The sequence below is a fragment of the Pseudarthrobacter sp. MDT1-22 genome (assembly GCF_054511035.1).
In genome coordinates, this window is the sequence record NZ_JBTNDK010000021.1 from 1 (window position 1) to 56,391 (window position 56,391).

General features: G+C 65.7%; 51 protein-coding genes, 1 tRNA gene and 7 pseudogenes (1 of these 59 only partly in view). 29 read left to right on the forward strand and 30 right to left on the reverse strand.

Annotation, left to right across the window (positions count from 1 at the left end; genetic code table 11):
- Nucleotides 1-531: pseudogene (locus ACX80M_RS15585) on the forward strand (zinc-binding dehydrogenase); the annotation flags it as partial.
- A 10-nt stretch (nt 532-541) separates the two neighbouring features.
- Here ACX80M_RS15585 and ACX80M_RS15590 read toward each other — a convergent pair.
- The 5 genes from ACX80M_RS15590 to ACX80M_RS15610 form a co-directional block, all read right to left on the reverse strand.
- A complete protein-coding gene (locus tag ACX80M_RS15590) occupies nt 542-1,042 on the reverse strand; it encodes a sensor histidine kinase (protein ID WP_459309942.1) in 501 nt (166 codons plus the stop codon).
- Entirely contained in the window at nt 1,039-1,227 is a 189-nt protein-coding gene (locus tag ACX80M_RS15595; RefSeq protein WP_459309943.1) for a histidine kinase dimerization/phospho-acceptor domain-containing protein, read from the reverse strand. The genes ACX80M_RS15590 and ACX80M_RS15595 overlap by 4 nt, the downstream gene beginning before the upstream one ends.
- Nucleotides 1,228-1,238: 11 nt before the next feature.
- Complete coding sequence (locus ACX80M_RS15600) at nt 1,239-2,213, reverse strand: hypothetical protein (RefSeq protein WP_459309944.1); 975 nt, start codon at nt 2,211-2,213, stop codon at nt 1,239-1,241.
- A gap of 70 nt (nt 2,214-2,283) precedes the next feature.
- Entirely contained in the window at nt 2,284-3,657 is a 1,374-nt protein-coding gene (radA, locus tag ACX80M_RS15605) for a DNA repair protein RadA (RefSeq protein ID WP_459309945.1), read from the reverse strand.
- Nucleotides 3,658-3,856: 199 nt separating this feature from the next.
- A complete protein-coding gene (locus tag ACX80M_RS15610; RefSeq protein ID WP_104063030.1) occupies nt 3,857-4,984 on the reverse strand; it encodes an FUSC family protein in 1,128 nt (375 codons plus the stop codon).
- A 233-nt stretch (nt 4,985-5,217) separates the two neighbouring features.
- Between ACX80M_RS15610 and pstS the strand changes: the two genes are divergently transcribed.
- From pstS to pstB, 4 genes are all read left to right on the forward strand, one after another.
- Complete coding sequence (gene pstS / locus ACX80M_RS15615) at nt 5,218-6,339, forward strand: phosphate ABC transporter substrate-binding protein PstS (RefSeq protein ID WP_252612042.1); 1,122 nt, start codon at nt 5,218-5,220, stop codon at nt 6,337-6,339.
- Between the two features lie 102 nt (nt 6,340-6,441).
- Nucleotides 6,442-7,374 (forward strand): phosphate ABC transporter permease subunit PstC, encoded by a 933-nt coding sequence (pstC, locus tag ACX80M_RS15620; protein ID WP_104063028.1) that lies wholly within the window; start codon nt 6,442-6,444, stop codon nt 7,372-7,374.
- A complete protein-coding gene (gene pstA, locus ACX80M_RS15625; protein ID WP_459309946.1) occupies nt 7,375-8,487 on the forward strand; it encodes a phosphate ABC transporter permease PstA in 1,113 nt (370 codons plus the stop codon).
- A 79-nt stretch (nt 8,488-8,566) separates the two neighbouring features.
- Nucleotides 8,567-9,346, forward strand: coding sequence for a phosphate ABC transporter ATP-binding protein PstB (pstB, locus tag ACX80M_RS15630; protein WP_058930354.1), 780 nt, complete (start codon nt 8,567-8,569; stop codon nt 9,344-9,346).
- A gap of 78 nt (nt 9,347-9,424) precedes the next feature.
- Here the strand turns inward: pstB and ACX80M_RS15635 are convergent, their stop codons facing one another.
- The 3 genes from ACX80M_RS15635 to ACX80M_RS15645 all read right to left on the reverse strand — a co-directional run bounded on the left by ACX80M_RS15635 (nt 9,425) and on the right by ACX80M_RS15645 (nt 11,986).
- On the reverse strand, nt 9,425-10,438 hold the full coding sequence (locus tag ACX80M_RS15635; protein WP_252602467.1) for an inorganic phosphate transporter: 1,014 nt from the start codon (nt 10,436-10,438) through the stop codon (nt 9,425-9,427).
- Nucleotide 10,439: 1 nt separating this feature from the next.
- Nucleotides 10,440-11,057: a DUF47 domain-containing protein gene (locus ACX80M_RS15640; RefSeq protein ID WP_252602466.1), complete on the reverse strand. Its 618-nt coding sequence runs from the start codon at nt 11,055-11,057 to the stop codon at nt 10,440-10,442.
- A gap of 269 nt (nt 11,058-11,326) precedes the next feature.
- Nucleotides 11,327-11,986, reverse strand: a complete 660-nt coding sequence (locus ACX80M_RS15645) for a hypothetical protein (RefSeq protein ID WP_056347859.1) — start codon at nt 11,984-11,986, stop codon at nt 11,327-11,329.
- A 204-nt stretch (nt 11,987-12,190) separates the two neighbouring features.
- Here ACX80M_RS15645 and ACX80M_RS15650 point away from each other — a divergent pair.
- Nucleotides 12,191-12,263 (forward strand) — tRNA-Lys (locus tag ACX80M_RS15650).
- A gap of 110 nt (nt 12,264-12,373) precedes the next feature.
- Here the strand turns inward: ACX80M_RS15650 and ACX80M_RS15655 are convergent.
- On the reverse strand, nt 12,374-13,291 hold the full coding sequence (locus ACX80M_RS15655) for an ANTAR domain-containing protein (RefSeq protein WP_459309947.1): 918 nt from the start codon (nt 13,289-13,291) through the stop codon (nt 12,374-12,376).
- Between the two features lie 607 nt (nt 13,292-13,898).
- Here ACX80M_RS15655 and ACX80M_RS15660 point away from each other — a divergent pair.
- The 3 genes and pseudogenes from ACX80M_RS15660 (at nt 13,899) to malQ (ending at nt 17,829) form a co-directional block, all read left to right on the forward strand.
- Nucleotides 13,899-14,483, forward strand: coding sequence for an HhH-GPD-type base excision DNA repair protein (locus ACX80M_RS15660; RefSeq protein WP_252612048.1), 585 nt, complete (start codon nt 13,899-13,901; stop codon nt 14,481-14,483).
- A 6-nt stretch (nt 14,484-14,489) separates the two neighbouring features.
- A pseudogene (locus ACX80M_RS15665) lies at nt 14,490-15,492 on the forward strand (LacI family DNA-binding transcriptional regulator).
- Nucleotides 15,493-15,606: 114 nt separating this feature from the next.
- Nucleotides 15,607-17,829: a 4-alpha-glucanotransferase gene (gene malQ, locus ACX80M_RS15670; RefSeq protein WP_459309948.1), complete on the forward strand. Its 2,223-nt coding sequence runs from the start codon at nt 15,607-15,609 to the stop codon at nt 17,827-17,829.
- A 45-nt stretch (nt 17,830-17,874) separates the two neighbouring features.
- On the opposite strand, the gene ACX80M_RS15675 is transcribed toward malQ, so the two are convergent.
- Both ACX80M_RS15675 and ACX80M_RS15680 read right to left on the reverse strand, forming a co-directional pair.
- Complete coding sequence (locus tag ACX80M_RS15675; RefSeq protein ID WP_459309949.1) at nt 17,875-20,700, reverse strand: FAD-binding and (Fe-S)-binding domain-containing protein; 2,826 nt, start codon at nt 20,698-20,700, stop codon at nt 17,875-17,877.
- Nucleotides 20,700-21,218 (reverse strand): annotated as a pseudogene (locus ACX80M_RS15680) (L-lactate permease); the annotation flags it as partial. The gene ACX80M_RS15675 and the pseudogene ACX80M_RS15680, both read right to left, overlap by 1 nt.
- A gap of 77 nt (nt 21,219-21,295) precedes the next feature.
- Here ACX80M_RS15680 and ACX80M_RS15685 point away from each other — a divergent pair.
- The 5 genes and pseudogenes from ACX80M_RS15685 to ACX80M_RS15705 form a co-directional block, all read left to right on the forward strand.
- Nucleotides 21,296-21,718: pseudogene (locus ACX80M_RS15685) on the forward strand (TraM recognition domain-containing protein); the annotation flags it as partial.
- A 427-nt stretch (nt 21,719-22,145) separates the two neighbouring features.
- Nucleotides 22,146-22,412: an SHOCT domain-containing protein gene (locus ACX80M_RS15690; RefSeq protein WP_308216211.1), complete on the forward strand. Its 267-nt coding sequence runs from the start codon at nt 22,146-22,148 to the stop codon at nt 22,410-22,412.
- A complete protein-coding gene (locus ACX80M_RS15695) occupies nt 22,412-23,890 on the forward strand; it encodes a multicopper oxidase family protein (protein WP_252602457.1) in 1,479 nt (492 codons plus the stop codon). The genes ACX80M_RS15690 and ACX80M_RS15695 overlap by 1 nt, the downstream gene beginning before the upstream one ends.
- A gap of 55 nt (nt 23,891-23,945) precedes the next feature.
- A complete protein-coding gene (locus tag ACX80M_RS15700) occupies nt 23,946-24,356 on the forward strand; it encodes a DUF302 domain-containing protein (protein ID WP_252614574.1) in 411 nt (136 codons plus the stop codon).
- 481 nt (nt 24,357-24,837) lie between these two features.
- Nucleotides 24,838-25,044 carry an SHOCT domain-containing protein gene (locus ACX80M_RS15705; protein WP_252602501.1) on the forward strand — a complete coding sequence of 69 codons (207 nt, stop codon included), beginning with the start codon at nt 24,838-24,840 and terminating at the stop codon, nt 25,042-25,044.
- Nucleotides 25,045-25,339: 295 nt separating this feature from the next.
- Here ACX80M_RS15705 and ACX80M_RS15710 read toward each other — a convergent pair whose 3' ends face one another.
- A complete protein-coding gene (locus tag ACX80M_RS15710; RefSeq protein ID WP_252602453.1) occupies nt 25,340-25,606 on the reverse strand; it encodes an SHOCT domain-containing protein in 267 nt (88 codons plus the stop codon).
- 715 nt (nt 25,607-26,321) lie between these two features.
- On the opposite strand from ACX80M_RS15710, the gene ACX80M_RS15715 reads away from it, so the two are divergent.
- The gene (locus ACX80M_RS15715) at nt 26,322-27,905 is read left to right on the forward strand and encodes an SHOCT domain-containing protein (protein WP_459309950.1); all 1,584 of its coding nucleotides are present in this window, start codon (nt 26,322-26,324) and stop codon (nt 27,903-27,905) included.
- 267 nt (nt 27,906-28,172) lie between these two features.
- On the opposite strand, the gene ACX80M_RS15720 is transcribed toward ACX80M_RS15715, so the two are convergent.
- From ACX80M_RS15720 to ACX80M_RS15730, 3 genes are all read right to left on the reverse strand, one after another.
- Entirely contained in the window at nt 28,173-30,047 is a 1,875-nt protein-coding gene (locus ACX80M_RS15720; protein WP_459309958.1) for an ABC1 kinase family protein, read from the reverse strand.
- Between the two features lie 347 nt (nt 30,048-30,394).
- Entirely contained in the window at nt 30,395-30,805 is a 411-nt protein-coding gene (locus tag ACX80M_RS15725; RefSeq protein ID WP_252602449.1) for a rhodanese-like domain-containing protein, read from the reverse strand.
- A 242-nt stretch (nt 30,806-31,047) separates the two neighbouring features.
- Complete coding sequence (locus ACX80M_RS15730; protein WP_252610778.1) at nt 31,048-31,290, reverse strand: DUF4158 domain-containing protein; 243 nt, start codon at nt 31,288-31,290, stop codon at nt 31,048-31,050.
- Nucleotides 31,291-31,358: 68 nt separating this feature from the next.
- Here ACX80M_RS15730 and ACX80M_RS15735 point away from each other — a divergent pair, with 68 nt between their 5' ends.
- A complete protein-coding gene (locus ACX80M_RS15735; RefSeq protein WP_459309951.1) occupies nt 31,359-31,769 on the forward strand; it encodes a DUF302 domain-containing protein in 411 nt (136 codons plus the stop codon).
- A gap of 19 nt (nt 31,770-31,788) precedes the next feature.
- On the opposite strand, the pseudogene ACX80M_RS15740 reads toward ACX80M_RS15735, so the two are convergent.
- A pseudogene (locus ACX80M_RS15740) lies at nt 31,789-32,460 on the reverse strand (alpha-amylase family glycosyl hydrolase); the annotation flags it as partial.
- A gap of 293 nt (nt 32,461-32,753) precedes the next feature.
- On the opposite strand from ACX80M_RS15740, the gene ACX80M_RS15745 reads away from it, so the two are divergent.
- Together ACX80M_RS15745 and ACX80M_RS15750 are read left to right on the forward strand one after the other, a co-directional pair.
- Complete coding sequence (locus ACX80M_RS15745) at nt 32,754-33,581, forward strand: putative protein N(5)-glutamine methyltransferase (RefSeq protein ID WP_252610774.1); 828 nt, start codon at nt 32,754-32,756, stop codon at nt 33,579-33,581.
- An 802-nt stretch (nt 33,582-34,383) separates the two neighbouring features.
- Nucleotides 34,384-34,647, forward strand: a complete 264-nt coding sequence (locus ACX80M_RS15750; RefSeq protein WP_252600668.1) for a DM13 domain-containing protein — start codon at nt 34,384-34,386, stop codon at nt 34,645-34,647.
- Nucleotides 34,648-34,796: 149 nt separating this feature from the next.
- Here the strand turns inward: ACX80M_RS15750 and ACX80M_RS15755 are convergent, their stop codons facing one another.
- The 13 genes and pseudogenes from ACX80M_RS15755 to ACX80M_RS15815 form a co-directional block, all read right to left on the reverse strand.
- Complete coding sequence (locus ACX80M_RS15755) at nt 34,797-35,300, reverse strand: hypothetical protein (protein ID WP_252600667.1); 504 nt, start codon at nt 35,298-35,300, stop codon at nt 34,797-34,799.
- A 111-nt stretch (nt 35,301-35,411) separates the two neighbouring features.
- A complete protein-coding gene (locus ACX80M_RS15760; RefSeq protein ID WP_252600666.1) occupies nt 35,412-35,678 on the reverse strand; it encodes a GlsB/YeaQ/YmgE family stress response membrane protein in 267 nt (88 codons plus the stop codon).
- 134 nt (nt 35,679-35,812) lie between these two features.
- Nucleotides 35,813-36,646 carry an aldo/keto reductase gene (locus ACX80M_RS15765; RefSeq protein WP_252610772.1) on the reverse strand — a complete coding sequence of 278 codons (834 nt, stop codon included), beginning with the start codon at nt 36,644-36,646 and terminating at the stop codon, nt 35,813-35,815.
- Between the two features lie 28 nt (nt 36,647-36,674).
- Nucleotides 36,675-37,757 carry a rhamnogalacturonan lyase family protein gene (locus tag ACX80M_RS15770; RefSeq protein WP_374209934.1) on the reverse strand — a complete coding sequence of 361 codons (1,083 nt, stop codon included), beginning with the start codon at nt 37,755-37,757 and terminating at the stop codon, nt 36,675-36,677.
- An 84-nt stretch (nt 37,758-37,841) separates the two neighbouring features.
- Nucleotides 37,842-38,114: a hypothetical protein gene (locus tag ACX80M_RS15775; RefSeq protein ID WP_445260439.1), complete on the reverse strand. Its 273-nt coding sequence runs from the start codon at nt 38,112-38,114 to the stop codon at nt 37,842-37,844.
- Nucleotides 38,111-38,245 carry a hypothetical protein gene (locus tag ACX80M_RS15780; RefSeq protein ID WP_374209936.1) on the reverse strand — a complete coding sequence of 45 codons (135 nt, stop codon included), beginning with the start codon at nt 38,243-38,245 and terminating at the stop codon, nt 38,111-38,113. Before ACX80M_RS15780 ends, ACX80M_RS15775 begins: the two co-directional genes overlap by 4 nt.
- Nucleotides 38,246-38,324: 79 nt before the next feature.
- Nucleotides 38,325-38,369, reverse strand: a pseudogene (locus ACX80M_RS15785) (hypothetical protein); the annotation flags it as partial.
- 149 nt (nt 38,370-38,518) lie between these two features.
- A pseudogene (locus ACX80M_RS15790) lies at nt 38,519-38,752 on the reverse strand (rhamnogalacturonan endolyase family protein); the annotation flags it as partial.
- 210 nt (nt 38,753-38,962) lie between these two features.
- Entirely contained in the window at nt 38,963-40,006 is a 1,044-nt protein-coding gene (locus tag ACX80M_RS15795) for an SDR family oxidoreductase (protein ID WP_252610769.1), read from the reverse strand.
- Nucleotides 40,000-40,971, reverse strand: coding sequence for an aldo/keto reductase (locus tag ACX80M_RS15800; protein WP_252610767.1), 972 nt, complete (start codon nt 40,969-40,971; stop codon nt 40,000-40,002). The genes ACX80M_RS15795 and ACX80M_RS15800 overlap by 7 nt, the downstream gene beginning before the upstream one ends.
- A 90-nt stretch (nt 40,972-41,061) precedes the next feature.
- On the reverse strand, nt 41,062-41,883 hold the full coding sequence (locus tag ACX80M_RS15805; protein ID WP_252600662.1) for an aldo/keto reductase: 822 nt from the start codon (nt 41,881-41,883) through the stop codon (nt 41,062-41,064).
- 253 nt (nt 41,884-42,136) lie between these two features.
- A complete protein-coding gene (locus tag ACX80M_RS15810; RefSeq protein ID WP_252600661.1) occupies nt 42,137-42,346 on the reverse strand; it encodes a dodecin in 210 nt (69 codons plus the stop codon).
- A 105-nt stretch (nt 42,347-42,451) separates the two neighbouring features.
- A complete protein-coding gene (locus tag ACX80M_RS15815) occupies nt 42,452-43,156 on the reverse strand; it encodes a FadR/GntR family transcriptional regulator (protein WP_252610765.1) in 705 nt (234 codons plus the stop codon).
- Nucleotides 43,157-43,299: 143 nt separating this feature from the next.
- Between ACX80M_RS15815 and ACX80M_RS15820 the strand changes: the two genes are divergently transcribed.
- The 11 genes from ACX80M_RS15820 (at nt 43,300) to ACX80M_RS15870 (ending at nt 56,183) form a co-directional block, all read left to right on the forward strand.
- Nucleotides 43,300-44,784, forward strand: a complete 1,485-nt coding sequence (locus tag ACX80M_RS15820; RefSeq protein ID WP_252614569.1) for a four-carbon acid sugar kinase family protein — start codon at nt 43,300-43,302, stop codon at nt 44,782-44,784.
- Nucleotides 44,785-44,811: 27 nt separating this feature from the next.
- Nucleotides 44,812-45,711, forward strand: coding sequence for an NAD(P)-dependent oxidoreductase (locus tag ACX80M_RS15825; RefSeq protein ID WP_248763110.1), 900 nt, complete (start codon nt 44,812-44,814; stop codon nt 45,709-45,711).
- 159 nt (nt 45,712-45,870) lie between these two features.
- Entirely contained in the window at nt 45,871-47,337 is a 1,467-nt protein-coding gene (locus ACX80M_RS15830) for a GntP family transporter (RefSeq protein ID WP_252614568.1), read from the forward strand.
- The gene (locus ACX80M_RS15835; protein WP_252614567.1) at nt 47,337-48,188 is read left to right on the forward strand and encodes a class II fructose-bisphosphate aldolase; all 852 of its coding nucleotides are present in this window, start codon (nt 47,337-47,339) and stop codon (nt 48,186-48,188) included. The genes ACX80M_RS15830 and ACX80M_RS15835 overlap by 1 nt, the downstream gene beginning before the upstream one ends.
- 36 nt (nt 48,189-48,224) lie before the next feature.
- Nucleotides 48,225-48,629: a DUF1304 domain-containing protein gene (locus ACX80M_RS15840; protein ID WP_252614566.1), complete on the forward strand. Its 405-nt coding sequence runs from the start codon at nt 48,225-48,227 to the stop codon at nt 48,627-48,629.
- Nucleotides 48,630-48,744: 115 nt separating this feature from the next.
- Complete coding sequence (locus ACX80M_RS15845) at nt 48,745-50,103, forward strand: acyltransferase family protein (protein WP_252614565.1); 1,359 nt, start codon at nt 48,745-48,747, stop codon at nt 50,101-50,103.
- Complete coding sequence (locus tag ACX80M_RS15850; protein WP_252600653.1) at nt 50,100-50,432, forward strand: GNAT family N-acetyltransferase; 333 nt, start codon at nt 50,100-50,102, stop codon at nt 50,430-50,432. Before ACX80M_RS15845 ends, ACX80M_RS15850 begins: the two co-directional genes overlap by 4 nt.
- Before the next feature lie 267 nt (nt 50,433-50,699).
- Nucleotides 50,700-52,355, forward strand: a complete 1,656-nt coding sequence (locus tag ACX80M_RS15855) for a pyridoxal phosphate-dependent decarboxylase family protein (protein WP_459309959.1) — start codon at nt 50,700-50,702, stop codon at nt 52,353-52,355.
- A complete protein-coding gene (locus ACX80M_RS15860) occupies nt 52,352-53,722 on the forward strand; it encodes a lysine N(6)-hydroxylase/L-ornithine N(5)-oxygenase family protein (protein ID WP_459309952.1) in 1,371 nt (456 codons plus the stop codon). The genes ACX80M_RS15855 and ACX80M_RS15860 overlap by 4 nt, the downstream gene beginning before the upstream one ends.
- Nucleotides 53,719-54,312, forward strand: a complete 594-nt coding sequence (locus tag ACX80M_RS15865; protein WP_459309953.1) for a GNAT family N-acetyltransferase — start codon at nt 53,719-53,721, stop codon at nt 54,310-54,312. Before ACX80M_RS15860 ends, ACX80M_RS15865 begins: the two co-directional genes overlap by 4 nt.
- Nucleotides 54,309-56,183, forward strand: a complete 1,875-nt coding sequence (locus ACX80M_RS15870; RefSeq protein WP_459309954.1) for an IucA/IucC family protein — start codon at nt 54,309-54,311, stop codon at nt 56,181-56,183. The genes ACX80M_RS15865 and ACX80M_RS15870 overlap by 4 nt, the downstream gene beginning before the upstream one ends.
- 164 nt (nt 56,184-56,347) lie before the next feature.
- Here ACX80M_RS15870 and ACX80M_RS15875 read toward each other — a convergent pair whose 3' ends face one another.
- Nucleotides 56,348-56,391 carry the final stretch of an RNA polymerase sigma factor gene (locus tag ACX80M_RS15875; RefSeq protein WP_252610753.1) on the reverse strand. 1,204 nt of this gene lie beyond the right edge of the window, so the window shows 44 of its 1,248 coding nt (coding positions 1,205-1,248); the start codon falls outside the window, past its right edge — the gene reads right to left on this strand; it ends in the stop codon at nt 56,348-56,350.

The window sequence follows — 56,391 nt, forward strand, 5'->3', positions numbered from 1 at the left end:
CGAACCCGCGTCGGTGGCCTGGCACGCCGTCGGACGTGCCGGGGACGTGGCCGGCAAGAGTGTGCTGGTGATCGGCTGCGGCCCGATCGGCGCCCTGGCCGTCGCGGTCCTCAGACGTGCCGGCGCGGTTCGGATCACCGCCGTCGACGTCCATGCCAAACCGCTGGAGATCGCCGCCGCCGTCGGAGCGGATCACACCCTGCAGGCCGGGGACACGGACGCGATCGCCGCGGTGCAGGCCGATGTGGTCATCGAGTCCTCGGGCAGCCACCACGGCCTGGCCTCAGCCATTCAGGGCGCGGGGCGCGGCGGTACCGTGGTCATGGTCGGGCTGNGTCCTTCCGCTTCAACAACGAAATCGACGACGTCATCACAGCCCTCGCCGACGGCACCCTGCACATCGGCCCCGTCATCACCCACGAATACCCCCTCAGCCAAGGCCTGGAAGCCTTCGAAACAGCCAGGAACTCCGCCACATCAGGAAAAGTACTCCTCAACTTCCAACCGGCAGGCGCAGTGCTCCAGCCCTGAGAACTGTCGTTCAGGACGCCGGCAGGACGAATGTCGCCTTGGTGCCTGCGCCAGGCGCGCTGGTGAGGCTCATCGAACCGCCGTGGCCTTCAACGATGGTCTTGCTGATGGGGAGCCCCAGGCCCGCCCCGGGGATGGCCGTTTCGCGGGACCGCGCGGAGCGGAAGAATTTGGTGAACGCCTGCTCCTGGTCTTCCGGGCTCATGCCGACGCCGGGATCGGTGATCGAGCAGACGAGGTCCGTGCCGGTGCGGTGCGCCCGGGCGGTGATGCGGCCGCCGTCGGGAGAGTATTTGATCGCGTTGGCGAGCAGGTTGCTGACCACCTGGCGGATCCGAAGGATGTCCATCCGGGCGGTGAGCGACGGCCCCACCGCCAGGACCAGTTCAAGGCCCCTGTTGGCGGCCTGGGGGAGCGTGAAATCGACAACGTCGGCGAGGAGCCGGGCGAGGTCAGCCTCCTGCAGCGAAAGGTCCACATGTTCAGAGGCCACCGCAATCAGATCGTTCACCAGGCCCAACAGCTGCGTCGCGTTCCGGTGTACCACCTGCAGTTCGGCTTCGATCCCTTTATGCCGGGTTCCTCCAGAACGAGTTCGAGGTAGCCGAGAATGGACGTCAGGGGCGTTCGCAGCTCGTGGGAGACGGTGCCAACGAAGTCGTCCTTCGCGGCGAGCGCTGTGATCAGGGCTGTCACGTCCACCAACGTTATGACACTGCCGCTGCGCGCTCCGTCCCTGGAGCAAATGGCGTGCGCGCTGACGGAAAGGCGCGCTGGTCCTTTTCATCGCCTGCCCAGATCAGCTCGTCCGTGAACATATCGCCCCGGGCAACTCGGGCAGCGGGGAGCCCGCCGGAAGGCACCGGCGTCGCCCGGTCGCTGAGCAGCAGGGTGGTAGTGCTCTCCGCTTCGGTCAGTCGGGCCAACGTCGGATCATCGCGCATGGCCCGGTTGATCAGGACATTGTTTCCGTCCTTGTCCACCACCCAGACGCCCACTCCCACCGCCACCAGCACGGCGTCCAGGAGCCGCTGGCGGTCCACACTCTCAGCAAGCGTTTCCGCCAGGGCCTGGTCTTTCCGCAGCAGCGCTTTGCGCTGCCGGTGGAGTGTTCCTGAGACGATATGCGCGGAGACGGCGATTGCGGCCATCACCAACGGCAGGAAGACGGTCCGGATCATCGACCCCTGGGTGGGCGGGGAGCCGAGGGCCGCGGCCGGGATGACGGTACTGAGCACGACCCCCAGGACAGCGAGGAGCACCCTGCTGCGCTGGCGGCCCACGGACAGCCAGATCACGGGGAAGACGAGCATCAGGCTCAAGACATTGAAGCTTGGCCCGCCGGCTTCCCTCGTAAAGCCAATGGCAAGGCAATCCAGGACCGGAATCACACTCAACACGCTGGCCGGCAGCCTGCCCCATGGGATAGCCGCACACGCAACGAAGATGACCGAATGGCCCAGCAGCGCCAGCCTGAAACGCTCATCCACGAGGGTTTCAGGGCTGAACAACGCAGCGGCCGCCACGATGAGGACCACCGTCACCGTCAGCGGCAGGTGGCTCAACACCACGCGCCCGCGGGCGTCAAGGCCCCCGAATAGCGCGTCGATCCTCCCTGCGAGAAGACCGTCGTTTGGCGGTTCCTGGCCCGGCGTCGAGCCATTTCCTTGCGTTTGATGCATCAGTCTGTCCCCCAGACACAGCCGTGATGACCTCCGGCTGCCTGAAGGTCGTTGTGAAAGCCTGGCTGCCCTACCCGATCAGCAGGCTCAACGCCTCCGTAAGGTGCTCCACTTCCCGGACGGAGAAGCCTGGTGGCACGGGTCCGGGTCCGTTGTGGCTGGCCGGGACCACTGCGTGGGTGAAGCCCAGACGGTGTGCTTCCTGGATGCGCTGGTTTATGCCGGGCACGGGCCGGACCTCGCCGGCCAGGCCTACTTCGCCGAAAGCGATCAGCCGGATGGGCAGGGGCTTGCGGGCCTTCGCGGACGCGACGGCAAGGGCAACGGCGAGGTCAGTGGCAGGTTCACTGAGCTTCACACCCCCCACGGTGGCCACGTAGGAATCGTCCTTGTGCAGCAGGCAGCCGGCACGCTGCTGCAGCACCGCCAGGAGCATGGACACCCGTGAACTGTCCAGGCCGCTGGTGGCCCGCCGGGGCTGCGAGTTGGCGCTCTCCGCAAGCAGCGACTGCACCTCGGCCAGCAGCGGCCGCCGCCCTTCCATGGTCACCGTGATGCAGGTGCCTGAAACAGGGTCCTTGGTGCGGCTGACGAACAGCCCACTAGGGTCCGTCAGCCCTTCGATGCCGTTCTCATTCAGGTCAAAACAGCCGACGTCGTCCGTGGGCCCGTACCGGTTCTTCACCGCGCGCAGCATCCGGAGCCGGGAGTGACGTTCGCCTTCGAACTGGCAGACCACATCCACCAGGTGTTCGAGCAGCCGCGGCCCCGCGATTGACCCGTCCTTCGTCACGTGCCCCACCAGCAACGTGGTCATGTTCCGGCGCTTGGCCGCCGCGATGATGGACGCCGCAACCTCACGTACCTGCGAGACGCCGCCGGCGCTGCCGTCGACGTCTGCGCTGCTGAGCGTCTGGACCGAGTCCACAATCAACAGCCGCGGCTCGATCTTCTCCACCTGCCCCAGTGCCTGCCCCAGGTCCGTTTCGGCGGACAGGTACAGGGAATCCGCGACGGCGTCGATCCGTTCGGCTCGCAGCTTCACCTGCGCCGCGGATTCCTCGCCCGTGACATACAGGACATCCTGCGCCGTGCGGGCGAACTTGGCCGCGACATCCAGCAGGAGGGTTGACTTGCCCACACCAGGTTCACCGGCCAGCAGGATGACCGCACCCGGGACCAGGCCGCCGCCCAGCACGCGGTCCAGCTCGTCCACGCCGGTGGGCAGGAAAGCCGCCGTAGTGGCATCCACCTCGGCAATCCGGCGAGCCGGCTCCAGAACTGTGGTTGCCGCCGTCGTACGCGCTACGGCGGCGCCGGTTTCCTCAACCGTGCCCCACGCCTGACACTCGCCGCAGCGCCCCACCCACTTGACCGTGGTCCAGCCGCATTCGGCGCACTTATAAGCCGGCGCTTTGGACGCCCGGGAAGTCTTTGTTGCCATGGGTTCCACCCTACTGGCGGGCACCGACAGTATTGGCCCGAGAGAGGGCAGCAGGCAGCGCGGGGGGTTGACCTATTTGGAGGGCAGGCACCACTGGTGATGCCGGGGAACGCACAGGAACGCTCAAGACCCGCGAGATGACAGCACATGCCGATGGCAGGCCTCGGGACTGGCGCGAAGTGCCATCTGGGCGACAGCGCTACAACCCCGGCAGCACGTCCCGGGCCTCGCGCGCATCCATGCCGGTGGCCTCCAGGAGGTCCACCATGAGTGGCCGGAACAGCATCACCACAGTCTCACCCTCAAGCCGCTCGACCTCCAGCAATTTGGGGTGCAGCCTCATCGCGATCTCGCTGAAGTCCTGCCGGGCCGTACGAAGATGGGCGCGGCGCACGCCGTCCTGCGTTTCCGCCAGGCCGAGCGACAGTTCATCAATCGCGGCCGCGGTTTCCTGGAGCACGTCGGCGATGTTCGCGGTGGCGTTGTCTGAAAGCGCGGCGTGGTTGATGGCGCTGGTCAGCCGGCGTGCGAAGACGCGGCTGTTCCTGAGCGCAAGGTCGATGAAGTCAAGGGAATTCTCAAGCCGGTCGAGCTCGTCGCGGTGCCGGCGGTGGGCCGGTGCGAGGGTGGCCACTTCACCGGAAGCGCGCAGGGAATGGCGCATCGCGTCCACGAGCGGCTGGCAGTTCCGGCCGCGGATCAGCGCGTGCCAGGCCTGCGTGGAGTCGCTTTCGGTCAGGGCGGTGGCGCATTCCCGAAGCACTTCGGCCAGTTCGTGGAGCAGCTTCCGGACATCCTTGCGGGGCTCCCGGCGCGGATCCTTCGGAATCAGGATGGTCACCAGGAGGGCGAAAAGGCCACCCACCACGGCGTCCAGGCTGCGCGTGAAAGGCCCGCCGTCCGGCGCCGGCAACAGCACCACAAGCAAGGATTGCAGGCCCAGCTGCGTGGTGAAGATGTTGCCGCTGTCCAGGAAACGGGCCAGCAGGATGGAGAACAGAAGTACGACGGCGGCCTGCCAGATTCCGCTGCCCAGCCAGTGCTGCAGCAGATCACCGACGGCGATCCCGATGGTGCAGCCGAGGCCCACCTCCATCACCCGGCGCAGCCGCGGGTCACGCGAGAAGCCCAACGCGATCAGTGACGATGTGGCCGCAAAGAGGGGTCCGGAGTGCCCCAGGACGTACTCGGCGAAGGCATACGCCCCCACCGCGCACGCGGTCATCTGGACGGCGGGAACCAGGGAATTCCGGCTCCGGACCAGGCCGGTCCGGATGCGTCCGCGCAGGAAACGCCTGCTTGCTGAGAATCCTGCTGCTGCGGCCATGCCCTCCAGTCTATTTGCCGGCCCGGCACCTACGCCCGAAAGTGTGACCTGCGCAATGGTGACGCTGCAGTTGTAAGCCAATATGCTGCCGTCGTTAATCTCCTGTTCATCTGCGGCCGCCCATCCCGTTACCTGCGGCCCATAGATTCGTTGAAGGTACAAAACGTACGCATCGCGCTGCAGGGCGTCTCCGGTCCTGCCGCCGCTGAATATCCCTGGAAGGGGTACATCTAGTGAAGGCACTCCGTTTCGGCCGCCACGCGGCTATCGCTGTAATCGCAGTCGGCGCACTCGCGCTCACCGCCTGCGGTTCAGATAACGCCACGGGCAACACGCCTGCAGGCAACCAGACTTCCGCCGGCCCCAAGGTCACCGGCACGCTGACGGGCATCGGCTCTTCCGCGCAGGGCGCAGCGATGGACGCCTGGAAGACCAGCTTCGCCGCCGCCAACCCCGGCGCCACCGTGCAGTACTCCCCGGATGGCTCCGGCGCTGGCCGCAAGGCGCTCGTGGACGGGTCAGCCCAGTTCGGCGGCTCGGATGCCTACCTGAAGGACGAAGAGTTCGCATCCTCCAAGACCGTCTGTGGCCCTGACGGCGCCATCAACATCCCGGTCTACATTTCCCCGATCGCGGTTGCCTTCAACCTCCCGGGCATCACCGAGCTGAAGCTTGACGCAGCTACCGTTGCCAAGATCTTCCGTGGCCAGGTCGCCAACTGGAACGATCCGGCGATCGCCGCCCTGAACCCGGGAGTCTCCCTCCCGGACCTGAAGGTCACTCCCGTGAACCGCTCTGACGATTCCGGTACCACCACCAACTTCACCGAGTACCTTGCGGCTGCTGCTGCGGATGTTTGGACCGACAAGGCTTCCGGCGTTTGGCCTGCAAGCCTGCAGGGCGAGAACGCCAAGGGAACCTCCGGTGTTGTCAAGACCGTCACCGATACCCCCGGCGCAGTGACTTACGCAGATGATTCCGCAGTCAGCGGCAAGCTCGGCGTTGCTCAGATCAAGGTTGGCGAGTCCTTCACCAAGATCTCCGCTGACGCAGCCGCAAAGGCTGTTGATGCAGGCAAGCCCGTTGAAGGCCGCACCGCCAACGACCTGTCCATCAAGCTGGACCGCAAGACCACAATTGAAGGCGCATACCCGATCGTCCTGGTCTCCTTCCACGTTGTCTGCGCCACCTATGACAAGCAGGAGACCGTTGACCTGGTCAAGGCCTTCGAGAACTATGTAGTTTCCAAGGAAGGCCAGCAGGCCGCCGCCGATTCTGCCAAGTCCGCGCCGCTGTCCTCGGCCCTGGCCGAGAAGGCCGTCAAGGCCATCGAATCCATCAAGGTCAAGTCCTAGTACCTGTCCCTGAACCATGTTCCCCGCCACGCCGAAAGGCGGGGCGGGGAACTTTGGCTTGTAAGCTCGATTTAGGCACCGCCCACAACCGAAGGGTCTGGAATGACCGCCACCCCCCTGACTAGTTCCCAGGGCGCAGGCCGCGCCGGGGATAAGATCTTTTCCGGCGCCGCCCTGACCGCCGGGTGCCTCATCCTCGCCGTCTTGTTCGGCGTGGCACTCTTCCTTGTTGTCCAGGCCATTCCGGCGCTCACCGCCCCGGCCGCCGAGATCCAGGGCGGCGAAGGCTTCTTCGCCTACATCTGGCCGATCGTTATTGGCACCCTCATTGCGGCCACCATTGCCCTGGTGATCGCGACACCCATCGCCATCGGCGTGGCCCTGTTCATCTCTCACTTCGCCCCGCGCGGACTGGCGTCCGGCCTTGGCTATGTGGTGGACCTCCTGGCCGCCATCCCGTCGGTGATTTACGGTGCCTGGGGCGCGGCGTTCCTTGCCAAGGAAATCTCCCCCGCCTACAACTGGCTGGCCGAGAACATGGGCTGGTTGCCCATCTTCCAGGGTCCCGCCTCTGCCACGGGCAAAACCATCCTGACCGCGGGCATTGTGCTCTCGGTGATGGTCCTGCCGATCATCACGTCCCTGAGCCGCGAAATCTTCCTGCAGACGCCCAAGCTACATGAGGAAGCCGCCCTGGCCCTCGGCGCCACGCGCTGGGAAATGATCAAAATGTCGGTCCTGCCGTTCGCCCGTCCGGGCATCATCAGCGCCGTCATGCTGGGCCTGGGCCGTGCGCTGGGCGAGACCATGGCAGTTGCCCTGGTCCTCTCTTCCGGTGCCCTGACAGCCAGCCTGATCACGTCCGGCAACCAGACCATCGCCGCGGAGATCGCCCTGAACTTTCCCGAAGCGAGCGGCCTGAAGGTCAGCACGCTCATCGCCGCAGGCCTGGTCCTGTTTGTGATCACCCTAGGCGTGAACATGATTGCCCGCTGGATCATCACCCGGCACAAAGAATTCTCGGGAGCCAACTAAATGTCCTCCACTCTTACCCCCGTGCGCAGTAAGCGTTCAGCCCTCACCAAAGGCCAGCTACCCAAGTACGCGCCGTACGTTGTCCTGGGACTCGCGCTCATCGTGGGCGCGGCAATCCTGGCACTGATCGGGTTCAATGCCTTTGGCTGGGGCATCGTCTCGGCCATCCTCTTCGCTGCCGGCCTGGTGGGCTGGAGTGCGGCGGTGGAAGGCTCGCGCAAAGCCAAGGACAAGCTGGCCACCTGCCTAGTGGTGGGCTCGTTCCTGATCGCGCTGCTCCCACTGATCTCCGTGATCTGGACGGTGCTGGTCAACGGAGTCCCCGGCCTCATCGCCCCGGGCTTCCTCACCAGCTCCATGAACGGCGTCACGGGCGTCTACGACAATAAGGCCGTTGAAGAGGGTGCCCCCGTTATTGGTGGCATCTACCACGCCCTGTTGGGCACCATCCAGATCACGCTGGTAGCCACCGTGATCTCCGTGCCCGTCGGACTGTTGAGCGCCATTTACCTGGTGGAGTACGGCCACGACGGCCGTTTGGCCCGTGCCATCACGTTCTTTGTGGACGTTATGACGGGCATCCCGTCCATCGTGGCCGGCCTGTTCGCCGCAGCGTTCTTCTTCGCCGTGGTGGGGCCCGGCACCAAAACGGGTGCCGTCGCCGCCGTCGCGCTTTCGGTCCTGATGATTCCCGTAGTGGTGCGTTCCAGCGAGGAAATGCTCAAGATCGTCCCCAACGAACTGCGCGAAGCGGCCTACGCGTTGGGTGTGCGTAAGTGGCGCACCATCCTCAAGGTGGTTATCCCGACGGCGATCTCCGGCATCGCGTCCGGCGTCACCTTGGCGATCGCCCGCGTTATCGGTGAGACTGCGCCCATCCTGGTCACCGCCGGGTTTGCCACCAGCATCAACAACAACGTGTTCGGCGGCTGGATGGCCTCGCTACCCACGTTCATCTACACCCAGATCCTGAACCCCACCTCGCCGGCGAACCCGGACCCGTCCTCGCAGCGGGCCTGGGGCGCCGCCCTGGTGCTGATCATCCTGGTAATGGTGCTGAACCTTGGCGCCCGGCTGGTCGCCAGGACCTTTGCTCCCAAGACCGGCCGGTGAAATTTTTACAGCAGGCCATTCCGGTCCTCGCGGCCAAACCCTAGACTTCAATCCGTACCCCAGCAAGTGAAGGAACACCATGTCTAAGCGCATCGACGTCAAAGACCTGAACGTGTACTACGGCGATTTTCTGGCCGTGGAGGATGTCAGCATCAACATCGAGGCCAAGTCCGTAACGGCCTTCATCGGTCCCTCAGGCTGTGGCAAGTCCACGTTCCTGCGCACCCTGAACCGCATGCACGAGGTTCTGCCCGGCGCCCGCGTCGAAGGCGAAGTCCTGATGGACGGCGACAACCTCTACGGCCCCGGCGTGGACCCCGTGACGGTGCGTTCGCAGATCGGCATGGTCTTCCAGCGGCCCAACCCGTTCCCCACGATGTCCATCCGCGACAACGTGCTGGCCGGCGTAAAGCTGAACAACAAGAAGATCTCCAAGGGCGAGGCCGACGTCCTCGTAGAGAGGTCCCTCCAGAGCGCCAACCTCTGGAACGAGGTCAAGGACCGCCTGGAGAAGCCAGGATCCGGCCTGTCAGGCGGCCAGCAGCAGCGCCTCTGCATCGCCCGTGCCATTGCGGTGGAACCGCAGGTGATCCTCATGGACGAGCCGTGCTCCGCGCTGGACCCGATCTCCACGCTGGCCATCGAGGACCTTATCAACGATCTCAAGGACCAGTACACCGTGGTGATCGTGACCCACAACATGCAGCAGGCCGCCCGCGTTTCGGAAAAGACGGCGTTCTTCAACATCGCCGGTACCGGCAAACCGGGCAAGCTGATCGAATACGGGAACACTCAGACCATCTTCAACAACCCCAACGTGAAAGCCACCGAGGACTACGTCTCCGGCCGCTTCGGATAAGCCCCACCGGCTCCCTAACCTCGCAAGCTCGGCCAGGGAGCCGGTGGGGACAGTCGATGCGGCGTTTAAAGCTTGCGCTCAGCCCGCCAAAGGTGACATCGCCAAGGCCAGCACGAACGCCCCGGCAGCGGTTGCCGCGGGGGTCAGGACCCACAGCCCCAGAATGCGGATCACCAGCTTCCGGTTGGTCACGGAGAAGTTCTGGTTCTCGCCTGCGCCCAGCACGGCGGACGTCACGATGTGGGTGGTGGACACGGGCCAGTGCAGTCCGATGGCGCCCACGAACAGGATCACCGCGCTGAAGATCTGGGCCACAGAGCCCCGCAACGGGTCAATCCGGGTGATTTTGTAGCCGATGGTTTGAGAGATCCGCCAGCCGCCGAAAAGCGTTCCCACCGTTATCATCACCGCGGAGAGCAGCGCCACCCACATGGGGATAGTGCCGCCGTCGGAATATCCAGCCGCCAGCAGGGCCAGCAGCAGCACGGCACTGATCCGCTGGCCGTCCTGCAGGCCGTGCCCGAATGCCACGGCGCCGGCGGCGATGGACTGGCTGCGGCGGAAGCGTTGGTTGACAACGTTGGGCTGGGTGTAGCGTGCCGCCCACGTGACTGGGAAAACCAGCAGGAACGCGCCGCTGTAAGCAACCAGTGGCGACAGGAGCAGCGGCAGGACCACCTGGAACAGCAGCGACTCGTTCACCGCGCCCACACCTGCGCCGCCCACGGCCAGGCTGGCCAGACCGGCGCCGCCCAGCCCTCCCACCAGGGCATGGGTGGAGGACGCCGGGATGCCGCGCCACCACAGCAGGACACCCCAGACGCAGGCGCTCGCGAGCCCTGCAACCAGCATGCTAAGGCCGTTGGTGCCGTCTGGAAGGCTGATCCAGGTCTGGCTGATGGTTACCGCCAGGCTGGCGCTGAGCAGGGCGCCCAGGAAGTTGAAGAAGGCCGCAAGCAGCACGGCCACGCTTGGCGTGAGCGCCCGGGTGCGGACAGCCAGCGCAACGGACGTGGAGGCGTCCCTGAAGCCGTTCAGGAAGGCAAATCCCGCGGCCAGCACAACCACCGCAGCAAAGATGACTGCGGTCACCTCAGGATTCCTTGACGATGATGCTGCCCACCTGGGTGGCAATGCGCCGCATGTCCTTGGTGACTTCCACCAGCTGGTTGGCGATGTCGCGGTGGCGGGAATACTGCGCCCACTTCATTTCGTGGATCATGTCCGCCACCCAGACCCGGTGCGACCGTTCGGCGCGCTTGGCCAGCCGCAGGATCTCGATCCAGTAGTCCTCCAGGTCATCGAGGTTGTTCAGCCGGCGCATGGCGTCCACCGTGAGTTCGGCCTGCCGGCTGATGACATCCACCTGGTCCGCCGCCCGTTTTGGCAACCGCTCCAGCTTGTACAGGGCCACCAGCTCGGCGGCGGCATCCAGTTTCTCGATGGCCTCGTTGAGGTAGCGGGACAGTGCGTACATGTCTTCGCGGGGTAGCGGGTTTACGAAGCTGGTGCGCATGTGGGTGAGCAGGGCGAAGTGAAGCTCAGCGGACGTGGCCTCGTGGTTGTGCATGTCGTCCACGAGTTTTGCGTGCTCGGACGCGGGGACGCCAAGGATCTCTGCCATGGTGGCGCTGGCGTGCACAATTTGCTGGGCCATCTGGGACAGCAGGGTCAGCCCTGCGGGCTCCTGGGGAAAAAGGCGCAGCTTCACGTTGGGATACCGGTCTCCGGGGATGTACAGGGGTCGGGGGCCGCCCACTTGTGACTTGACGCAGGCCAGCAGCTGATGTTGATTCTACCGGCCCAGTGCCCGCGGCCTGTAAACAGGCAGAAAAATGGTGCCGAACCGGATACGCCTCTCGGCGGTAGGCCGCTCTAGGCGGCTAATTGTTGAAGCCCGGGGGTTTCGCGGCTCGACACCAGTTTCAGTGTTCTACGTTGCTTGGCCCAAGTCAACATTGACAGACCTGCGCCGGTGGTTCAGTCGAGCTCGCCCAGCCGCCAGGCGTTTGCCGCATGTTCAAGGTCCTCGGCCGTCTTCACGAGCTGGTGCGAGTTCCGCGTGAGCTTGCTTGCGTGGGCCTCGTTGCCGAGCTCGGCACCGTCGGCGATCGTCGCCTGGCCCAGCGCCACCACGCGGCAGAACGCGGCGGAACGTTCCAGCGCGACGTCGAACTCGCCGTCGAACGCTCCGGAGAGAATGGCGTCAGCCATGGTCCGCATTTCCTCGGCTCCCGGCGGTTCAGCGGCGCCGGCCACCACGTTGGAAACCTGCGCGGTGTCCTTGCCTGCCCGGAAGTACACGGAGATCCGTTCGGGGTCCTGGACGGTGGCGGCGCGCAGGGCGTACAGCCGCCAGAGGGCGCCGGGCAGCGAACGCGCCGGGCTTTCCGCCCACATCTCCGCGATGGCCTCCAGGCCCTGCTCGTCGGTCAGCTTGACCAGGCGTTCGGTGATGACGGGATCGTCGCTGTCGCGTCCGTGGCGCACCAGTGCCTGGGCGGCGAGGTGGGCGGCCTCGGAGACGCGCGCAGGATCGGGGCCGCCTGCGAACGGCTCAAAGTCGATGGGGGCGAACGGCTTGGGCTTGTGATGCCGGTTGGCTCCGCCGTAGTGACTGGGTCCTGCTTGTTCGCTCATGCTCCCACGCTACTCCTGTGCCGCGCGGGAAATCGAGTACTGTTTGCAGCCAGGATGGACCTTGCCAGCGCCGGTGACGCTGTGCGGAATTCGGAACATACGACGGCGGCGGACAACCTGCGTGCCAAAGCCGCCCCGTGTGTGGGGTAAAGTATTTTACGTCCAGAAATGGACTGGGCTGATCGGTCGTTTGACCGTCGGCTGGGGCCTTTAGCTCAGTTGGTAGAGCATCGGACTTTTAATCCGTGGGTCGTGGGTTCGATCCCCACAGGGCCCACCCACGCGGAAGACCAGAGACACTTCGTCTCTGGTCTTCTTTCGTGTACACCCCAGCACGGGCATGGGCAGGGGCATGGGCATTGGCCAACGTGGATGACCTGAGGAAGCCTAATGCTCGAAATGCGTGTCCGGTGCTCCGCCTGGCAGGTTCGCCAGGATGCCCTCAGCCACCTTGCGGAGCTTGATGTTCCGGTGGCTGGATGCCTTGGCGATGATGGCAATTGCGTCGTTGTAGGAGCACCTGTTCTGCGCCATGATGACGCCGCAGGCAATGTCGATGGACGTCCGGCTTTCCAAAGCTGACTGCAGGTCCGACGCCCTGGTGCTGGCCGACTCCAACTCAAGGGCCAGCCTGAGGCCGCGGGACGCGAGGTCAGTGAAACTGCGGGCCTCGGCGGTGACGTGCAGCGGGAACGCCTGGGGGCTGGCTGCGAAGAAGGCGAGGGCGGCCTCGGTGCCCTCATCCAGGGAAAGCCGCAGGCCCAGGACGCTGTCGAACCCGGCGTCCTGCAAGTGCGGCCGGTAGCGTCCCCAGCGGAAGTCGGAGGCCACGTGGTTCATGGCCGCGGTCCCTGTGCCGGTGAGGGCTTCGGTCAGGGGGCCTTCGCCGACTTCCTTTTCCAACCGGGCCAACGTCGCGGTCCGCGTGCCCGTTCCAGCGGTGGTTCTGGAGCGTTTGGCCCGGCTCATGACCAGGGCGCATTCGATGGGAACGCCGGCGAGCCGGCTCAGCGTGGCGGCTCCCAGGTGGGCCAGGATCTCCAGGGAGTCAGACAGGTCCTTCGAGCCGGTGACCAAGTCAGGGATAAGCCCGTCGGCGCCGACCATCCCGATGGTGAACGCCTTGGCTGCCGGTTCCGCGCCAGGACGATCGCCCGGTGCCGGGATGGGCCTGCGGTCCGGGATTGCCGCCGGCCCCGGATGCGGGGCTGCATGCTGGGTGGTGTGTTGGGCCGGATGAGCGGGCGCTGGCCTCCTGCCCGCCGACGCGTGTGCCTGGGAAGCCTCGGATCGGGAATACTTCACCTTCGCCTCCCGCCGGCACACCAGGAACTGATTGGAAGCGTTTGATGAATGTGAAGCGTGGAGGACAAAGGGCCGGCGACGGCTGGGGGAGAGGCCTTGGTCTCTAAGACCTCCTCGTCGCCGGCCCCGCTTATTTCCCGGACCCCTTGGAGCGGGAAAACGCGGCTGTCGAGTCGTGTATTCATCCTTCCCACAACCCCCTAGTGAGACATCCAAACCAGTGCGGTTTGCGAGTCTTAACTCATTAGTCGAACTTAGTTCTGGCGGGGCCCCCGGCAACCGCGTAATCGGTACTTGTTTTTCAAATTAGGTAGTACTTGGTTTTTCGGAAGAACTACTCAACTCCGCGCTGATGAGTTCTCCTCCGCCGGGACGATCACCATGAGCCGGCGTTCAGCGTCGGACCCCTCCGGCGACGGAGTTTCGGCGCCCTCGTCGAACACCTGGAACTGACCCGCGAACTCGGTGTTTTCACGGTCCGGTACCGGGCGGCAACTTCGTGTCCGGATACCGAGTTTTTGTCCACGTAATGCGCAAAACGACTGGCGAAGTCCCATTACATGGACAAAAACTCCAGGTCATGACGCAGGCCGCGGGAGGTGGAAAGATGAGGGCCATGGAACTGCATATCACCGGTGACCCGGCCGCCGACCAACTGCTGACCGATGACGCGTTTGCGCTGCTGACAGGCATGCTGCTGGACCAGCAGGTAACCATGGAATCCGCCTTTGCCGGGCCGGAGAAGATCCGGGCCCGGATCGGGTCCATCGCCCCGGCCGCGGTGGCCGCGTACGAACCTCAGGCTTTCGTCGACGTGTTCAAGGAACGGCCGGCGGTGCACCGGTTCCCCGGCTCGATGGCGGGACGTGTCCAGGCGCTCGCCGAGACGGTGCAGCATGACTGGGACGGCGACGCGACGCTGATCTGGACCAAGGGCGACCCGGACGGCCCGGAGGTGCTGCGCCGCCTGCAGGCACTGCCAGGATTCGGGGAGCAGAAGGCAAAGATATTCCTTGCGCTCCTGGGGAAGCAGCGCGGGCTGAACGCACCCGGCTGGCGCGAGGCCGCCGGCCACTACGGCGAGGAGGATGCCTTCCTTTCGGTTGCCGACATCGTGAGTCCCGAATCGCTCGCCAAGGTGCGGGCCAGCAAGCAGGCAGCAAAGGCGGCGGCCAAGGCTGCCAAAGGCTGACCGCTCATGGCAGTGACCATGAACGATGTGGCGCGCGTCGCCGGGGTGTCGTTGAAGACCGTGTCGAACGTGCTCAACGACTACGAGTTCATCCGGCCGGCCACCAGGCAACGGGTCCAGGATGCCATTGCCGCACTGGGCTACGAGGCGAACCTGACAGCTCGCAGCCTGCGCTCCGGGAAGACCCACATGCTGGGCCTGGTGCTGTCCGACCTCGCGGCGCCGTACTACGCAGAGCTGGCCTCAAGGGTGATGGCGGCGGCGGAGCGGCGCGGCTACCGCGTGCTGGTGGAAGTCCGGCGCCCTGGAAGCCAACGAACTCGGTGCCCTGCAGGGTCCGCTGCGGCAGCTGACCGACGGACTCCTGTTCACGCCACTCGTCATGAGGGCCGATGCCGTCGCCTCCCACCGCGGCAGCAAGCCGGTGGTGCTGCTCGGCGAGCACATTCAGGTTCCCCGGCTGGATCTGGTCACCATGAGAAACCAGGACGCCGCCCAGGCCCTCACCGCCCACCTGCTGGCCGGAGGCCGCCGTCGTATTGCCGTGCTCGGCGCCCATCCTGGCGAATCAGCGGGCTCGGCCGGCCTGCGACTCAACGGTTATCGGAGCGCACTGGAGGACTCCGGTGTCCCGTTTGACCCGGCCCTGGTGGCACCCGGGGAATGGCGCCGCGACGGGGGAGCAGCCGCCGTCGCCGGCCTCCTGGAACACGGCATTCCGTTCGACGCCGTCTTCGGGCTCAACGACGCCCTCGCCCTGGGCGCCATGCACGAACTGCTCGTCCGTGGCGTGAAGGTGCCCCAGGACGTTGCCGTGGCGGGCTTTGACGACATCGACGAGGCACGGTTCGCCTCGCCGTCGCTCACCACCGTGTCGCCCGGCATGGATGAGATTGCGGAACGGTCCGTCGGGTTGCTGATCGACCGGATTGACGGGCTGGAAGCGAGGGCAGACGGGGTCCACGCGGAGGCGGGCTTTGACCTGATAGTCCGGGATTCGGCGCCCTGAGGGCTGCCGCCGGACTATCGTTGGCTGCAACAGTCGTGCGCGGGGGCGTGTTGCTCCCGTGCGTCAGCAAGCAATGTAAGTTCGGGCCCATCACACCAGACGAGGCGGACATCCATGAAGGCTCCAGACCAGCAGCACGCTCAAATTTTCGGCACACCGGTTCCACCGGGCTATGGTGATGCCGCCGGTCATGAGCCCGTGGACCGGCACCTGCTCCAACGCCTCGCCGACGTTCACGGCGTGGGCACCTCGTTCCACGGCTGGGACGGGCTGCCGCACAGCGTCGCCCCGGAGACCCTGACCAAGGTTCTGGCGGCGCTGGGCGTCCCCGCCCACACGAACCAACTGATCGAAACTGCCTTGGCCGAGGCGGAAGTGGCGCCGTGGCGGCGGATGCTGCCGCCCGCCGTCGTGGTCCAGCAGGGCCAAACCGCACTGGTTCCCGTCCACGTCCGGGACGGTTCGACAGCGCGTCTGACAGTTGTGCTCGAGGCCGGTACGGGCGAGCCCGTGGAAGCTGTCCAGCAGGACGTCTGGGTGCCGCCCCAGGAGGTGGATGGTGTGGCCACCGGCCGGGCCACGTTTGCCGTGCCGGAGGGGTTGCCGTTGGGCTGGCACACACTGCAGGCAGAGTCCGACGGCGTCACAGCCGAGGGCGCGCTGGTGGTGGTTCCGGCGCGGCTTACCACCGCCGATTCCTTGGTGGAGCGGCGGGGGTGGGGCCTGGCAACCCAGCTCTATTCCGTGCGGTCCAAGCGGTCCTGGGGGATCGGCGACTTCGCCGACCTCGCGGACCTGGCATCACTCAGCGGCGCCCGTGGCGCGGACTACGTGCTGGTCAACCCACTGCACGCCGCGGAACCCGTGCCGCCGGTCCAGCCCTCGCCCTACTCGCCGTCCACGCGGCGCTTCTTCAACCCGCTGTACATCCGGGTGGAGGCCATCCCGGAAATCGCCTACCTGAAGCTGCGTAAGCGCGCAGCGGTGGACAGCCTGCAGGAGCAGGTCCAGGTCCTGAACAAGGACGGGGAACGGCTGGACCGGAACGCCGTGTACGCCGCCAAGCTCCAGGCCCTGGAACTCCTGTATCACGCCCGGCGCTCGCCGGCGCGGCAGGCAGCGTTCGACGAATTCTGCCGGATCTCCGGCTCCGGGCTGGATGACTTTGCGCTGTGGTCCGCCATCCGGGAAGACCTGGCACCGGACCATCCGCTGTGGGCCGACCCGGACTGCGCGCTGGGATCCCCTGAAGCGGAGTCACTGCGCCGGAAGCTTGCGGACCGGATCGGGTTCCACCGCTGGCTGCAGTGGATCTGTGATGAGCAGCTTGAGAACGCGCAGCAGGCGGCGCGCCGGGCGGGGATGCGGCTGGGCGTGGTGCACGATCTTGCCGTGGGCGTGGACCTCAGCAGCGCCGACGCCTGGACCCTCCGCGGTGTCCTGGCGCCCGGGATCAGCGTGGGGGCGCCGCCGGACATGTACAACCAGCTCGGCCAGGACTGGAACCAGCCGCCGTGGCATCCAGCCCGCCTGGCGGAGGCCGGCTACGCGCCGTTCCGCAACATGCTCTCCACCGTACTCCGGCATGCCGGCGGCATTCGGGTGGACCACGTGCTGGGCCTGTTCCGCCTTTGGTGGGTGCCGGCCGGCAACTCCCCGCGCGACGGCGCCTATGTCACGTACGACCACGAAGCACTGATCGGTATCCTGGCACTGGAGGCCCAGCGTGCCGGCGCCGTGGTGATCGGCGAGGACTTGGGAACCTTCGAGCCGTGGGTGCGCGACTACCTCGCTGCCCGCGGCATCCTGGGCACCTCCATCCTCTGGTTCGAGAACGACGGCGATTCACCCCTGCCGCCGGAGCTGTACCGCACGCAGGCCCTCGCCAGCGTCAACACCCACGACCTGCCGCCCACCGCCGGCTACCTGGCGGGCGACCACGTGGCTCTTCGCAGCAGGCTGGGCCTCCTGGCACGCCCCGAGGCGGAAGAGCGGGCGGAGCACACGGCCACGCTCGAAAAGATGATGGGGCTGCTGCGGGAACGCGGCCTGCTGCCTGAGGGTGGCTACGGCAGCACCGGCAGCGAGGAACGCACCATCGAGGCGCTGCACCGCCTGCTGGCCCAGACGCCGTCGGTCCTTCTCGGCGTGGCCCTGGTGGATGCGGTGGGGGAACGGCGCGTGCAGAACCAGCCCGGCACCACCGAGGCGCTGTATCCGAACTGGCAGGTCCCGCTCGGTGATCCGGACGGCCGCGCGATGCTCATTGACGACCTCCCCAACAACGCCCGGTTCAACTCCCTGCTGGCCGCGGTTTCGGAGGCGCTGCGCGGCTGACCCATGCCGCAGCTGACCTCGATCGGTAACCCGCTTAGCCGTGGGTCAGCGGGTAACCTCCTCCAGGAGTTCCAGCACGTGGCGGTACTGCGCGCCGGTTGCCCGCGTCATACCCAGTTCGCAGGTCCGGTTGCAGGACGCGTGCGCCGCAGCGCCCATGTCCGCTACCTCCGCGGCCTGCTTCGCGGTAGCTGATGCCGTCAGCTCAGGGTGCAGCATCCCACGGTCCCCGGCGAATGCGCAGCAGCCCCAGTTTTCCGGCACCTCCACGCGGTCGGCGACGGCGCCGGCCACGGCACCGAGGGCATCGTTGAGGCCCATCCGGGTGGAGGAGCAGGTGGGGTGCAGGGCCAGGGACTCCAGCTTCCCGTGATCGGGCAGCCCAGGAAGGATCCGGTCCGCGGCGAAGTCCACGGCGTCCACCATGCGCAGTGGACGCTGCCCTGCTGCCGGCGTGTCCGATTCGACGGCCTGGCGCAGGCCCTCGGTGCAGGAGGACGCGTCGCAGACGATGGGCAGTTCGCCGTCCTTGGTTGCCTCCCGGAGGGCTGCCAGGGTCTTCTCCCGCATCGTTTTTTGGCCTGCGGCCATACCCTTGGAGGACCAGGGCGTGCCGCAGCAGAGGCCATCGATCCCTTCCGGGACAAGGAGCGTAATCCCTGCCCTGGCACAAAGCTGTTCAAAGCTGTACTGGACGCCGTGCCCTTGGCCGTCCTGAGCCGTACCCGCGGGCCCGAACATGGTCCCCACGCACGCAGGGAAGTAGACAGCGTCCACTTCGCCCGCCGGCGTCGGACGCTTCCGCACCGAACCGCCGCCCGGCAGTTCGGCCGAATACAGCGGGACTGTGTCTTCCCCAAGCACTGCCCGCGCGGCCTTATTGGGCGGGGCGATGGCGGCGGCCGGGAGCTTGTTCACCACAGTCAGGGCCAGCGAAGCACCCCGGGTGACGCCTTCCCAGTGCTTGGCGGCGGCATTCCACGCCCCGTTGGCGAGCGGGCCGGCGTCGGCCTTCCGCAGCTTCTTTACCAGCGATCCGGTGTTGATGTCCACCGGGCAGGCGGTCTGGCACATTCCGTCCACGGCGCAGGTGTCCACAGATTCGTACTCGTAGTCCTTTTCCAGTTCCGTGACCAGCGCAGTGTCTCCGGCCAGCCGCGCGGATTCGATGGCGCGCAGCGTGACGATCCGCTGCCGCGGCGTGAGGGTGATGTCCTTGCTGGGGCACACCGGCTCGCAGTAGCCGCCGGAGACACAGCGGTCCACCTCCTCGGCGACCGGAGGCGCCGTCTTGATGTGCCGCAGGTGCGCCAGCGGGTCCTCGTCCATGAGGACGCCCGGGTTGAGCATCGCGGCAGGGTCGAAAAGCCGCTTGATGCTGCGCATCACGTCGTAGAGCTCATCGCCGTATTGCCGGCGGACGTACGGGGCCATCACGCGCCCGGTGCCGTGCTCGGCCTTCAGCGATCCGCCCTCGGCCAGGACCAGGTCCACCATGTCTTCGGTGAAGGCGCTGTAACGGTCCAGTTCTGCGGCGGTGGCGAAACCGTCGGTGAGCATGAAGTGGACGTTGCCGTCCTTGGCGTGGCCGAAGATCACGCTGTTGCCGTAGCTGTACTTGTCGAAAAGCCGGATCAGTTCCCGGCAGGTGCGGCCCAGCACCGGGACGGGGACCACAATGTCTTCCAGCAGCGCGGTGGTGCCCTGGGGGCGCGCACCGGCGACGGAGGCGTAGAGGCCCTTGCGCAACTGCCAGAGCTGGCCCCGTTCCCGGGCGTCACCGGTGAACCGGGCGGGGGTGGAGAGCCCCAGGCCCATGAGGATGCCCTCGCCGTTGACTTGGAGCTCCGCCAAATGTCCGGCGCTGCCGGCGGAGTATTCCACGAGCAGGGCGGCATGGTCCCGGACCGCCAGGTCCTGCACGACGGCGGGCGTTCCCTTGAGCGTCTGGCCCACCTTCAGTGACAGCGCGTCCATCAGCTCAATGGTTGCGGCCCCTGTTTCTACGAGGGCAGGCAGGGCCGCGTTGGCCGCCTCGAGGTCCGGAAATACCAGCAGGCCCGCGGCGGCGTGCTGGAGCCGCGGGATGGTGCGGAAAATCGTCTCTGCCACGAAACCTAGGGTGCCTTCGCTGCCGACAATCAGGTGGGCCATGATGTCCACCGGGCTCTTGAAGTCCAGCAGGGAGTTCAGGCCGTAGCCCATAGTGTTCTTCATGGAAAACTGCTGCCGGATCCGGTCGACGGAGTCGGGGTTGTTCCGGACGCGCTCCGCCAACCGGGCTAAACCTTCGTAGAGTTCCGGTTCGAGGGCGCGGAGCTTTTGGTCGGCGTCGACCGCCCCGGTGTCGATCACGGTGCCGGAAGGCAGCACTACGGTCAACGACTCCAGCGTCCGGTAGGTGTTGTCCACGGTCCCGCAATTCATGCCGGAGGAGTTGTTGGCCACCACGCCGCCGATGGTGCACGCCGCCTCGCTGGCCGGATCCGGGCCGAACTTGCGGCCGTAGCGGGCGAGCCTCGCGTTGAGCGCCCGTACGGTGACGCCGGGCTGTACCCGGACCCGCGCGCCGTCGTCAAGCACTTCGATGTCCCGGAAGTTGCGGCGCACGTCCACCAGCACGCCGTCGGTAACCGCTTGGCCGCTCAGGCTCGTTCCGCCGGAGCGGAACGTCAGCGGCACACCCTGGGCAGCGCTCGCACGCAGCAGCCCGCCCACCTCGGCGGCGCTCCCCGCCGTGACCACAGCCTGCGGGATCAGGAGGAAGTGCGAGGCATCGTGGGCGTTCGCGTGCAGGTCGATGGCCCGGGTCTTCACCTGGGTGGGATCCTTCACCGCCGCGCGTAGGCCAGCTATGTCCAGGGGTGCCATCAGGGGACCATCCAGCCCAGTACGGGGGTGGACTGCAGGAAGATCAGCACGGTGATGAGCGCCAGCAGGCCGAGGCTCCAGCCGAGGAGCTTCCGGAAGAGGGTGCCCTCTGCACCGTCAAGGCCCACCGCGGCCGAGGCCACCGCCAGGTTCTGCAGCGACAGCATCTTGCCCATCACCCCTGCGGAGGAGTTGGAGGCGGCCATCAGCACCGGAGAAAGGCCGGTCTGCTCCGCTGCGGTGGTCTGCATCTGGCCGAACAGCGAGTTGGAGGAAGTATCGGAGCCGGTGAGTGCCACACCAATCCAGCCAATCAATGGTGAGAGGACGGCGAAGAAACCGCCCGCGGAGGCCAGCGCGAAGCCGAGCGTAGTGGTCTGGCCGGAAAGGTTCATCACGAAGGAGAGGCCCAGCACGGCCGTGACGGTAACGATGGTCCAGCGCAGCTGTACCAGGGTGTCCCGGTAGATGCGAAGGCCCTGTGATGCGATGATCTTGTACAGCAGCATGGTGAGCAGGTGTAACGACATATGAGGAGCAGGCTCATGAGCTCTACCCACGCGGTTACCGTCCCGCCCCCCCGTCCTGGTCACAGGGCGTTGAACTGTGGGGAGAGGCGAACATGCGGAAAATCTGGTCGGCCGCCAACGTCAGGGTCTACGGCGGCGGCGTGGCCGAAGAAGTCTTTCTCCGGGCACTCTCGGACCTGATCGGGGATTACAGCTACACCAACGTCTCCATCTCGCCCGGCAAATCAGGCTCCAGCCGCTCCCGGCAGGAAGGTAAGGAGCGCGTCTTCGATGTCCCCAACCTCGCGGAACTCGACCGGGGCCGCGCCGTGGTCCTTGCCTCCGGTGCACCGGCCACGCTGGTCCGGACCCTGCCCTGGTACACCGGAACCCACAAGGAAGCTGTAGAGGCGTCCATCAAGACCTACAGCCCCCGCCCTGAAGGACCGACCATACCGGCGGAACCGGCGGCAGCTGAGCCGGCGGCCAATCCCTGGGTCACGACGTAGGAGGTTCTGAGATGAACAGCGATATCGGACTCTTCAGCACAGCTCCCGCTCCCGGCGACACAGAGAGGGGTGGCTTGTGAATTGGTAAATTATCCGACGTTAGTCCTGTCGGAGGTTGGCCTTAACCGACGTCCACGGGGCAAGTATTGGTTCTTGCGCACTCTTTTGGATCCGCTGTGACGAGCGCGGCTTTAGCGACCGCTGTACTGGTCCCACCTTCGACTGGCCGCGACCACCGGCACGGAGGGCGGGCTTTCGCTGACATGTTCGGTGAAAGTGGCATGTGGCCGGCTTTGATTGGCTCTGTACGCCGAAGCGCTGACGCTGCGGCCTGGTGATCGACTTACCCCAGGGGGTATATTGCGATAGGCTCAAAAAGAAGGAAAGGCCGGACCGGCCGTGGACGGGGCTGCAGGAGCGGAGAAGGATGATGTTGGGTGGCTTTGGGTCCGGGATGGGTTCGGCGTGGCTGTTCTGGCTGCTCCTGCTGATCGGCATCGTCCTGTTGGGGATTCTTGCTGTGCGGTTTTTCTTTGGGGGCAGGAACCGTGGGGGAACCGGCCGCGGGGAGGCCCCGGACCGGTCCGGTCCAGGAGGCACTGCCCGGCGGATCTTGGATGAACGGTATGCCCGGGGGGAGCTGAGCACGGAGGAATACGCCGAACGGCTCAGAGCCCTCGCGGACGGGACCTGATGGACCCGATGAACAGGCGAACGGCCCTTATCTTGGGCGGTGCGGGGGCCGCAGCCGCCATGGCGGGCGCGGCAGGATTGCTGTGGGGCCAAGGCTCAGGATTCCAGTCCGCCGGTGGGCAGGACCTGAGTGAACCCGAGGCCCTGTACAGTGCCGATGGCCGGCTTCAGGTGAAGCTTTCAGCAGCCCTGGGCCAGGTTCGGATCGCGGGCAGGGATGCCAATGCGCTGTCCTATAACGGGTCCGTGCCCGGCTCCACCCTGTTCCTGCGGCCCGGGGACCGTGTGAATGTGATGCTGGAGAACAGGCTGGGGGATCCGACCAACCTGCACGTCCATGGGCTGCACGTCTCCCCGCAGGGCAACAGCGACAATGCGCTGGTCTCGGTTGAACCGGGAACGTCCTTTGAGTATGAGTACCGGCTGCCGGCGGACCACCCGCCGGGCGTGTACTGGTACCACCCGCATCGCCACGGAAGTGTGGCCGACCAGATCTTCGGCGGCCTGTACGGGGCGATCATCGTCCAGGACCCCCAGCCCGTGCCGGTCAGCCGGGAACGGGTCCTGGTCATCTCCGACATCTCCCTCACCGGTGGCGGTTCCATCGCCGCCGTCTCGGCGATGGAGAAAATGATGGGCCGGGAAGGTGCCCTGGTGCTGGTCAACGGGCAGCTGAACCCGGTCCTGGCCGCCCGGCCGGGCGAGCGTGAACGGTGGAGGGTCATCAATGCCTGCACATCCCGGTACCTGAAACTGCGCCTGGACGGCCAGTCCCTGCAGTTGCTGGGTCTGGATTCGGGCCGCTACCAGAGTCCCCGGGACGTCGAGGAGGTGCTGCTGGCCCCGGGCAACCGGGCGGACCTGCTGGTCACCGCCGCCGCCGGGACCGCCGTGCTGCGCACCTTACCCGTGGACAGGGGAAGCATGGTGGGATCCATGATGGGCGGCAACAACGGAGGCGGACAGTCCCCGGCCGGCCCGGACGGGACGGTCCTGGCCACCTTCGCCGTTGCCGGCGCACCGGCCGCCGCGCCGGGACCGGTCCCGGCGCAGCCCGTGCCGCGGGACCTGCGTTCCCTGGCGGTCACCGCGCACCGGGAACTGGTCTTCGCCATGGGTATGGGTATGAACAGCGGCGGCATGGGCTCGGGGTTGATGAGCTTCACTATCAACGGCAGGCCGTTCGACCCGGCCCGGGTCGACACCACCGTCCCCGCCGGCGCCGTCGAGGAATGGACCCTGCGGAACACAAGTCCGATGGATCACCCGGTGCACCTGCACGTGTGGCCGATGCAGATCATCGAACAGGCCGGCAGGCCCGTGGACACTCCCATGTGGCAGGACGTGGTTAACGTCCCGGCCCGCAGCAGCGTCCGGGTCCGAATCGCCTTCGATGACTTCACCGGCAAAACCGTCTACCACTGCCACATCCTCGACCACGAGGACAGTGGCATGATGGGCCTGATCGAAGCCCGGTAGCACGGCGACCCGCAGCCCTCTGCAAAAATCAGAAAACCGATGAAGGAGTACCACAATGAGCTACGCACACACCATCACCGTCGCCCTGCCCTACGCAGAGGCAGTAACCCGGTCCCGTGAAGCCCTCTCCGGTCAGGGATTCGGCGTGCTGTCCGAAATCGATGTCCGCGCCACCTTCGAGGCCAAGCTCGGGTCCGACGCCGGGCAGGGCCTGGGCGACTACCTCATCCTGGGCGTCTGCAACCCTGCCTTGGCGCAGAAAGCTCTCGCGGCGGACCCGGACATGGGTCTGCTGCTGCCCTGCAACGTCGTCATCAGACGTGGACCGGACACCGGCACCACCGTCATCCAGACCATCGACCCGCAGACCATGGTCCAGCTCAGCGACGCGCCGGCCGTCTCCGAGGTCGCCTCGGACGCCGATCAGCGGCTCCTCGCGGCCCTGAAGGAACTCGAAACCGCCTGAGACCCGGCCAACGTGCGGCGACCGGCCGGCCAGGGAGAGCGACTGCGGTGGAACGCGTTACGGCCCTGGAGCCTGCCGGCCGCGGTGCCAGCGGGATTATTCACAGGACGCCCGGCTCAGCCGGGGCCTTGTTGGCGGGCGTCACCGGGCTGCTGAGTTACCGTCCGGCCAATCAGCGTAGCCCGGGGTCCAGGTTCGCGGGCGGCGACGAACGAACCCCGGCGACGCTGTCCACCGGCGCGCGCGTCCCCGGCCTCGCCTGTCAGCGGACCAAATCCGAAGCCGCGGACGTCCACGAAGCGGTCCACTCAAAGTAGCCATGAGATATGGGGAACCGGTTGAGGACCTTGGACCCTGTTCCGTGGGCTAGGGAGGCGATAGCCTCCAACCACAGGCTGGTCAGCACATAGGCACGGTACGGGACGGAGTCAGGATGTATGGATGGGACGGGAACGGCTGGGGTGTAGGTGCCTGGGTGGCGATGGTACTGATGATGTTGGTGTTCTGGGGAGGGGTGGTCACCGTCGTCGTTCTCCTGCTTCGGCGCACCCCTCCGCATGAAGGACCCGGCCCCGTGCGGCCCCCGCACTACGACGCGGAGCGTATTCTGCACGAACGATTCGCCCGCGGCGAGATCGACGAAACGGAATACACCGCCCGCCGCTCCGCACTCCGGCATCCTGAATGAAACCCGTCCCGCATCGCGGGCAGGTCATTTTCGGGGTCTCTATCACCCTCATCATGACGGCCCTGTCGGTCGGCGTCGTCGGCCTTGGTCGGGGCGACTGCCGGCGGCACCGGATTCCGGTCCCGTCAGACCTCTGCGGCACCTGATCTTCCAGGGCGGGTCGTGAACGTCTCCTGACGAAAATGGGGCACCAGTCCACCCGGGGTGGCCCGAAGCTGGCCTTCCGGCCAGGTAAGAATACCGCGCAGGCCGAGAAGCCGGCTGGAGTACCCGCCGACGGGGGTATCCGGCGCCGCTACGGGCCCCCGCCGAGGACGCGGAGACGTTCCTGGTACTCCTGTGCGCTCAGTTCGCCGCGCGAGTACCGCTCAGCGAGGATCCCGCGGGCACCCCCGGGGGTTTCGGCGGCCCCGATGTCCGTGTCTCGGGGTTCCTGAGCGTTGTTCTGGCCGCTGTTCTCTCCGGCGGCACGGACACTGCGGATGATGACCCAGAGGAGGGCGCTGGCCATCAGCAGGCCGATGGCCCACCACCAGCCCATGCCGAGCCCGCCACCCATCATGATTCGTACGTCCTTTCACGGGCCGGCCCGAACATCTCTGGCGTACCGGCTCTTGCGCAAGATATCATCCGCCGGGGCCCCGGTACAGAGCCGCTCTTGACTGACCACGGGGCCCGTGCAGCCGCATGTGAGGAATTGTCGGAGAACTACCCTTGCGTTATGGCGTCCCGGCTGTGCCGCCGGCCCGATCGGGCAAGGCGCACGCACAGGCTCTGGGCCGGGTCTCAGGCGCCGGTGCACGGTCACCGGCAAGCTGACCCAGGGGTTGCCCGCCGCGGTACTGCTGAAGGCCACCTCCGGGGCCGATCTTCTGGTCGTGGGTACCCGCCGGACGCGGGGCCGCGCCAGGTCAGGAAGCTCCGCGTCCCGGGCCCATGGCTGCTGCGGGACCACCAGTGTCTCTGAGCGCGCTCTGGCAGATGTGTGGATGCCCTGATTATTGCTCTCGTCCCTGGCCTGAACATACCGCCGGGAGTCGTCCTCGGGTCCGGCGGCACGGCCGGGCGCAGCAGTCATATTTCCACGCGGATCCGAACAGGGCGCCGCCCGGGGCCAGAGTTCGTGATACACCCCCTGGGGTATGTTGGCGTAGTCTGGAACCAGACGGCTGCGGAGTAGGGCCGGTTGAAGGAGGCACCCCATGATGGGTGGGTACGGGTCCGGTATAGACGTGTCCTGGCTATTCTGGTTACTCCCGGTCGCGGTCGCTGTTCTAGTGGCGGCTCTCGCGGCCCGGGCATTGTCCGGTGGCACCCGCCGAAGAGGAACGGGATCAGCACCGGGGCAGAACCGTAACGCCGCGGACAGGAGCAACGCACGTCGGATCCTCGATCAGCGCTACGCCGGCGGCGAGCTGGACACGCAGCAATACCGCGACCGGTTGGCGCTGCTTACCGGCCCGGGGATACAGCCGGAAAAACCGGGGATAAATCCACGCGACGGCGGCCCGGGCGATCAGCCAGCGGCGCCGAGCCTTCCGGAGCTGAAACAACGGGCCGTGTCGCTGCTGATAGCAGCCGACGACGCCGTGCGCTCCGGCCAGCAGGAAGCAGGATTCGCGCAGGCCCAGTTCGGGGATGTTTCCGTTGCGCCCTATGCGAAGGCCCTCGCCAATGCCAAGTCAGACCTGAGCGAGTCCTTCAAACTCCAGCAGCAGCTGGACGACGCGATCCCGGCCACCGAGGAGCAACAGTGGGCATCGTATACCGAGATCATCAGCCGCTGCGAGTCGGCCAACCATGCCCTGGCCGAACAGAAAGTCTCCTTCGACTCCCTGCGTGAGCTCGAAAAGAACGCACCACAGGCACTCGAACTGCTCCGGGCCGGACGGGCCGAGGCAGCGGCCAAGGTAGCGGACGCTGAGCATGCCATGACCGGGCTGCGCGCACGGTACTCCGACGCGGCGGTGGCCCCGGTCTCGGACAACATAGCCCAGGCCCGGGAACGGTTGAAATTTCTGGACACCGCCGCGCAGACCGCACAGCAGAAGCTCACGGAGGCTGACCCGGGCGCCGCGGCTATCGCTGTCCGTGCTGCCGAAGAAGGCCTGCACCAGACCAACGTGCTGGTTAACGCCATCGGCAAGGTCTCGCACGACCTGGACTCCGCCCGGACCAATCTCGACCCCGCGGTGCAGGACGCCGCCCAGGACCTCGCCCAGGCCAAGGCCACCATGGCGGCCGGCCAGCACACCGACCTCGCCGGCCCCGTCGCAGGCGCCGAGGCGGTCCTGAACCAGGTGCAACAGCAGCTACAGTCAGGAAGGATCGACCCGATCGCCGCGCTGCAGCGCATGGAAGCGGCGCGCCAAGGCCTGGATCAGGCCCTCTCCGGGGTCCGGAACCAGCAGGATCAGGCGCGGCGCGCCGGGCAGGCTCTCCAGCAGGCCATCATGAATGCACAGGCCCGGATCTCGGTTGCCTCGGACTACATTGCCGCCCGCCGCGGCGGTGTGGGACCCGGGGCCAGGACACGCCTGGCCGAAGCGCAACGCAATCTGGACACCGCGCTCTCCATCCAGCAGAGGAATCCTGGATCTTCCCTGACCTACGCGCAGCAGGCCGGGGTTCTGGCATCCCGGGCGGCAGAGCTCGCGCGGTCCGATGTGCAGGGCTTCGGCGGCCTGGACAACCGCGGCTATGGCGGCGGCATGTTCGGGAGCCGTGGGTGCGGCGGGGGCCTCGGGGGAGCCGTGCTGGGCGGAATTCTGATCGATTCGATCCTGCGCGGCGGACACGGCGGCGATTCCGGTAACGGCGCCGGCTGGGATGGAGACTCCGGGAGCGGCGACAGTCTCTGATCCGTCATGTCCTGGTTCATTTCGGTGCGTCGATGTCACCGGTTCCGCCGGTCGCCCGTGGTGCCCCGGGGCAGGGGTGCCCCACGGGGCCTTATCTTTCCTGGTAACTGACAGGGCAGCCCGTGGGCGCAGTCGATTGCCCGGCTTGGTGCCGCGCAACAAGCCCTCGCCGGCTCGACGCCGACGCGGACGTCCGGTTGCGTGGGGCATTGAAGGATCTGGATTCCTCCGGGAGGAGGTGGTTGGACCGGGATCCGCTGAAGGGCTCTATTCCAGAGGAGGTCCGGGGTTTCTTTTGAATACCAGCACTAATGCGCGCAGGGCCAGTACAAACGCCGCAAACAGCATGGCGAATCCCAAAAAGCCATAGAACGGGACCGTGGGCGTCAGCATGGGTCCTGTGCTGCTGGTGATCAGCAGGATGGCTCCGAGGGTCGCGGCGCCGGCCAGGAGTGTCGTATTCAGCTGCTTTACAATTTCAGTGAAGAAGCCCCGGTCAGTCTTGTTCGCAACGGTGCGGATGTTCACGGAAAATCGGCCCTGTTCCAGATCCTCGGTGATCCTGTCGATTCGCCGTGGGAGTCGTTGCAGCACAGGCAAGACCATGAGCAGCTGTTTCTCCAGGTTCTCCCTTAGCGAATCTTTCGTGAATTCGGCCGCCAGAATTTCCCGGCTGTCCGCCCGCGCGCTGGCGACCATGTCGAAGTCGGGGCTGATTAGCGACAGGGTGCCCTCCAGGGTCGCCATGGCACGGAAGGTGGCGGCGATCGGTGCTGGGACCGCCACACCGTGACCGGTGATAAGGGTGATCAGGGCTGTGAACATGCTGGTGCTTCCGGCCCCTCCAAAGCCCGTGCGGTACCGCATGATCACGAGCCCGACGTCACGCTCGAATCGGCGTTCGTTGAACGCCTCCGGGCGCTCGATCAGGTCAAGGAGGGCATCGGCGGCAGCGACCGCGTTGTTGGTGTCGACGGCATGCAACAGCATCATCAAGGACCGTTGAGTCGTCTGGTCCAGCCGGCCGATCGAACCGAAGTCCAGCATCCCCAGGCCGCCATGTTCATCGACAACGATGTTTCCCGGGTGCAGATCGGCGTGAAACACTCCGGCCACCATGATCTGATGGAGCACGGCCTTGAATAGTTTTTCAGCAGCGTTCCTGCGCACGTCGCTGCCCAACGAGTTCAGCATCTCTGCTGCTTCCCCGACAGGCGTGCCGGCCAGCCTGCTCATGACCAGCAGCTGGGGTGTCGAATAGTCCGTGCAAGCGGACGGGACGGCAATCTTCCCGCCGTCGTAGGAGGCCATAATCGCGCCAACGATGCGCATATTGTCCAGTTCCACCCGGTAGTCGAGTTCCTCCCCCAACGCGACGGTAAACGCCTCCGCTAAACGATAGACACCCAGTGAATGGCCCCACGGCGTCGCTTTGTTCAGCCAGCGGGCCAGCCGGAGAATGATTTCGATGTCCGATTCGACCTGCGCCCTCGCCCCCGGGCGCTGGATCTTCACCACGACGTCGCCACCGTCGAGCAATCTTGCCAGATGCACCTGGGCGATGGACGCGGAAGCCAGAGGGACTGGGTCAATATGCTCGAAAACCTCGGAAACGGGCCGGGCCAGGCCCGCGGCGATGGCCGGCTCAATATCGTGCCACGGCTCGGGTTCGGCCCGTGTCTGCAACGCGGACAATTCGACGACGAATTCCTCCGGTATCAAATCGGTGCGTGCGGACAGCATCTGCCCGAGTTTGATAAACGTCACGCCGGCCTCGGTGAGCGCCAGAGTGAGGGACCGGGCAACGCGGGTGTGCCCTGCGTGCGGATCGGATCCGCGATGGCCCCGGATGTATGCCCCCAAACCGTGCCTGGCCGCGATGCCAATCACCTGCGTGTACCGTTTGGCCCGGTGGCGCCTGGCCTTCCAGCCCCGCAGCCACACGGATATCCGGGGAAGCGTGCCGGTCGGAACAGCGAGCTCCAGAACGACAAGGGCCGCAACTCCCAGCGCGAATATCCATGCTGCCGCCAAGCCCATGAACAACAGGGCCATTGGCGAGGGAAAGGCCAATACCTGATTCTGCGGAAGTCCGGCATAGTCCAGAACGAAACTGATGTTGGCGCGCAGGCCCAGAATCACCAACAGGCCAATCAGCGCAGAACGGGGCCATCCGATTGGCACACCGAGTACCCTCCGGGCAGCGATAGCGACCAGGAATGCCTCAAGGATGATGAAGATGAAGATGACGGTGTTAATCATGGAAAGTCCCCTTGTCCACCGGCCGAGTCAAATGCGCGGAATGCTCCACAAGGCCGCCCGGTGCCATCGTTGCGACCGCCGTTACACGGGCTGCCGGTCTCCCGTCAAGCACCGGCACGGCAGCGGCGACACCGGCCACAGACGCGAGTAAGGTTCAGGCTCTGACCCCGGTAGCGCCCCGTGCGCGGTGTCGCCATTGACCTCGGTGCTGTGACAGGCACAGGCGGTCACGTGACCCGTTCCGTGGGCATGGCCAGGGTGACCCAGTCGTGCAATCCGCCTCGGTAATACGCCAGAGCGGAGGCCGGATACCCGGTTTCCACCAGCGCCCGGACAGCCGCCGGGGACTGCGGGCACTGCGGGCCGTTGCAGAAGAACACGCTCAGCCTCGAAAGGTCGAGTTGATCCCTGAAATCCAGGATCCGGTCGTGGGGGATGTTGACTGCGCCTGGAATCGTGACCCCGCCCCGGGAATCAGGCACGCGGCCGTCAATCAGGACCGCGCCGCCGCTGATCTGCTCCAGGAGTTCGAGCTCGCCGAGGGTGACCACCCCGGGCGCGCACTGCAGCGGCTGCAGCTCTCCCCAACTCGTGTCCACCACCACCAGATCCGGTTCGCCCCCCACCTCCCGGGGCACGCTGGCCGGATCCTGAGGACGCATTCTCGACATTCGCTTTATTACGGCTGGTTCGACTCCCATGCTCCCACCCTAACGCCGCCGGGCGCGCCGCCGCGGTAGCATTCCACCCCGGCGTCGGCGGTGGAAACCTTTCGAGGCATAAACGATCGTTCGCAAGACACTCCAGGGCATGTCTGAAAAGGCGCGGAAACACAGAGCTCATTTTGTAATATTTGCCGTGTACTCGCCTATGTAACGTTCTACCCGGTTAGAAGCGGTTGGAACATCCACGGGATCATCCAGGAAGGCACCCAGATGACGTTACGGGTCACAAGCTGGAGTCCGAACCCGAGCCGGTTGTGGTCGCCTCGCCGCTTCGCCACCATCTCGCGGTCCAAGTCATCGAGGAAGAAAAACCGCTCCAGCACCGACTGTTCCGGAGCGTCATGCGCATACCGCCCGTACGCCGCCTCTTCGGCAGCCGTTAAATATTCACCAGCCATGCTCTCTCAACGATCGACGCTAGCAATCGTTGCGGTCGGATTGATCCTTAGCGCTACTTTTCCGCGGGGTGGTCCTCGACCCCCTGTCCTGGGAGGACGCTGTCCAGCGCACCCGTGAGGCGCTCGGGGAACAGGGCTTCGGCATACTCACGGAAATCGACGTCCGGGCCACCTTTGAGTCAAAGCTTGGAACCGACGCCGCCGACGCCGTCGGTGACTATGTAATCCTTGGCGCCTGCAACCCCGCCTTGGCCAGCCGCGCCCTCCCGGCCGAACCGGAACTCGGTGCGCTGCTTCCCTGCAACGTCGTTGTCCGACGAAGCAAGAACGCACGCGTAACCACCATCGAAGCCATCGACCCCCAGACAATGGTCGAGCTCAGCGTCAGCCCCGCCGTTCGGGAGGTCGCGGACGACGCTGATGCGCGACTTCGCAAAGCCCTGGCCCGGATCGGTGACGCGAAGGAAATCTCCGCCTGATCAGAGCGTAGGCACTTGCAAAGTGCAGAGAAGTCTTGGCATCAAGCTCCGGGAAATCCTTCGACCCTGCGAAGTCGCGGTCGTCGAACGCCACACCCGCCGCGGTCTTATACGGCTCGGCGTCCTTGGAAACGTAGGTCTTGCGGGCGCCCTCTTCGTAGCCGATCACGTCCGCGGTGTGGTTGGTGATGATGTCGAAGTACACCTTAATGCCACGCGAGTGGGCTTCGTCGATGAGGGCCTTCAACTCGTCGTTGGTTCCCAGATGGGGGTCGATCTGGGTGAAGTCGGTGATCCAGTAGCCGTGATAGCCGGCCGAATTGTCCTCGGGCTGCACCGCCTTGTTCTTGAAGCTGGGCGTGAGCCAGATGGACGTGGTGCCGAGGCCCTGGATGTAGTCGATCTTGTCGAGCAGCCCGGCCAGGTCGCCGCCGTTGTAGAAGCCCTTTTTCGTCGGGTTGAAGCCGGACACTATGGGGTCGCTGCCCAGGCCGCCGTAGTCATTGCTTGTGTCACCGTTGCTGAAGCGGTCGGCCATCACAAAGTAGAAATTCTCGTCCGTCACCGGGGCTCGGAGGGAGTGATGGGCCGACGACGACCCCGGGTCTTTCGGGCCCGGCGCCGCGTGCGCCGGGAGGACGGAAATGGAAGCGACCAGGGCTGCGGCGAGCAGTCCCAGCCATGTTGTCAGCGGGTTGTTGAGGCGTTGTCTGCGGGTGCGTGTGTTCACGTCAGGAGACCTTCCTGGTAGCGGCGTTGCTGTACAGGCTGCTGTGGAGTTGCGAGTGGGGCGGCATCAGTTGGCGGTCAGATACGCGGTCGCGAGGGCAGTCGAGGAACGATCGCCAGGTGAACCACGGCACACTGTAAGCGCTTGCACTGAATAAATCCAGTCTTTTTAGATAGGCGGCCAGGGCTACCTTCGCGTACATTCAGAGGCGGGCGACGGCGCTCGGCGCCCATCGGATTGCGGAAGGTGTACCCATGTCAGCCACTGAATTGGATGTTGAGTCCCTTGCTGGGATCGCTGAGCGGCTTCGCTCGGCCGGGTGCGTCTTTGCGGAGGAGGAAGCCCGGCTTCTCCTCGCCGCGGTGTCCGGCCCGGCCGAAATCGCTGCGGCGGTGGACCGGCGCGTTGCCGGGTACCCGCTGGAGCACATCCTGGGCCGGGCCGCGTTCTGCGGACTCCGGATTGAGCTCGATGCTGGGGTTTTTGTTCCGCGCCGCCGCACCGGGCTCTTGGTGAGTGAGGCCGCAGCCCTGCTCTCGGCGGACCCGAAGCGGAAGCACCGGGAGAGTTCGGAGCCCGCCGTTGTTGTGGACCTGTGTTGCGGGTCCGGTGCGGTGGGGGCCGCCATCGCCTTCTGGATTCGGGGGCTGGAACTCCATGCGGCGGACATTGACCATGCCGCGGTGGCCTGCGCCCGCCGGAACATTGGCCGCGTCGGTGGCGAGGTCCACCAGGGCGACCTGTTCGATGCGCTACCGCGCGCCATCAAGGGACGGATCCGTGTTCTGGCTGTCAACGCACCCTATGTCCCCACCGGTGCAATAGATTCCATGCCCCACGAAGCACGTGAGCATGAACCGTTTTGGTCGCTCGACGGCGGCGCTGACGGACTCGAATTCCACCGCCGCATCGCTGCCGAGGCCAACGAATGGCTGCGGCCCGGCGGGAATCTCATCATCGAAACCAGCGAGCGGCAGGCCGCAGGGACGGCGTCGATCCTGGCGAGTGCGGGCTTCGCGGTCCGGACCGTCCGCTCGGAAGAACTGGACGGCACCGTTGTAGTCGGCCGGGCCCGACTTTAGTAGTGGGTGGATGACTGCCGTTAAGTCCGGCGAGAACCGAATCTGCTCGTAGCAGTAGTCCAGGATCATTTTTAAGATGAAAGGGAGCAGTTCAAAAAGCAAGCTCCCTTTTCAATCTCGGGACCCTAGGACTTTGATTTTCCCCTGCGGATCTCGAAGAACTTACCTGAGTCCAGAGCGCCCGGCTTGGCCTTGTTGGCTTTGGACCACCGTGGGACTAGCAGATGTAGGTTGAGACGTACCCCAAGACCGCAGCGTACGATCCGGCAATACCCGCCAGGATGCCTACCTGAGCGCCTGTAAGTAGGAATCCAGCAATCACCACGCTTCCGCCGCCAGTTACCGCGGCCAGCACAAATAGGGCACCCGCGCCCAGGATGCGAGTCCTCCCGATCGATTCAAGATGTGGGGATGTTGAAAATGATCAAGAAAACTTCAAAAATTGCTATGGGATCAGCACTGTGCCTTGGACTCCCTGTGGGAGGTGCAGGCGTAGCCAACGCTGCTCCGGCTTCTGCTGCATCCCCGTGCACCAAGCCTTCAGTCTTGCACGACCTGTGACGCTGGAGTCAAATGACTTTATTCAACTAGTCACGCCTGAAGGGTGGCGAAACCGGCCCTGCTGGTGCCCCCTTCAGGCACGGGTCGCATGCGATCACGCCCTTAGTCAGACGATGGTCCCCGCTCTGCTTGTTGGCATAGAACAGGGACTTTCCGGAAACACCTAGTGGGATCCTGAACGATTCGGATGTGGTCAGGCAGTGCGAGAAGTAGCGTCTTTGTCTGGCTCGCGCGGTGATCCATGGCCGGGTGGTTGCGGCGCCGGCAGCGTTCACCGAGGCCATCGCCGCAGCCAGAACAGCGGCGGTATTGCCGCCGTCGCCCCAAAGACTTCAAACCCGGTTACGGCTGGTCCGTTGCATCGGTCAGCGGCCTGATCAAGGGAAATCAGGGCAATCAGGTTTACCAGATTCCCGCCGACGTTGACCTGTCGAAGTACCCGTCAGTTGACCTGTGGTGCGTTCAGTTCAGCGTGTCATTCGGTGCTGCCGAGCTGGTCACCTGAGACGGCATCTGGCAATAACCTGAGGCGTGGCTGGCCGCCGCGTCCCCCAAGGAGCGCGGCGGCCAGCAACGACCATTTTTAGCACAATTTCAACGTGGCTTCCGTGTCACACGGCGAATCCTGCGTAACGTCCCGGCAACGATCCCCGATCATTCCCGTCGGGGGTCAACGTTCGTGGCTGCGCCGGCAGCAGTGGCGCCGCCTTCACCGGACCAGTCCTGGCCCTGGTTGTCATTGAACGCGGGGTCTGACTCAACGTCCGATGTCCCCAGGTTCACCGTTTCCGGGTGCGTGCTGTGGGCGGGGACGTGATCGCCCACAGCGGCACTGCCAACCGCAGCGGTGCCGGGGGCACCCACCGAGGCGCCGGCGTCGGACGTTTTGGACTTGCTGGTGCCGGACGCGGCGTCGGGGTGGATGGCCGAGCCGATGACTGTGCCCGCCCGGCGCGCGGCCTCACCGAGCTGGTCCGCCACCTCGGGAGCCTTCTCCTTGATGGCCGAAGTGGCGGCACTGACCTTGTCCTGGACCGGCTTACTGTCCCAGATGCTCGCCGCCCTGGCCTTGAGCTTGTCGTACGCTGCCCGGCCGGACCGCGATCCCAGGACGTAACCTGCCGCGATTCCAATACCTAAAAGAAGTTTTGATTTCATAGTGAACTCCTGCTCGTTGAGAAGGTGTCAGTCCCCGATCAGCTTGGCCGGGGGAATGAAAACCGGCCCCAGGATGTTGTCCCAGGGCCGGTTTTCATGCCGGTGACGAAGCTAGCTGCGGACGCTCCGCTTCGTGACCATGCTGTAAACCAGCAGCACGATGATCGAGCCTGCGATCGCGAGCAGCCAGGTCTGCAGCGAGAAGAACTCCTGCAGGCCGGTACCGAAAATCATTCCGCCGAGCCAGCCGCCGAGGAACGCACCGACAACGCCCAGAATGAGGGTGATGATCCAGCCGCCACCCTGCTTGCCCGGAAGGATCGCCTTAGCGATCGCGCCGGCAATAAGGCCAAGAATCAAAAATGCAAAGAAACCCATTTTGTCGTTCCTTCTTCCTACATCAGGGAGGTCCCCGGATCCCGGGTACGCTTCAATCCCTCTGCCCCAATACTAATCATGCTTAGTTTATTTTCGCCACTCCGAATCTCCATGGAAAGCCTGTTCGGGCCCGCTCAGTGGCCTGTCGCGTCCGAATCGTTTCCGGCGCCGGGCCCCTCGTCCAGGATGGCAAGTTCCGCGAGATCCTGCCGATCCAGGGAGAAATCGAAGATGTCCAGGTTTTCCCGCATCCGCTCGGGATCGCCTGATTTTGGAATGACTACAAGTCCTTGCTGAATATGCCAGCGCAGCACCAGTTGGGCGGGCGTTTTATCGTACTTTTCTCCGAGTTGGGCCAGAAGTGGAGCACCCAGGAGTCTGGCTCCGGAGCCGCCCAGCGGACTGTACGATTCGGTGACGATTCCGTGCCGGGCATTGAACTCGCGGTCGGCCACGCGGGTGATCGCCGGGCTCAGCTGGATCTGGTTCACGGCCGGCACCACGCCGGTTTCGGCCAGCAGCCGTTCCAGGTGGGCCGGTTTGAAGTTGGAGACGCCGATGGACCGGACTTTGCCCTCCGCCTGCAGCCGCTCAAACGTCCTCCACGTCGAGACGAAATCATCACGCGCAGGGAGCGGCCAGTGGATCAGCAGCAGGTCCACGTAGTCCAGCCCCATGCGTATCAGCGACCCCTCCAGCCCCGCCACCGCGCGGTCCTGGCCTTGAAACTGGCCGTCCAGCTTGGTGGTGACGAAGATTTTGCCCCGGTCCACCCCGCTGGCGCGGATGCCGTTCCCAACACCTTCCTCATTGCCGTACTTCACTGCCGTATCGATGTGCCGGTATCCGGCTTCCAGGGCATGTACGACGGCGGCAGTCACCTGTTCGTCGTCCAGCGGCCAGGTGCCGAGCCCCAGCTGCGGGATGCCGTGGCCGTCATTGAGCGTGATGAGCGGTGAGAGAGTCATTTCAACAGTCTGCCGTGCTTTCGCCTTCCTAGCCTTCGAACGCCCGTAGAATATTTCCGGCCTGGTGGTCGAGTACTGTTCGCGCTACGTCGGATACCTGATCCGGCTTCTTTTGCTGGTCCAGGAACTTCACAAAGCGCTGGATGGCCTGTGCCGCCTGGGAGGCATCGCCGTCGTCCACTGCCTTCGCCGCCTGCTGAACACTCGCTGCCAGCTGCTTCGCGACCGGGCCCGCTAGATCGCCGGCCTCAACCAGGTCCTCCAATGCCTGCTGTATGGCCTTCACGCTGCCCGGGAGCCAAGCCGCTCGCAGCGGCACATCACCGAAGTGCATGTCCGAGGCCAGATAGAAGTCCGTGTACGAGGGCTGGTTGTACGTGGTGTTCTGCCGGGCCACCTCGGCGAGGTACTGCGGATCGTGCATAAGCGTGTAGAGCTTGTGGTTGGTCACTTCGGTGCTCAGGTACATCCGGAGCGCCGAGCTGTCCGCCGTCCGGACCAGCATTTCCTCCCGACAGTCACCCACCACGTCTGCAACGAGGCTCGGCGTGCCCTTGGTGCCGTTGTTGGTGCGCGTGTCCGTGGCGGTGAGCGGCCGGCCGCGCTTCCAGTCATCGATGGTGGGGGTCTGGTCCCCGGAGCCGTTGATGATCTGGGTTGTCATGTCGGCAGCCCATCTGATGCTCATGTTGGTGCCCGGCGAGGTCGCGGAGAGCTTGTCTCCGTCGGCCGACTGCATGCCAATGGCCCAGTTTTCGATGCCGGGGCGGGCCGGATCAATGTCCGTGACGTGCATGGCATCGCCGTGGCCCAGCCGGGCCTCCTCTCCCGGGGTGGCGCTGCCGGCCGGCATGGTGTCGGACGAGCTGTACAGCAGCGAACCGTCGTCGTCGATGGTGGCCGAGCCGTACACAATTTCCTGCTTGCCGTCACCGTCCACGTCGGAGGCGCTGAGGGAGTGGAAGCCCTGCGTGGTGAGGGTGCCGAACTCGGGGTCCGTGCCGTCCCGGCCGTGCGGGCTGTCCTTGAAGGGGTTGGTCATGGGCGCCCAGCCCGAGTCCACGTTCCACACCGGGGAGAGGTTGGCGCCGTCCCAGGTTGTAGGCGGCAAGTGTGCTGCGCGTGTAATAGCCGCGGGCAAACACGGCGGCGGGCTTCTTGCCATCCAAATATGCGACGCCGGCCAGGAACCTGTCTACGCGGTTGCCGGGTTCGATTCGGGGCCGGAAACGATGAAGCCCTCAAAGGCCCGCAACACGTTCCGGGCACTCCGGGCGGGCGCGTAGACATCCATGAAGTAGCCCGTCACCGCTTCGGCATCTGGCCGGGACAGCGGGTACTGGTACTGCGGGGCGATGCCGAAGGCTTCTTCCAGGGTGGCGGGCCAGTTGCCGGCCCTGACCTCGGGGTGGTCGCGCCAGCCCAGGAACGTGTCCACCATGTGCTGGTAGTAGTCGGCGGCGCTCATCCGTAATCGTCGGAGTTGGAATGGCCGGCGTCGAGGTCCTTCTGCAGCAGCGAGATGAAGGACTCTGCGCCCACGGAGCCGTCCGGATTGTAGGAGATGGTCTTGGTGCCCGGGGCTGTCTTGAACATCATTGGCGAACGTCCGTCGCCGTCGAAAATCGTTCACCAGCATCTGCGTGTAGTGGGCGCCGGACCGGATGTTGACGCCCAGGTCGATCCGGTGGAGCAGCGTGCCGTCGGCCTTGTAGGTGTCCACGTAGGTGTTGCCCGTGTAGTCGACCTGGGAGACGTCCTTGGAGTTGCCGCCCCACGAGGTGGCAGTGGCGCTCCGGTCCAGTTCAACGCCGCGACGACGGCACGCACGTCATATGCCGACGACGCGGTTCCGGCGGCGTCAAGGTAGTTCGTGCTGTCTGTGACTGTTGCGAGCTTCTGGCCGTCGCGGTACAAATTGAAGTCGGTGCCGGTGAGGCCTGTGGCGGACGAGCCGGTTGCTTCGTGGCCGAAGAGGCGCCAGCTCAGGAAGACGCCCTCGGATGTGCCGGCAGCACCCCCCCGAGGTCCAAGTAATCCAGCTGTATGCCCGCATTGGCGGGCTTCGCGGAAGGCCCGACGGCGGCTGCCGGGGTGGTGAGGCAACCCACGGTCAGGGCAAGGCCCGCAGCTGTGGCCACCGAAAACGGCGCACGGATATCCTGCTCGGATTCATCAGTGAATCCTTTCAATTTTGGATTGGGAAAACGCTTCCCCAGTAACCTAGTGGGGATATGCGCCACAAATCAACCCTTGCGCCCGGCGAAAATCCCGAGTATTTAGAACGTTGTAAATGGCATGGCCGGGGCCGCGCCGTCAGTCCGCGGCCCTTCGCGCCCACTTGATCAGCCGATCACTCAGATCCATAAACGACTGGTCCACCACCTGAAGTTCCGGGTGGCTGTCATGCCAGTCAACGATCTCCCGGGTCCCGTCCGCGAACGGGATGGTAGCGGCAAAGCCAGGCACCAGGGCTTTGATCTTGGCGTTGTCGAACACCACCGAGTGGGCGCGGTCGCCCAGGAGGCTTGGACCCAGATGGGGGCTATGTCCGGCGCCGTGCGCGGCGATGGTTTCCGAAGATATGTGGACCAACTCGGGTTCGGCAACCCCGGCCGCCCGCGCAAACAGGCCGTAGATCTGGTTCCAGGGCAGGTACTCATCCGACGTGATGGTGTAGCTCTCGCCCACCGCCTGCGGCCTGCCGAGCAGTCCCACGAAGGCTTTCGCGAAGTCCCTGGCGTGCGTCACGGTCCAGAGCGAGGTGCCATCGCCGTGCACCATGATGGGCTGACCGGTGCGCATCCGGTGGATGTCTGTCCAGCCGCCCACCAGGCCCACCCTCGTGCGGTCGTACGTATGTGAGGGACGCACCACGGTGACCGGAAAATCATCTGCCCGGTACGCCTCGAACAAGAGGTCCTCGCACGCGATCTTGTCTCGTGAATACTGCCAGAACGGATTTTTCAGCGGAGTGGATTCCAGGATCGGCAGCCGGGTGGGCGGCTTCTGGTAGGCCGACGCGGTGCTGATGAACACGTACTGGCCGGTCCGGCCCCGGAACAGTTCCATGCCGGAGCGCGCCTGATCTGGAGTGAAGGCAATAAAGTCCGCAACGGCGTCGAACTCCCTGCCCTGCAGCACCGCCCGCACAGCGTCCTGGTCGCGGATGTCCGCGTGCAGGACCTCCGCGCCGTCCGGTACCGGCTTGCCTGATTGGCCGCGGTTGAGGATGGTCACCCGGTGTCCCAGTACGACGGCGCGTTCCGCCGCTGCGGCGCTGATTACCCCGGTGCCGCCCAGGAAGAGGATGCTCCGTGGTGCCACGGTGTCGGCCGCGGAATCCAATGGCTTCACCATGCGTAGTCTTCCGGTGCCGGCCGGTGGCCCGGGAAGATGTCGTCGAGCCGCTTGAGCGCGTCGGCGTCGAGCGTGACCTCCAACGCCCGGATGCCGGCGTCAAGCTGTTCCTGCGTGCGCGGCCCCACGATCGGTGCGGTGACAGCAGGCTGGTGAAGCAGCCACGCGAGCGCGATGTCGCCGGGTTCGTGCCCCAGCCCGTCCGCGAGATCCTCGAACTGCTGGATCTGGTCCCGGTGCTGCTTGAGCGTTTCTGCGGCGCGCCCTTCGGTGCGCCGGACGCCCGCGCGTTCCTTCTTCAGGACGCCGCCCAGCAGCCCGCCCTGGAGCGGCGACCACGGGATCAGGCCCAGGCCGTACTGCTGTGCGGCGGGGATGACCTCCAGCTCCACCTCGCGGCGGAACAGGTTGTAGATGGACTGCTCGCTGACCAGCCCGGTGTAGTTCCGGCGGCGGGCGGCTTCCTGTGCCTGGGCGATGTGCCAGCCCGCGAAGTTGCTGCTGCCCGAGTAGAGGATCTTGCCCTGCTGGACGGCCACTTCGATGGCCTGCCAGATCTCGTCCCAGGGCGTGTCCCTGTCAATGTGATGGAACTGGTACACGTCGATGTAGTCCGTCTGGAGGCGCTTCAGGCTGGCGTCCAGGGCGCGCCGGATGTTCAGCGCGGACAGCTTGGACTCGTTGGGGCGGTCAGTCATGGTGCCGTACAGCTTTGTAGCCAGGACGGTCCGTTCGCGCCGCTCGCCGCCCTTCGCGAACCAGCGGCCAATGATTTCCTCGGTCCAGCCCCGGTGCCCGCTGCCGCCATAGACGTTGGCTGTGTCGAAGAAGTTAATGCCGGCGTCCAGGGCGGAATCCATGATGCGGTGCGCGTCAGCCTCGTCGGTGTGCGGGCCGAAGTTCATGGTGCCCAGGCAAAGCCGGGAAACTTTCAGGCCCGAACGGCCCAGGTGCGTGTACTGCATACGGAGGGATCCTTCGCTGGTGGTTGGACGTGGCGGAACGCGGTGACCGAGCCTTCCGGAATCGGTGCCGGCAGGCTCGGTCAGCGTTGGCTACAGCTGTGTGAAAGCGGCGACGGCGGGATCGGAACCGATGCGCGCGCCCCGCTCAAGGGCGGTGATGGAGGCGAGCTCGTCGTTGGTCAAGGTCAGGGAAGCGGCCGCGAAGTTTTCGCGGATACGGGACGGGTTAACCGACTTGGGGATGACGATGGTGCCGGCGGCCAGGTGCCAGGCCAGGACCACCTGCGCCGTGGTGGCGTCGTGTGCCTTCGCAACGGCGGTGACGGCGTTTCCGTTGAGGTCCCCACCCTGGCCCAGCGGGCTGTAGGCCTCCACCGCAATCCCGAGGGCACGGCTTTTGGCGGCTAGTTTGACCTGCTGGTAGCTGGGGTGCAGTTCAATCTGGTTCACGGCGGGTACGACGTCCGCGGACTCGAGCAGGGTGTCCAGGTGGTCGGAGAGGAAGTTCGAGACGCCGATGGCACGGATCGCCTTGGCGGCATACAGGGCCTCCAGTTCCTTCCAAGCCTGGACGTAGAGGCCCTGTGACGGGACCGGCCAGTGGATGAGGTAGAGGTCCACGAAGTCAAGACCCAGCGCCTCGCGGGTGTCCTGGAATGCGTCCCAGGCCCGGCCCTGATCGCCGTTGCGGAGCTTGGTGGTCACGAAGATTTCCTCGCGCGGAATACCCGAGGCTGCGATGGCAGCGCCCACACCTGCTTCGTTGCGGTATCCGGCCGCGGTGTCGATGTGGCGGTAGCCGGCTGCCAGGGCATCCTCAACGATCCGCTGGGTGTCTTCCGGCGGAACCTGGAAAACGCCGAAGCCGAGCTGGGGGATAGTGACGCCGTTGTTCAGCGAGATTTCTGACATGGGTACTCCTCGTACTGCTGAAGGATGGTTCCTGGCTCGGGATGTCCGGCAGGAAACCGCTTTCGGGAACTGCTCCGGTACGAGCCTATGCACTTTCGCGCCGATAGTCAGTCCTTGACCGTGTCCCTGTTTTTCCTAGGACCGGCAGTCCTGCCTTCGTTGTAGGAAGTGCCTGGCAGGGCCGTGCCGAATGGCTGAACAGTGATGGCCGCGCCCAAAGGACGCGGCCATCACTGTTCAGACCTTGGAAGGGTCAGCCTTCGTGCCGGAAACCGAGCTTGATCCGCACCTGCCAGTCGGCAACCTTGCCGTCTTCGAGGTGGCCCCGGATTTCCTTGACCTCGAACCAGTCAAGGTTGCGCAGGGTCTTTGCGGCCTCGGTGATCCCGTTCCGGACGGCCGCGTCCACGCCTTCTTCGGAGGTGCCGACAATTTCAGTAATGCTGTACGTGTGGTTGGACAACTTCGCTCCTCGTGATCGCCTTCGATTCCCGGTTGCGGGCCGTCCTTGAACACTAGTGGCACTTCTCAGGCGTGGCCAGACCCAATACTACGGAGTGGACGCTGGTCAGGGAGCTTCGAGGACCAGGGTCTTGAGGTCATCCAGGGTCTGCTGCATGTGCAGGTCCATGGCTTCCCGCGACCGGCTCGGATCGCGCGATTCCAGCGCCTCGGCAATGTTCTGGTGGTGCCCGATGGCGTGCTCCTGGATGGTAGGCACGGCCGATGTTTCGGCCCGACGCTTTTCCAGAACCCGGTGCAGCGGCGCGAAAAGGACCGCCACAAAAACGTTCTCCGAGGCGCGCAGGATCAGGTCGTGGAATGCCAGATCAGCCTCCACGAAGGCGGCAATGTCGTTGACCTCATGGGCGGCCCGCATCGCCGCCACATGGCCGAACAGCGTCTGGATGTCGGCGTCGCTGATCCGTGCCGCCGCGAGTTCGCACGCCCCGGTTTCGAGCATTCGGCGCAGTTCAATGAGCTGCACGGAGGCGGCGGCTTCGTTCTGTCCCTCTGACGCGGCGCGCAGGACAGCTTCCAGCGAAGCCCAACGGTTCAACGGGTTAACGAACGTGCCGCGGCCGCGTTCCACGCTGAGGATCCGCTGCGCTTCCAGGGTTTTCATGGCCTCGCGCACCGTCATCCGGCTCACCTCGTGCCTGGCGCTGAGTTCCAGCTCGCCGGGCACGCTGGATCCGGGTGGAAAGTCCCCGGCAATGATCCGGTCCAGGAGTTCGTCGGCAACAACGCCCACCAGTGATTTCCGTGCCATATGTCCCCCTTGCGGCGTCGCCAGATATGTCTGACAAGTCTACTTGCGCGTTTCTATGTCCTGTGCCACACTATTTGAAATGTTAGATGTCAGACATCTTACAGTTACCTCGATACTTAGATTTCCACACAACGGAGTGCACTGTGACGCTTGAAGCAGACATCCTGGCCGCCTTCCCGGCCGAAGTCCGGATTCCCGCCCGCCTGGTTGCCGACGCCGTCGCCGCGTCCAGCGCGGAGACCCCCCGGATGCTCGTAGTGCTCGACGACGACCCCACCGGAACGCAGTCCGTTGCGGATCTGCCCGTGCTTACCCGCTGGGAAGTGGAGGACTTCATCTGGGCCTTTGGCCAGGCGAAGCCCGCCGTGTACGTGCTGACCAACACCCGCAGCCTGGACCCCGCAGAAGCCGCAGCCCGCAACGAGGAAGTGGTCCGCAACGCACTGGCCGCCGCCGGTTCCGCAGATGCCAGTGCCGGTTCCAGCCTGCGGCTGGGGTTCGTGAGCCGCAGCGACTCCACCCTCCGTGGCCACTACCCGCTGGAGCCCGACGTCATTGCGGCCACTGTTGCTGACGTCAGCGGAGAAGCCACCGACGGCGTTGTGCTGGTTCCGGCATTCCCCGATGCCGGCCGCGTGACCATCGGCGGCGTGCACTACATGCGCGGCACCGGGGACGACGCCGGCAAGCTCACCCCCGTGGCCGAGACCGAATTCGCCAAGGACGCCAGCTTCGGCTTCGCCAACTCGGACATGACCAAATACGTGGAAGAGAAGTCACAGGGCCGCTTCGCCGCCGAATCCGTGATTGTCCTGGACCTGAACATCATCCGCGCCTCTGCCGATCCGCAGATCACCGCCGAGGCCATCGCCGACGCCATCGAGCCTGCCACCAACTCCACGCCGATCGTCGCTGACATTGTCACCGAAAACGATCTCCGCGCCCTGTCCCTGGGCCTGGAAGAAGCCGAACGCCGCGGCAAGAAGCTCCTCTACCGCGTGGGACCGCCGTTTGTCCGTGCCCGGATCGGCCAGGAAATCCGCACCGCGCTCACCGGCGCTGAAGCCTACGCCGGCAACAACCCGTCCGAGGCCGGCGGCCTGATCGTGGTGGGCTCCCACGTGGGCGTCACCACCCGCCAGCTCAAGGCCCTCACCGAACAGCACGGCGCAGCGCGCATTGTGGAGATTGACGTCGAGAAGCTGCTCAACGACGCCGGGGCGGCACACCTCGACCAGACCGTTGACACCGTCGTGGAGGCGCTCCACGGGGGAGACGTCATCGTCCACACCAGCCGCCTGTTGATCAAGACCGACGACGCCGCAGCGAGCCTGCGGATCGCGCGCACGGTGTCCGCCGCCGTCGTCGCCGTGGTGAACCGGACCCTCAAAACCTTCCCGCCGCGGTTCGTCATCGCCAAGGGCGGCATCACGTCCTCCGACGTCGCCGCCCACGGCCTGGAAATCCGCCACGCCATTGTCCGCGGTCCCATGCTGCCGGGCATCGTCTCGCTCTGGGAGCCGGTGGACGGCCCCGCCAAGGGCATCCCGTACATCGTGTTCGCCGGCAACGTGGGCGACGACCAGTCCCTCGCCGACGTCACCCGCAAGCTCAGCAGCACCTTCTAATCCCGCCAGTATTCAAGGAAGAACACCATGACCAGCAACTACACCATCACCGTCCTGGGCCTCGGCGCCATGGGCCTGCCCATGGCCACCCGGCTGGCCAGCGAGCTCACCGTTCACGGCTTCGACATCGCCGAGCCGCGCCTGAAGCTCGCCGAAGAAGCCGGCATCCGCACCTTCGCCTCCGCCAGGGAAGCCTCCAAGGGCGCCGATGCACTGCTCCTCGCGGTCCGCAACGGCGAGCAGCTCAACGACGTCCTCTTCGGCGAGAACGGCGTGGCCTCCGTACTCGAGCCGGGTGCCGTCGTCATCCTCGGCAGCACGGTGGGCACCGAAGCCATCCCCGCCACCGTGGCACGCCTCGCCGAATACGGCGTTGAGCTCGTGGACGCGCCGCTGTCCGGCGGCCCCAAGCGCGCCGGTGAAGGCGACCTGCTGATCGTCGTCGGCGCTTCCCCCGAGGCCCAGGAGAAGGCCCGCCCTGCCCTCGAACTGCTAGCTTCCACGCTCACCGTGGTGGGCGACAAGCCCGGCGACGGCCAGGCCCTCAAGACCGTCAACCAGCTCCTCTGCGGCATCCATATCGCGGCCGCCGCCGAGGCCATGGCCCTCGCCGACGCGCTCGGCCTGGACCAGGCCAAGACCCTCGCAGCCCTCGAAGCCGGCGCGGCAGGTTCGTTTATGCTTTCCAACCGCGGCCCGCGCATCCTCGAGGCCTACACCGAGGAAGGCGCAGAGGTCCTGTCCCGCCTGGACATCTTCGTCAAGGACATGGGCATCGTGGGCAAGGCCACCCGCGCCGCCGGCCTGGCAGCCCCCGTTGCCGCCGCCGCCGAGCAGCTGTACCTCCTGGGCCAGGCCCAGGGCCTCGCCGCCGCCGACGATTCCGCAGTCATCAAGGTTGTCGCGCCCACCAAGCGCACCGCCTAGGCACCACCACTTCACCACCGCTAAAGCGCCCCCAAAAAACGTACGACGACGGCGGTCACCCCTCCGCCGTCGTCGTATCTTCCAGCGTTCACAAAGCACAAGAAACAGCGCCCGCCAGCCCGTCTTCTGGAAGACTGGCTTGTCGAAGGAGACACCGCAATGAACCCCCTGACTAACTCGCTGATGGTGCGGGCGGCCGACGCCCCCGCCATCAAACCCGCGGTGGAGCTGGGTACTCCGCTGCTCCTCACCATCGCGGCGATCGGCATCGCCGTCCTGCTGGTGATGATCATCCGATTGAAGATCCAGGCCTTTGTGGCCCTGCTGACCGTAAGCATCGCAGTGGCCGTGGCCTCGCAGATCCCGCTGAAGGACGTCTTCACCGTCGTCGCCACCGGTGTGGGCGGAACCATGGGCAAGGTGGCCCTGCTGATCGCGCTCGGCGCCGTCCTGGGCCGGATGATCGAGGTTTCCGGCGGCGTCCAGTCGCTGGCCGCGCACTTCACCGGGAAGCTTGGCGCCAAGCGCGTAGCGGTGGCGCTCACCGCCGTCGGCTTCCTGGTGGCCATCCCCGTGTTCTTCGAGGTGGGCATCATTGTGCTCGTCCCGATCGTCTACGCCTTTGCGAAGATCGCCAACGTGCACCCGGTCAAGTTCGGCCTGCCGATGGCCGGCATTATGCTCTCCATCCACGTCGCCGTGCCGCCGCACCCGGGCATCGTGGCAGGCGCCGGAGTGTTCGGCGCCGACATCGGGCTCATCACGCTGATCTCGCTGCTCATCTGCGTCCCGCTCGGATTCCTGTCCTATTGGGTTGCCAGCATCATGAACCGCAAGGAGTACGAGCTCCTCCCCGGCGTCAAGGCCCAGGTGGACGAATTCGGTTCCGACTCCCTGGTCAAGGTCGGCCACCAAGGCCCGGGCGCCGTAGGCATCGCCCCGCCGCGTCCGGCCCTGATCATCTTCCTCATCGCCGCGCCGATCGTGCAGATCCTCATCGGCACCCTGGGCACACTCACCATCCCCAAGGACAACTCCTGGTACGGCCTGGCTGCCTTCATCGGCAACCCATTCTTCGCCCTCCTGGTGGCCGTTGCCCTGTCCTTCTTCCTGCTGGCGGTCCGCCGCAACTGGTCCCTGAAGGAAACCGGCGAGATCTTCGAAGGCGCCCTGCCTCCCATCGCGTCCATCCTGATGGTTGTCGCGGCCGGCGGCGTGTTCGGTGAGGTCCTGCGGACCTCCGGCATCGGTGCCGCACTGTCCCAGACGCTGGACCACCTGGGCCTGCCGGTCATTGTGCTCGGCTTCGTGATCTCCCTGGCCCTGCGTGCAGCCCAGGGTTCGGCAACCGTCGCCATCGTCACCACCACCGGCCTGCTGACCTCCGCCGTGATGGAAGGCGGCTACTCGCCGGCCCAGATCGCCGTCATCGTCATCGCCATCGGCTTCGGCTCGCTGGGCCTGTCCCACGTGACCGACGCCGGCTTCTGGACCGTGGTGCGCTACTACGGCCTCACCGTCTCGGACGGCCTCAAGACCTGGACCGTCCTCACCACCGTCCTCGGCGTGGCCGGCTTCATCCTGACCTACGTGGCCTGGATCCTCGTGGGAGGCCTGAGCGTCTGATGCGCACCCGACTCGACCACCTGGTCACCGCCGCCCTCCAGCAGGGCTCGGCCGTTCCCGCCTTCACCTGCTACGACTTCACCACAGCGCTGGCTGTTGTGGGCGCTGCCGAGGACGCGGGCCGCGGGGTCATCCTGCTGGTGGCCCCCAAAACGGCTGGCACGTCCAACGGCCTCCGGCTGATCGCCGCGCTCCGCGGGCTGGCAGACGCCGCATCCGTTCCGGTGGTGGTCCAGCTGGACCACGCGACGGACCTCAAAGTGATGGCCGACGCCGTCGCCGCGGGGGCGGATTCGGTCCTCGCGGACGGCTCGTCCCTTCCGTATGAGGACAACATTGCGCTGGTCCGTGAGGCACGCTCTGTGCTGGGAGCCGGCGTCGTGCTTGAAGCGGAACTCGGCGGCCTGGCCGGCGACGAGGACCGCGCCTTCGGTGCCGACGAAGCCGGTGTGGCAGTGGCCGGCCTGACGGACTCTGCCCAGGTGGAGGACTTTGTGGCCCGGGCCGGCGCGGAACTCCTGGCTGTTGCGGTGGGCAACGTCCACGGCAAGTACAAGGGCGAGCCGCAGCTGCGCTGGGACGTCCTGCAGGACATTGCCGTGCGGACCCACATCCCGCTGGTGCTCCACGGCGCGTCCGGCATTCCGGTGGGGGAGCTGGTCAAGGCCGCCGCGATGAACGTGGGCAAAGTGAACTTCAATACCGAGCTCCGCACCGGCGTGCTGTCCGCGCTCCAGGAACAGCTGCCGGCGCACCGGGCCGACGGCGAGAACCTCCAGGGCTTGCTGGGCCGCTGGAACACCTCGGCCAGGGAATTCGCCACGTCGGCGTTGGGCATGCTCACCCGCTGACGCTCGTCTGAGTTGTGGGGAGGCTAGGATCAGCACATGATCCTGGCCTCCCTGCTTTTTGCCTTCCTCGCCGCGGCGCTCCATGTGTACATCTTCACCATGGAATCCTTCACCTGGACCACGCCGGCCACGTGGAAGCGCTTCGGCCTCGCCTCCCAGGCCGACGCCGAGACCACCAAACCCCTCGCCTACAACCAGGGCTTCTACAACCTGTTCCTGGCCATCGGCGCGATCATCGGGGTGGGCTGCGTGGCGCTTGGCCCCGACGCTTCCGCGCAGCACGTGGTGGGCTGGACGCTGATCTTCAGCTGCTGCGGCTCCATGCTGCTCGCCGCGGCGGTGCTGGCACTCAGCGGGAAAAAGTACCTCCGCGCCGCGGTTCTGCAGGGCACGACGCCGTTGCTCGCCGTCGTGCTGGGGTTGCTGGCCGTTGCTGGCTGACTGACGCTCCTGAGGCGACCACTGCTGAGGCGACGTTGTGCCCGTTTCTGGCCGGAAGCGCATCGCGGGCGGACAATTGAGTCAACAACAGCATCGGCGCTTGTAGGGACTGCACGTGAGTGGTGTGAAGGGGCCAGCCCCGCACAGTGACCAGGCGGTCCGGCGCGACCTCGTGATCGACCTTGTCCGGTTCGTCTGCCTGGCCCTGGTGGTGGTGGGCCACTGCATGATGGTCAGCCCCGTCCTGCAAGGGGACGGCACCGTGACCTCCAAAAATACGCTGGGCGATCAGCCGTGGTTCGAGCCCGTGATCTGGATCTTCATGGTGATGCCGCTGTTCTTCGTGACCGGCGGCACCACCGGCCTCCAGTCCTGGCAGCGGCTGAGAGCCCGCGGCGGTACGGGCGTCGAGTTTGCCCAGGCCCGGCTGCTGCGGCTGGTCCGCCCGGCGGCGGCACTCCTGGCGGTGATGTTCCTGGGCTTTTCGGCGGCGCTCCTGCTCGGGGTGGACCCCCAGGTGGTTCAGTTGATGGCCACCGGGGCCGGCATGCCCCTGTGGTTCCTGGCCGCCTACCTGGCCGCCCAGCTCAACATCCCGCTCCTGGCCCGGTTCCATGAGCGCGCGCCCTGGCTGACCGTTGCGGTCCTGGCGGCCCTCGTGGTGGCCATCGACTGCTTCCGCGGAGCCCTGCCCATCCTCGCCTACGCAAATCTTGTTTTCCTGTGGTGCGCCGTGCAGCAGCTTGGTTTCCTGGTGGCCGACGGGCACGTCGCCAGGCTCACGCGCTCCGGCCTGGTGGGGCTCATCCTGGCAGCCAACCTGGTGCTCGGGCTGGTCACTGGCCTGGGTCTCTACTCCGGAAACATGCTGGTCAACCTCAACCCGCCCAACCTCTGCCTGCTGCTCCTGGGCGTGTCCCAGGCTGCCGCGCTCCAGCTCTTCCGGCCGGCGCTCGGCTGGGTTTCCGGCGTGCGCTGGATCCGCGTGGTGGTCATGGTTGCCGGCCGCCGCTCCATGACCGTGTACCTGTGGCACCTGCCGTTGCTCGCGGCTATGTCCGGGCTCCTGCTCCTCACCGACTTCCCCAAGCCCGGGGCAGGCACCGCCGAATGGTGGTGGGCGCGGCCGCTCGTCCTCCTGGGGGTTGTCGCCCTGCTGCTCCCGGTACTGGCCGCGTTCGGCCACCTTGAGGAACGTCCGACGGCGTCCGTCCACACCCGCGGCCGGCCCGCCGCCGCGGTGGTGACGGCCGCCGTCGTCGTCTTCATTCCGGTGGCGGACGCTGCCCTCAACGGCCTGACGCTGGGCCTGCTCGGAGGCGGTGCAGCATGCTTTGTGTTGGCCGTCCTGCTGCTGGGCCGGATGCCCGAACGTGTCCCCGGCGATGTCGGTGCCGAACGGGTGGACCACGCCGGCAGCCAGAGTGACGGGCCATTGCCAGCGGGGCCAAGTAGTGCCAATGTCGAACCATGACTGAGAACATGATTTCCACAGAGGACAAGTTCAGCCCCGACGTCTCGCTGTCCAGGGATGACGTGCACCACCGCTACGAGCTGCGGGTGGGCGGAAAGATCGCCGTCCAGTCCTTCTTCCGGGACCTGCCCGGACACGTGGATTTCCTCCACACCGACACCGCTGAGGATTTCAAGGGCCAGGGACTGGGCAAGGTCTTGGCTCACTTCGCGCTCGACGACGTGGTGGCTTCGGGTAAGCGCATCATCCCGCATTGCCCGTTCATTTCCAGCTACCTCCGCGCCCATGAGGGGGGCTACGAACAGCACATCGACTGGCCGGACAACTAGCGCAAACGGTCATTTAAGCCCCCGGAAACTCCCTCCGGAGGGCCTCAAGTGTCCGTTCGCGCGGAGTATTTTGCACCCGATTCGCGATCGGGGCAAGTCAATGAAGCGCCCGCGACCTGAAGAACGCCCGTATTCCCGCGGCTTAAGATAAATAAGTCACTAAAGTTTGACGAAAAGGTTCACCTAAGTAAGGCTTACCTTGCTAAAGACAACCCCAACGTCGAACTAAGGATGACCACTGTGCCGCTGCTGCCCCGTGTTGATGAGATGTACGTGGATGAAAATCGGGTGGGCGAAACCCTGCCCGGGCAGGATTTCGGCTCCCGCGTGGAGCTGGCCCTCGCTGCCACCAACCATCTGTTCAACACCAGGAACTCCACCCGGTACGTGGCGCAGGTGCTGCAGGGAGTCAACGCCGTGGCCACCAAAATCGACCGCACCACCCGGCCTTTTACCGGCGTCGGGCCCGCCGAAATGAAGGCGCGTATCGGCGCCGTTGACCTGGACCAGCCGCTCCCGGACACCGCCGCGGCCCTGGAAGAGCTGGAGACCGTGTACCTCCGGGACGCCATCTACTTCCACGATGCGAAGTACGCGGCCCACCTGAACTGCCCGGTGGTGATCCCGGCGCTGGTGGGGGAGGCCATCCTGTCCGCGGTGAACTCCTCGATGGACACCTGGGACCAGAGCGCCGGGGCCACCATGATCGAACGCCGGCTCATCGACTGGACCGCCGAACGGCTGCAGCTGGGGGCGGCAGCCGACGGCGTGTTCACCTCCGGCGGCAGCCAGTCCAACCTGCAGGCGCTGCTGATCGCGCGCAACCACGCCGTTGCCGGGCTGCGGCAGGAGCCGGCCAACGCCGGACTCCGGCTGCCCGCGCTGCTGGAAAAGCTCCGGATTTTCACCTCAGCAGCCAGCCACTTCAGCATCCAGAAGTCCGCGTCCATGCTGGGCATGGGCTTCGACGCCGTCATCTCCGTCCCATGCGCCGCGGACCACAAGATGGACCCGGCCGCGCTCGCCGAGGCCATGGCGGAAGTGCACGACGCCGGGCTGGTGCCGATGGCGGTTGTGGCCACCGCCGGGACCACCGACTTCGGTGCGGTGGACCCGCTCGCCGACCTCGCGGCCCTGGCCCGCGCCTACGGTGCCTGGTTCCACATTGACGCGGCTTACGGCGGCGGGCTGATGGTTTCGAACCGCTACCGCCACCTGCTGGACGGGACCCGCCTGGCCGACTCCGTCACCGTGGACTTCCACAAAACGTTCTTCCAGCCCGTTAGCTCCAGCGCCCTGCTGGTCCGCGACCGCGCCATGCTCCAGCACGTCACCTACTACGCGGACTACCTGAACCCGGAAAGCGCCGCCCTGGCCGAGATCCCCAACCAGGTGGACAAAAGCATCCAGACCACCCGGCGCTTTGACGCGCTCAAGCTGTGGCTGACCCTGCGCATCATGGGCGCGGATGCGATCGGCGCCCTGTTTGATGAAGCAATCGATCTCGCAGCCCGGGTGGGATCAGTGCTGGCCGCCGACGACGACTTTGAGCTCGCCGCCGCTCCGCAGCTCAGCACGCTGGTCTTCCGGTACCGGCCCCGGGTTTCCGGTGCTTTGTCCGGCGCTGCTGCCCTTACCGGCGCCGGTTTTGCCGATGTCGGCCTCACCGACGCTCACGGCCGGCTTTCCGAGGATGCGGCCGACACCCTCAACCCGGCCATCCGTGCGGCCGTTTTCGCGTCCGGGCAGGCCGTCGTAGCTGGCACCAAGGTGGCCGGCCGGCACTACCTGAAGTTCACCCTCCTCAACGCCGAAGCAACCCTGGAGGACATCAGCGAGATCATCGAGCTGCTGCGCAGCACCGGCGTGCAGCTGCTGTCCGGCGCCAACACCGACAACAGCACCAGCGAGGTGTCCGCATGAGCACCTCCACCGAACCGCGCATTTTCGACTTCGCCGGCATCGGCGTCGGGCCCTTCAATCTTGGCCTCGCCGCCCTCAGCGAGCCGGTGGACAGGCTGGATGGCGTCTTCCTGGAGCAACGGGAATCCTTCGACTGGCACCCGGGCATGATGCTGGAGCCGGCCCACCTGCAGGTGCCGTTCATGGCGGACCTGGTGTCGCTGGCCGACCCCACGTCGCCGTATTCGTTCCTGAATTTCCTCAAGCAGACCGGGCGCCTCTACCGCTTCTATATCCGCGAAAACTTCTATCCGCTGCGCGCCGAGTACAACCAGTACTGCCAGTGGGTGGCCGGCCAGCTGCGGTCCGTCCGTTTTAGCACGGCTGTGCTGGATCTAACGTACGACGCCGGCGTATACCGCCTTTCAATGGAAGGTCCGGACGGGCCTGAGGTGCTGCTGGCGCGGCGGCTGGTGCTGGGCACGGGCACCTCGCCGTACGTGCCGGCGTCCTGTGACGGAATAGTCGACGCGGCCGCTGATGGCGGCGGGGGACTTGTCCTCCACAACGCCGATTACCTGTCGCGGAAGAGTGAGCTGCAGGCCAAGCGGAGCATCACCATCGTGGGCAGCGGCCAGAGCGCCGCGGAAATCTATTACGAGCTCCTGCAGGACATCGACACCTATGGCTACCAGCTGAACTGGGTCACCCGGTCCGGGCGGTTCTTCCCGCTGGAGTACACCAAGCTCACCCTGGAGATGACCTCGCCGGAGTACGTGGACTACTTCCACGGGCTGCCGCAGGACCAGCGCGACGGCCTCATCAAGAGCCAGAAGAACCTGTACAAAGGCATCAACTCCGAGCTGATCGACGCCATCTACGACCTCCTGTACACCAAGAGCCTCTCCGGCATGGTGGACACCCAGCTCCTGACCCATTCGTCGCTCACCGGCGCCGCCTGGGATCAGGCCACCGGTTCCCACACCCTGCAGCTCCGGCACGAGGAGCAGGGCTCGGACTATGTGCTGGACAGCGAAGCCGTGGTCCTGGCCACCGGCTACACCTACCGGGAGCCGGACTTCCTGGCCGGAATCCAGGACCGGATTGCCAGGGACTCCGCCGGCCGGTTCGCCGTGGCACGCAACTACAGCACCGGCGTCGAACCCGGCGAAATTTTCGTCCAGAACGCCGAGCTGCACACGCACGGCTTTGTCACCCCGGACCTCGGCATGGCCGCCTACCGCAACTCGTGCATCCTGCGCGAGATCACCGGCCGCGAGGTCTACCCGGTGGAGCGCAGCATCGCGTTCCAGCAGTTCGGCGCGCCGAATGGCCTGCCCGAACCTGCCGAAGCGCTCTCAACAGGAAAAGCATGGGTGTCCGCATGAGCTTCTCGTTCCGCTGTGTTGACGCCGCTACCGATGCACCACTCCTCCACAGCTGGGTCACACAGCCGTACGCGTCGTTCTGGGGGATGCTGTCCGCCACAGTTGACGGGGTTGTGGAGGAATACTCGAGAATCCAGGCAACGGGGCATCACCACGCCTTGCTGGGGATCAACGACGACGGCGTCCCCGCCTTCCTGATGGAGGAATACCTGCCGGCCGCCTCGCCGCTGGCCGCGATCTATGCCGTGCAGGAGGGCGACATTGGCATGCACCTGCTGGTGGCGCCGCCGTCGGGAGACCCCCAACCGGGGTACACCGCCGCGGTGATGGATGCCGTGCTGGAGCGGTTGTTCGAAAAACCGGGAGTGGAACGCGTGGTGGTTGAACCAGACGCCAAGAACTCCAAGATCCATGTGCTCAACGAGCGGCTGGGCTTCCAGCCGGCGGAGGTTGTCACCCTGCCGGACAAGGAAGCGCTGCTCAGCTTCTGCACACGCCAGGACCACCTCGCCGCCCGCGCAGCGCTGGGCCACCCCCGAGTCCCTTCCCATGGCCTTTCCGTCCCGATCCATCAGGGAGAATCACTGTGACCATCATCGAGCTGGACCCCGCCGTCGTCGAAATATCGGACAGCACCGCCAACACTGTTCCCCACCTCGCACCCGAACGCTGGGCGGCGGCCAACCGCCACCTGGTCCGCAAGGCGCTCGCGGAATTCCTGCACGAACGCATCCTGGAGCCGCAGCGCCTGGGCTCCGGCAGCGGTGCCACGGGTCCGGAGGAGCCCGCGGTGTACGTGGTCCGCAGCGACGACGGCCTCACGGCGTACTCGTTCACGGCCCGCGTGCTTGAGCTGGAGCACTGGTCGGTGGACGCCGCTTCGATCCACTGCACACGCAGCGGCGAGGACGCCGCCCCGGACGCCCTGCGTTTCATCACCGAGTTCAGGGACACCCTGGGCATCCGCGAGGAGATGCTCCCGGTTTACCTTGAAGAGATCAGCAGCACCCTGGCCGGCCACTCCTACAAGCAGTGGCTGGGACAGCCGTCCGCCGAGGAACTCGCGGCAGGAGTCACCGGCGGCACGGACCCCGCCGCCGACTTCCAGGCCATCGAACGCAGCATGACGGAGGGCCACCCGTGTTTCGTGGCCAACAACGGCAGGCTGGGGTTTGGCATCAGTGACTACCGGGCGTTCGCGCCGGAGACCGGAGCCTCCGTCCGCCTGGAATGGATCGGGGTGCACCGCAGCAAGGCTGTCTTCACCGCCAGCGCCGGACTGGACTACCGCGCCCACCTGGAGGCCGAGCTCGGCGCCGCCGCGCTGCAGTCCTTTGACAGCGACTTCGCGGCGCAGGGCGTGGACCCCGCCCAGTACTTCCTGATGCCGGTGCATCCGTGGCAGTGGGAGAACAAGCTCACCGTCACGTTCGCTGCCGAAATCGCCCAGCAGCACATCATCCATCTGGGGACCGGTGCCAACAGTTACCAGGCCCAGCAGTCCATCCGCACGTTCTTCAACACGGCCGCGCCCGCCAAGAGCTACGTCAAGACGGCGATGTCCGTCCTGAACATGGGCTTTATGCGGGGACTCTCGCCGCAGTACATGAAGGCAACCCCCGCCATCAACGACTGGCTGCAGGACCTGATCCGATCAGACGAAGCCCTGCAGAAACGCGGCCTGGCCATGATCAGCGAGATCGCGGCCATCGGCTACCACAACGGCTACTACGAGGCCGCGTCCGCCAAGGGCTCGCCGTACCAGAAGATGCTGTCCGCGCTGTGGAGGGAAAGTCCGCTCGCGCTGCTGGAGGACGGCCAGCAGCTTGCCACCATGGCGTCCCTGCTGCACGTCGATTCGACCGGCAAACCGATGGTGTCTGCCCTGATTGAGCGCTCCGGACTGGAGCCTGCCGAATGGCTGCGCCGCTACTTCGAGGCCTACCTCGTCCCGTTGGTCCACTGCCTCTACCGGTACGAACTCGCCTTTATGCCGCATGGCGAGAACGTGATCCTGGTGCTGGATAACGGTGTGCCCGTCCGTGCGGTGATGAAGGACATCGCCGAGGAAATCGTGGTGATGGGGCGCCGGCTGGACCTGCCCGAGGAGGTATCGAGGATCCAGGTTGATATCCCTGACGGCGAAAAGGTGCTGGCCATCTTTACGGATGTGTTCGACTGCATCTTCCGCTTCCTCGGTGCCCTGCTGGTGGAGGACGGGAAACTCAGCGAGGAGGAGTTCTGGGGCACGGCCGCGCGGGTCATCCAGAAGTACCACGCTGAACACCCGGAGCTCGCGGACCAGTTCGCCCGCCACGACCTGTTCGCCCCTGACTTTGAACTGTCGTGCCTTAACCGGCTGCAGCTGCGGAACAACCAGCAGATGCTTGACCTCACCGACCCGTCAGGCGGGTTGCAGATGGCCGGCCGGCTCGCCAACCCGCTCGCCAGGTTCGCGTAGCGTCGGATTCTGCTCCATCATTCGCAGGCTTCGGCCAGGTGGGCCGGTGATTCCGGGCCCGGTCCCGGGGCTTGCAGGAATGATGGAGCAGAATCCGGCGGCGGGGCGGGCGGAGGCTTAAGTGTCCGTTCGCGCTCGGTGCTGGACCGCGGCCCACCCCGGGGTCAGCTGAGCTCGTCCACCTTGCGCTGCAGCACCGCGCGCTCGG

What these genes read in the sequence shown, in the direction of transcription:
- ACX80M_RS15755 (WP_252600667.1), bottom strand. Translation starts at nt 35,300, where the DNA reads ATGAAATCAAAACTTCTTTTAGGTATTGGAATCGCGGCAGGTTACGTC.
- ACX80M_RS15865 (WP_459309953.1), top strand. Translation starts at nt 53,719, where the DNA reads ATGAGCTTCTCGTTCCGCTGTGTTGACGCCGCTACCGATGCACCACTC.
- ACX80M_RS15695 (WP_252602457.1), top strand. Translation starts at nt 22,412, where the DNA reads ATGGACCCGATGAACAGGCGAACGGCCCTTATCTTGGGCGGTGCGGGG.
- ACX80M_RS15805 (WP_252600662.1), bottom strand. Translation starts at nt 41,883, where the DNA reads ATGTCAGAAATCTCGCTGAACAACGGCGTCACTATCCCCCAGCTCGGC.
- ACX80M_RS15860 (WP_459309952.1), top strand. Translation starts at nt 52,352, where the DNA reads ATGAGCACCTCCACCGAACCGCGCATTTTCGACTTCGCCGGCATCGGC.
- ACX80M_RS15830 (WP_252614568.1), top strand. Translation starts at nt 45,871, where the DNA reads ATGAACCCCCTGACTAACTCGCTGATGGTGCGGGCGGCCGACGCCCCC.
- ACX80M_RS15850 (WP_252600653.1), top strand. Translation starts at nt 50,100, where the DNA reads ATGACTGAGAACATGATTTCCACAGAGGACAAGTTCAGCCCCGACGTC.
- ACX80M_RS15835 (WP_252614567.1), top strand. Translation starts at nt 47,337, where the DNA reads ATGCGCACCCGACTCGACCACCTGGTCACCGCCGCCCTCCAGCAGGGC.
- malQ (WP_459309948.1), top strand. Translation starts at nt 15,607, where the DNA reads ATGAAGGCTCCAGACCAGCAGCACGCTCAAATTTTCGGCACACCGGTT.
- ACX80M_RS15780 (WP_374209936.1), bottom strand. Translation starts at nt 38,245, where the DNA reads ATGATGTTCAAGACAGCCCCGGGCACCAAGACCATCTCCTACAATCCG.
- radA (WP_459309945.1), bottom strand. Translation starts at nt 3,657, where the DNA reads ATGGCAACAAAGACTTCCCGGGCGTCCAAAGCGCCGGCTTATAAGTGC.
- ACX80M_RS15705 (WP_252602501.1), top strand. Translation starts at nt 24,838, where the DNA reads ATGGTACTGATGATGTTGGTGTTCTGGGGAGGGGTGGTCACCGTCGTC.
- ACX80M_RS15765 (WP_252610772.1), bottom strand. Translation starts at nt 36,646, where the DNA reads ATGACTCTCTCACCGCTCATCACGCTCAATGACGGCCACGGCATCCCG.
- ACX80M_RS15610 (WP_104063030.1), bottom strand. Translation starts at nt 4,984, where the DNA reads ATGGCCGCAGCAGCAGGATTCTCAGCAAGCAGGCGTTTCCTGCGCGGA.
- ACX80M_RS15775 (WP_445260439.1), bottom strand. Translation starts at nt 38,114, where the DNA reads ATGAGCGCCGCCGACTACTACCAGCACATGGTGGACACGTTCCTGGGC.
- ACX80M_RS15760 (WP_252600666.1), bottom strand. Translation starts at nt 35,678, where the DNA reads ATGGGTTTCTTTGCATTTTTGATTCTTGGCCTTATTGCCGGCGCGATC.
- ACX80M_RS15600 (WP_459309944.1), bottom strand. Translation starts at nt 2,213, where the DNA reads ATGCATCAAACGCAAGGAAATGGCTCGACGCCGGGCCAGGAACCGCCA.
- ACX80M_RS15795 (WP_252610769.1), bottom strand. Translation starts at nt 40,006, where the DNA reads ATGGTGAAGCCATTGGATTCCGCGGCCGACACCGTGGCACCACGGAGC.
- ACX80M_RS15840 (WP_252614566.1), top strand. Translation starts at nt 48,225, where the DNA reads ATGATCCTGGCCTCCCTGCTTTTTGCCTTCCTCGCCGCGGCGCTCCAT.
- ACX80M_RS15645 (WP_056347859.1), bottom strand. Translation starts at nt 11,986, where the DNA reads ATGAGCGAACAAGCAGGACCCAGTCACTACGGCGGAGCCAACCGGCAT.
- ACX80M_RS15730 (WP_252610778.1), bottom strand. Translation starts at nt 31,290, where the DNA reads ATGGCTGGTGAATATTTAACGGCTGCCGAAGAGGCGGCGTACGGGCGG.
- ACX80M_RS15690 (WP_308216211.1), top strand. Translation starts at nt 22,146, where the DNA reads ATGATGTTGGGTGGCTTTGGGTCCGGGATGGGTTCGGCGTGGCTGTTC.
- ACX80M_RS15855 (WP_459309959.1), top strand. Translation starts at nt 50,700, where the DNA reads ATGTACGTGGATGAAAATCGGGTGGGCGAAACCCTGCCCGGGCAGGAT.
- ACX80M_RS15700 (WP_252614574.1), top strand. Translation starts at nt 23,946, where the DNA reads ATGAGCTACGCACACACCATCACCGTCGCCCTGCCCTACGCAGAGGCA.
- pstA (WP_459309946.1), top strand. Translation starts at nt 7,375, where the DNA reads ATGTCCTCCACTCTTACCCCCGTGCGCAGTAAGCGTTCAGCCCTCACC.
- pstC (WP_104063028.1), top strand. Translation starts at nt 6,442, where the DNA reads ATGACCGCCACCCCCCTGACTAGTTCCCAGGGCGCAGGCCGCGCCGGG.
- ACX80M_RS15825 (WP_248763110.1), top strand. Translation starts at nt 44,812, where the DNA reads ATGACCAGCAACTACACCATCACCGTCCTGGGCCTCGGCGCCATGGGC.
- ACX80M_RS15745 (WP_252610774.1), top strand. Translation starts at nt 32,754, where the DNA reads ATGTCAGCCACTGAATTGGATGTTGAGTCCCTTGCTGGGATCGCTGAG.
- pstB (WP_058930354.1), top strand. Translation starts at nt 8,567, where the DNA reads ATGTCTAAGCGCATCGACGTCAAAGACCTGAACGTGTACTACGGCGAT.
- ACX80M_RS15800 (WP_252610767.1), bottom strand. Translation starts at nt 40,971, where the DNA reads ATGCAGTACACGCACCTGGGCCGTTCGGGCCTGAAAGTTTCCCGGCTT.
- ACX80M_RS15815 (WP_252610765.1), bottom strand. Translation starts at nt 43,156, where the DNA reads ATGGCACGGAAATCACTGGTGGGCGTTGTTGCCGACGAACTCCTGGAC.
- ACX80M_RS15675 (WP_459309949.1), bottom strand. Translation starts at nt 20,700, where the DNA reads ATGGCACCCCTGGACATAGCTGGCCTACGCGCGGCGGTGAAGGATCCC.
- ACX80M_RS15710 (WP_252602453.1), bottom strand. Translation starts at nt 25,606, where the DNA reads ATGATGGGTGGCGGGCTCGGCATGGGCTGGTGGTGGGCCATCGGCCTG.
- ACX80M_RS15750 (WP_252600668.1), top strand. Translation starts at nt 34,384, where the DNA reads ATGGCCGGGTGGTTGCGGCGCCGGCAGCGTTCACCGAGGCCATCGCCG.
- ACX80M_RS15660 (WP_252612048.1), top strand. Translation starts at nt 13,899, where the DNA reads ATGAGGGCCATGGAACTGCATATCACCGGTGACCCGGCCGCCGACCAA.